Here is a 55,712-nt window from a genome sequence, read left to right on the forward strand (position 1 = left end):
AACGCAGTGTCTTTGTCCTGGGAGGTACGCGGTTCGTGCACGCTGATGTCGGCGCGCATGGCGGTCCGGCCGCTGTAACGCAACGGTTCGCGGGCCAGTTTCAGGCCCTTGATGCGGAACGCGGCGGACGGTGCGGCATCGACGATGCGTGCCAGTTGCGGCGTGCTTGCAGCCACGGCGGCGGTAACGTGGTCCAGCTGGGTCCAGTCGATGGGCTGGTTCAACAGGGTGGCGCGCAGGGCATGCAGCCAGCGCCAGCCTTCATGAACCAGGATGCTCGCGTCGAGGTAAGTCGGGTCGAAGACCTGGAAGAAGCGCTGGGCGCGACCTTCCTGGCTGACCAGCGTACCGTCGCCTTCAGCGAAGCTGGCGGCTGGCAGAACCAGGTGCGCGCGATCGCTGGTCGCGGTTTTCTGATGGTCGGCCACGATCAGCACTTTCACGGCGTTCAGGGCAGCATCGACCTTGGCCTTGTCAGTGCGGGTGTACAGATCGTTTTCCAGCACGACGATGGCGTCGGCTTTACCGTCGATCACAGCCTGCAGCGCGGCATCGACCGATTCGCCACCGAGCATGGCCAGGCCGAGGCTGTTGGCCTCCGGCACGATCAGACTGATGGAACCGTTCTTCTCACGCAGCTTCAGGGCCTTGGCGATGTTCGCCGCAGCTTCGATCAGCGCCTTGGAACCCAACGAGGTACCGGCAATGATCAATGGACGCTTGGCGGCGAGCAGGGCGTCGGCAATGCGCTTGGCCAGGTCGAGTGCTTCAGCATCCAGGCCTTCGACGGCCGGTGCGCTGGCGTCGAGGGCGTGAGCCACGGCGAAACCGATGCGCGCCAGATCGTCTGGGGCGGCGTGAACGCATTCTTCTGCGATGTCGTCGAGCTTGGTTTCAGCCAGGCTGGCGATGAACAGCGGATTCAGCGCGTCCTGGCCGATGTTCTTCACCGCGGCGTCGAGCCAGGGCTGAACGCGCATGGCGTCGGCCATGTCTTCGGCCTTGCCCTTGACCGATTGACGCAGGGACAGGGCCATGCGCGCAGCGGTCTGGGTCAGGTCTTCGCCAAGGACGAAGATCGCGTCGTGGTCTTCGATGTCGCGCATGTTCGGGATCGGCAGCGGGCTGTCTTTGAGCACCTGCATCACCAGACGGATGCGTTCCAGCTCGGAGGCCTCGATACCGGAGTAGAAATGCTCGGCGCCGACCAGCTCGCGCAACGCGTAGTTGCTTTCGAGGCTGGCGCGGGGCGAACCGATACCGACGATATTGCGACCGCGCAACAGGTCGGCGGCTTTATCCAGCGCTTCGTCCAGGGTCAGCTTGGCGCCGTTGGCCAGCAGTGGCTGGCGTGGGCGATCCTTGCGGTTGACGTAGCCATAGCCGAAACGGCCACGGTCGCACAGGAAGTACTGGTTCACCGAACCGTTGAAGCGGTTCTCGATGCGACGCAGTTCACCGTAACGCTCGCCCGGGGAGATGTTGCAACCGCTGGAGCAGCCATGGCAGATGCTCGGCGAGAACTGCATGTCCCACTTGCGGTTGTAGCGCTCGGAGTGCGTCTTGTCGGTGAACACGCCGGTCGGGCAGACCTCGGTGAGGTTGCCGGAGAACTCGCTTTCCAGGGTGCCGTCTTCAACGCGACCGAAGTACACGTTGTCGTGGGCGCCGAATACGCCGAGGTCGGTGCCGCCGGCGTAGTCCTTATAGAAGCGCACGCAGCGGTAGCAGGCGATGCAGCGGTTCATTTCGTGACCGATGAACGGGCCGAGATCCTGGTTCTGGTGAGTGCGCTTGGTGAAGCGATAACGGCGCTCGTTGTGGCCGGTCATCACCGTCATGTCTTGCAGGTGGCAGTGACCGCCTTCCTCACAGACCGGGCAGTCGTGAGGGTGGTTGGTCATCAGCCATTCGACGACGCTGGCGCGAAACACTTTCGCTTCTTCGTCGTCGATGGAGATCCAGCTGCCGTCGGTGGCGGGGGTCATGCAGGACATGACGATCCGACCACGCTTGTCGTTCTCGTCGGTGTACTGCTTGACCGCGCACTGGCGGCAAGCGCCAATGCTGCCGAGGGCGGGGTGCCAGCAGAAATAAGGGATATCGAGGCCTAGCGACAGACACGCCTGTAACAGGTTGTCTGCCCCATCGACTTCGAGCTCTTTGCCGTCTACGTGGATAGTGGCCATGGTTCAAAGTTCTTCGTTGGCCCGGTGTCAGCGGGCGTGGCTAATGGAATCTTGTTATCCGCGCGAATCAACACAGCCGTTAAAGGCGTCATCGCACGAAAAGCGAAGGGCACGGACCCTTCGCCTTTTTTAAAGCGTTAAGCGCCGACTACGATCGGCCTGGCCAGAGGCGGGACGACGGCGCTGGTAGGCGCGATGCCGGCTTCGAACTCGTGGCGGAAGTATTTGATTGCGCTGCCCAACGGCTCCACGGCGCCCGGTGCGTGAGCACAGAAGGTCTTGCCAGGGCCGAGGAAACCGACCAGACCCAGCAGGGTCTCGATGTCGCCGGCTTGCCCTTCACCGTTCTCGATCGCACGCAAGAGCTTGACGCTCCACGGCAGACCGTCACGGCACGGGGTACAGAAACCGCACGACTCACGGGAGAAGAACTCTTCCATGTTGCGCAGCAGTGACACCATGTTGACGCTGTCGTCCACCGCCATGGCCAGGCCGGTACCCATGCGGGTGCCCACCTTGGCGATGCCGCCGGCGTACATTTGGGCGTCGAGGTGTTCCGGCAACAGGAAGCCGGTGCCGGCGCCGCCTGGCTGCCAGCACTTGAGCGTGTAACCGTCGCGCATGCCGCCGGCGTAGTCTTCGAACAGCTCGCGGCCGGTGACGCCGAACGGCAATTCCCACAGGCCCGGGTTCTTGACCTTGCCGGAGAAGCCCATGAGCTTGGTGCCCATGTCTTCACTGCCTTCACGGGCCAACGATTTGTACCAGTTCACGCCATCGGCAATGATCGCCGGCACGTTGCACAGGGTCTCGACGTTGTTCACGCAAGTCGGCTTGCCCCACACGCCTACGGCGGCCGGGAAGGGCGGCTTGGAGCGCGGGTTGGCGCGGCGGCCTTCGAGGGAGTTGATCAGTGCGGTTTCTTCACCGCAGATGTAACGCCCGGCGCCGGTGTGGACGAACAGCTCGAAATCAAAACCCGAACCCAGGATATTCTTGCCCAGCAGGCCCGCTGCCTTGGCTTCTTCCACGGCACGGTTCAGGTGCTTGGCGGCGGTGGTGTATTCGCCACGCAGGAAGATGTAGCCACGGTAGGTTTTCAGTGCGCGGGCACTGATCAGCATGCCTTCGATCAGCAGATGGGGCAGTTGCTCCATCAGCATCCGGTCTTTCCAGGTGTTCGGCTCCATTTCATCCGCGTTGCACAGCAGGTAGCGGATGTTGATGGATTCGTCCTTGGGCATCAGGCCCCACTTCACGCCCGTGGGGAAGCCTGCACCGCCGCGGCCTTTGAGGCCGGCGTCTTTCACGGTCTGGACGATGTCGTCCTGGGCCATGTCGGCGAAAGCCTTGCGCGCGGCGGCGTAACCGTTCTTGGCCTGGTACTCGTCGAGCCACACGGCTTCGCCGTCGTCACGCAGACGCCAGGTGAGCGGGTGAGTCTCGGCTGACCGCTTGATGCGGTTGGCAGGTCCGAAGGAAGTCAGGGTCATACGTAGCCCTCGAGCAATTTGGCAACGCCGGCAGGCTGCACATCACCGAAAGTGTCGTCGTCGATCATCAACGCCGGCGCCTTGTCGCAGTTGCCGAGGCAGCAGACCGGCAGCAGGGTGAAACGACCGTCGGCGGTGGTCTGGCCCAGGCCGATGCCCAGCTTGCCCTGGATTTCGCTGACAACCGATTCGTGGCCACCGATGTAGCAGACCATGCTGTCGCAGACGCGAATGATGTGACGGCCGACCGGTTGACGGAAGATCTGACTGTAGAAGGTCGCGACGCCTTCGACGTCGCTCGCCGGGATACCGAGGATCTCGCCGATCGCGTACAGAGCGCCATCAGGCACCCAGCCACGTTCCTTCTGGACGATCTTCAGGGCTTCGATCGACGCCGCGCGCGGGTCTTCGTAGTGATGCAGCTCGTGCTCGATGGCCGAGCGCTCGGTTTCGCTCAGGGCGAAACGGTCTGTCTGGATAAGCGTGCTGTTCATGCTTAGCGGTCCACGTCGGCCATAACGAAATCGATACTACCCAGGTACGCAATCAAGTCCGCGACCATGCTGCCTTTGATCACCGAAGGGATCTGCTGCAGGTGCGGGAAGCTTGGAGTACGAATCCGGGTGCGGTAGCTCATGGTGCCGCCATCGCTCGTCAGGTAATAACTGTTGATGCCCTTGGTCGCTTCGATCATCTGGAAGGATTCGTTGGCCGGCATCACCGGGCCCCACGATACTTGCAGGAAGTGCGTGATCAGGGTCTCGATGTGCTGCAGCGTGCGCTCTTTCGGCGGCGGCGTGGTCAGCGGGTGATCCGCCTTGTACGGGCCTTCCGGCATGTTGCGCATGCACTGCTCGATGATCTTGATGCTCTGGCGCATTTCTTCGACGCGCACGATGCAACGGTCGTAGGCATCGCCATTGGCCGCCAGCGGCACTTCGAATTCGAAGTTCTCGTAACCGGAGTACGGGCGCGCCTTACGCAGGTCGAAGTCGCAACCGGTCGAACGCAGGCCTGCACCGGTGACGCCCCATTCGAAGGCTTCCTTGGTGTTGTAGGCGGCGACGCCGATGGTCCGGCCCTTGAGGATGCTGTTGTCCAGGGCGGCTTTCTGGTACTCGTCCAGACGCTTTGGCATCCACTCGACGAAGTCTTTCACCAGTTTTTCCCAGCCACGCGGCAGGTCGTGGGCGACGCCACCGATGCGGTACCAGGCCGGGTGCAGACGGAAACCGGTAATGGCCTCGATCACCGTGTACGCCTTCTGACGGTCGGTGAACGTGAAGAACACCGGGGTCATGGCGCCAACGTCCTGGATGTAGGTGCCCAGGAACAGCAGGTGGCTGGTGATCCGGAAGAACTCGGCCATCATGATGCGGATGACGTCGACTTTCTCCGGCACCTTGATGCCGGCCAGCTTCTCGACCGAGAGCACGTACGGCAGGTTGTTCATCACGCCGCCGAGGTAGTCGATACGGTCGGTGTACGGGATGAAGCTGTGCCAGGACTGGCGCTCGGCCATTTTCTCTGCACCACGGTGGTGGTAACCGACGTCCGGCACGCAGTCGACGATCTCTTCGCCGTCCAGCTGCAGGATGATGCGGAACGCACCGTGGGCCGAAGGGTGGTTCGGGCCGAGGTTGAGGAACATGTAGTCCTCGTTCGCACCGGAACGCTTCATGCCCCAGTCTTCAGGCTTGAAGCGCGCGGCTTCTTCCTCGAGCTGTTGCTTGGCCAGGGTCAGGCTGAATGGATCGAACTCGGTGGCACGGGCCGGGAAGTCCTTGCGCAGCGGGTGACCTTCCCAGGTTGGCGGCATCATGATGCGGGTCAGGTGCGGGTGACCTTTGAAGTCGATGCCGTACATGTCCCAGACTTCACGCTCATACCAGTTGGCGTTCGGCCAGATATGGGTAACGGTCGGTACGCTGAGGTCGCTCTCGGACAAGGCGACCTTGATCATTACGTCACTATTACGTTCGATCGACATCAAGTGATAGAACACGGTGAAGTCGGCGCCGCTTGGCAGCCCTTGACGCTTGGTGCGCAGACGCTCGTCCACGCCGTGCAGGTCATAGAGCATGACGTACGGCTTGGGCAGGTTGCGCAGGAACGTCAGGACTTCGACGAGTCTGGCCCGGGCAACCCAAAGCACCGGCATGCCGGTGCGGGTCGGCTGGGCGGAAAACGCCTCGGGGCCAAAACGGTTGTTCAGTTCGACGACCACATCCTGGTCGTCTGCCTTATAAGGCGGGATGTACAGAGCACTGCCTGTAGTCATGGTTATTTATCGCTTTCGGTCAACGTAAAGAATGAAGCCAGGTTCTCGTTCTATAAAAGAAGCAGATCTGGATCAGACTTCGTCGGGGCTGCGCAGGTTGGTGACTGCGATTCGCTGTTCGCGGCGCTGTTCCTTCTGCGAAGGCATCTCGGCGCGATACACGCCTTGATCACCGACGACCCAGGAAAGCGGACGACGCTCCTGTCCAATCGACTCCTGCAACAGCATCAAGCCTTGCAGGAAAGCCTCGGGGCGGGGCGGGCAGCCAGGCACGTAGACGTCCACGGGCAGGAACTTGTCCACCCCTTGAACGACGGAGTAGATGTCGTACATGCCACCGGAGTTGGCGCACGAACCCATGGAGATGACCCATTTAGGTTCGAGCATTTGCTCGTAGAGACGCTGAATGATCGGCGCCATCTTGATGAAGCAGGTACCGGCGATAACCATGAAATCCGCCTGGCGCGGCGATGCCCGGATAACCTCGGCGCCAAAGCGCGCGATGTCGTGGGGCGCCGTGAAGGCGGTGGTCATTTCCACGTAGCAGCACGAAAGACCGAAGTTATACGGCCACAGGGAGTTCTTGCGCCCCCAGTTGATCGTGCCGTTAAGCACGTCTTCGAGCTTGCCCATGAAGATGTTTTTGTGGACTTGATCTTCTAACGGATCGGAAACGGTTTCCCGCTGGCCGATCGGATACTGCTCGTTAGGAGCATCGGGGTCGATCCTGGTGAGATTGTATTGCATTGCCAAAGCCTCATTGTTTCAGCTTCGCCTGCCGCTTGCGACGAGCTTCCGGAGCCCAGTCAAGGGCGCCCACTCGGAACAGGTAGACAAGACCTGCCAACAGAATTGCTATGAAAACGAGAGCTTCGACGAATCCGGTCCAGCCGCTTTCGCGGACGGACACAGACCAGGCAAAGAGAAAAAGGGCTTCGATATCGAAGATCACGAAGAGCATCGCGACCAGATAGAATTTGGCTGAGAGCCGCAAGCGGGCGCCACCTGTAGGTAGCATGCCCGACTCGAACGGTTCGTTTTTGCTGCGGCCCCAGGCTTTTGACCCGAGGAGGCTGGAGACGCCGAGCATGAAGGCGCACAGGCCGACAACGCCCAGAAGGAAAATGGCAAAGCCCCAGTTGTGGGCCATGAGTCCTGTCGCTTCGGGCATGCTGGAAATCCTTAACAGAGAGCAAAGGTCTCTGAGCTTGAAAAAGAAACAACGCAGTGACGATATGTCGCAGCAATCGATCCCGCTGATTTTATGGCTAAACACCCAGCAAGTAAAATTCAGATAGCGAAATTATTGGGCGGAATAAGGACATCGCAGACGTCCGGGACCCTGTAACCCATGCGTGGCGGGCATTAGCCGGTTTTTCGTTAAATATGTTTTGTAAGAAATGTAACGAACATTTTTCGAGCTAAATGATAATCAATATTGTTTGCCGTGGTTTTTAAACTGGTTGGCGCAGGAGTGAGTGGGAAGTTGCCTTATAAGCGGATTACTGCAAGTAGCGGCCAGGGACGTTTTACCTTGATTTGCTGCCTGAGAAACTGCGCTGGATCAATGTGTTCCCCACCGTGATCGTGCTGCGACACAAACCTCTGCCGGCGCTGGCTGGTCGGACCGCCGCACCGCGGCGAAGAGGCCCGAAAACCCTCCCGGACGGTCATTGACTGTGCTTGGCGCGGCGGTTGGTGGTTTCCAGGAAGGTTCCTACAGGCCATTCATCTGCAGGCGAAGGGCTTTTCTGAATGTTGCTAAAAGTCGGATGTGTGGCTTGATCGTGCCCTGTTGCCAGGTAGTCTCGGTGGCTGGACGGTTTTTGTCATAGGTTTGTTGGCCTGGATGCGTCATGAGCCGCTTGGCCAATGACTGGCGTGATGGTCGTGCCTGAGTTCAGTGACCGTGTCGCTCTCGGTTCCTGTCACTGCCTAATGAAATCGACTCGCCATCTGTAAGGAATTGAGCCGAGCGAGTCATTTGTCGTTCAGCTCCAGCAATGTCAAGGAACCTCTATGCGACCGCAATATGATCCAGCCTGGGTAGAAAGTACGGCGCAGGCCAAATGGCTTGAAGATGATGTATTCAGGGCGGTCGAAGATCAAAGTCGGCCGAAGTTTTATGCCTGCTCGATGCTTCCCTATCCATCGGGAAAGTTGCATATGGGGCATGTTCGTAACTATACGATCAACGACATGTTGGCCCGTCATTTACGCATGAAAGGGTTCAATGTCCTGATGCCGATGGGGTGGGACGCTTTCGGTTTGCCGGCAGAGAATGCGGCCATGCAGTCGGGTGTTTCTCCCGCCGAGTGGACGCGGCTGAACATTGCGGACATGAAGGCGCAAATGCAGCCGTTGGGACTGGCTTTCGACTGGTCGCGCGAGATCGCCACCTGCGACCCGCAGTATTATAAATGGAGTCAGTGGTTCTTCCTCAAGCTGCTGGAAAAGGGCGTGGCCTACAAGAAAACCCAGACAGTCAACTGGGATCCTGTCGACCAGACGGTGCTGGCCAATGAGCAGGTGATCGAAGGTCGGGGCTGGCGCTCGGGGGCGCTGGTCGAGAAGCGGGAAATTCCGGGGTACTACCTGCGTATCACGCAGTATGCCGAAGAGTTGCTGTCAGCCATCGACACACTGGATGGCTGGCCCGACAGGGTGCGCACCATGCAGCGCAACTGGATCGGCAAGGCGAGCGGGGTTCGTCTGGCATTTGCCCACCGGATCCGGGATGCGTCGGATCAGCTGATCGATGCAGGCAAGCTGTGGGTGTTCACAATCCGCGTGGATACGCTCATGGGGGTGACCTTCTGTGCCATTTCTCCCGGGCATGCACTGGCCAGGCGTGCTCTGGAACTCGATCCGCACCTGGAGTCGCAGGTGAAGGCATGTCGCCAGGCGGCAGAGGCCGGTCCGGCCTCCAGTGCCCAGGTCAGGATCGGCGTTCCCAGCGGTTTGCACGTCGAGCACCCGTTGACCGGTGAGCCCGTCGCCCTGTGGATTACCAGCTACGTGCTCAGCGAATATGGGGAAGGCGCCTTGATGGCCGTGCCTGCCCACGACGAGCGTGACTTCGACTTTGCCAATCAATACGGGTTGCCTGTTCGCCAGGTCATTGCTTGCGACGATCAGGTCTATGACTTTCAAGACTGGTCAGACAGCCATGCCAGTCGGGACGGTTATCTCATCAATTCCGGCGCCTACGACGGGCTGACAGTCACACAGGCCGCCCAGGCCATCGTCGCGGCGTTGGTTGAACGTGGGATGGGTGAGGAAGCCATCACCTGGCGCCTGCGCGATTGGGGGATTTCACGGCAACGTTACTGGGGGACCCCAATCCCCATCATCCGTTGTGAACACTGTGGCGACGTCCCGGTACCTTATTCGGATCTGCCGGTGGTGTTACCGACCGATTGCATTCCCGACGGCAGCGCAAATCCGTTGCTGGCGCATGACGGGTTTCGCCAGGTGGCTTGCCCTCGTTGCGCGGCTCCGGCGCTACGGGAAACGGACACCATGGATACCTTCGTCGACTCGAGCTGGTATTTCATGCGTTATTGCGACCCCGACAGTGATTCCGCGATGGTAGGGCCCGGCAGCCGATACTGGATGCCCATCGATCAATACATCGGCGGTATCGAGCATGCGGTGCTGCATTTGCTGTACGCCAGGTTCTGGACCCGGGCGATGCGGGATGAAAGGCTGGTGGCGTTCAGCGAACCGTTCAAGAACCTTTTCACCCAAGGCATGCTGTTGCGGGAAAGTTATTACCGCAAAGCGGAAGATGGCAGTCGGCGATGGTTTTATCCGGCGCAGGTGACGGTCGAGTACGATGAAAGAAGTCGCCCGGTAAGGGCGACGGCGCTTGAGGACGGTTTGCCTGTCATCATCGGCGGCGTGGAGAAAATGTCCAAGTCAAAGAACAACGTCGTCGAGCCGAAGGACATCATCGACAGGTTCGGCGCCGACACTGCTCGTTTGTTTACCATTTTCGCAGGACCTCCCGACCAGGACACGATCTGGAGCGACAGTGGGGTTGAAGGGGCTTATCGCTTTCTGCGGCGGCTATGGACGTTTGCCTATGAAGATCAAGCACGGGAGGACGATCGGGTTGAGGGCGTAAACGAATCCAGACGCGTGCGCTTTGAGATGCATTGCTTGCTAAGGCAGATCAACAACGATTACGAGCGGATGCAATACAACACCGTCGTTTCGGGGGCGATGAAGATGCTCAAGGTGCTGGAGGGAGGCAGGTCGGCCGGCCCGCAGGCGGCCCGCGAGGGAATGTCGATCCTGTTGCTGGTCCTTTATCCCGTGACGCCGCACATCGCCCAGGCACTCTGGTCGCAACTGGGTTTCCCAGGTGACATCTACGACTCCTCGTGGCCCGTGCCGGACAACGAAGCCTTGAAGCAGGACGAAGTACAGATGATGGTGCAAGTCAACGGCAAGTTGCGTGGGAACATCATGATCCAGGTTGATGCCGATCACGACGCAATACGGATCCGGGCGTTGGCTGATCCAGTGTTGTGCGGTTATCTGGAAGGCGCGGGCAGGATGATCGTGGTGCCCAACCGACTGGTTAACTTCGTCATCTGATTCCTGGTCGCTCACTCCGCTGCCCCCTGTAGGAGCTGGCATGCCGGCGAAGAGGTCATCACATTCAACATCTTGTTACCTGTGGCACCGCATTCGCTGGCAAGCCAGCTCCTGCATGATCACCTGCGTGCTGATGAATTGTGGTCAACGCCGAACTCTGTAGGAGCCGGCTTGCCGGCGAAGGCGTCTTCATGGGCGCCACAAGGCTCGAGGCCGCCTTCGCTGGCAAGCCAGCTCCTACAGGGGGGGATCGCAGGCAAAAAAACGCCCCGAACCAGTCGGGGCGTCAGTTGTGCGACGTTGCGGTTAGCTTTCTATTCGATCCGCAACGGCCGTTTGCTCAGATCAGTGGAACTGTTCTTCTTCAGTCGAACCGGTCAGCGCGGTCACCGAAGACGAACCACCCTGGATCACGGTGGTCATGTCGTCGAAGTAGCCGGTACCCACTTCCTGCTGGTGAGCCACGAAGGTGTAACCCTTGGCCGCGTCAGCGAACTCTTGCTCTTGCAGCTTCACGTAGGCAGTCATGTCGTTGCGGGCGTAGTCGTGCGCCAGGTTGAACATGCTGTGCCACATGTTGTGAATGCCGGCCAGGGTGATGAACTGGTGCTTGTAACCCATGGCGGACAGTTCGCGCTGGAACTTGGCGATGGTCGCGTCGTCCAGGTTTTTCTTCCAGTTGAAGGAAGGCGAGCAGTTGTACGACAGCAGTTGGTCCGGGTATTCCTTTTTGATCGCTTCGGCGAAGCGACGAGCCTCGTCCAGGTCCGGCTTGGCGGTTTCGCACCAGATCAGGTCGGCATACGGCGCGTAGGCCAGGCCGCGAGCGATGGCCTGGTCGAGACCGGCGCGCACTTTGTAGAAGCCTTCCTGGGTACGTTCGCCAGTCACGAACGGCTGGTCGTACGGGTCGCAATCGGAGGTCAGCAGGTCAGCCGCGTTGGCGTCGGTGCGGGCCAGGATGATGGTCGGCGTGCCGGCCACGTCAGCTGCCAGGCGAGCAGCGGTCAGCTTCTGTACGGCTTCCTGGGTGGGTACCAGTACCTTGCCGCCCATGTGGCCGCATTTTTTCACCGAAGCCAGCTGGTCTTCGAAGTGAACGCCGGCGGCGCCTGCTTCGATCATGCTCTTCATCAGCTCGTAGGCGTTGAGAACGCCGCCGAAACCGGCTTCGGCGTCAGCCACGATCGGCGCGAAGTAGTCGATGTAACCTTCGTCGCCCGGGCCTTTGCCGGCTTTCCACTGGATCTGGTCGGCGCGACGGAACGAGTTGTTGATGCGCTTGACCACGGTTGGAACCGAATCCACCGGGTACAGCGACTGATCGGGGTACATCGATTCGGCGGAGTTGTTGTCCGCAGCCACTTGCCAGCCCGACAGGTAGATCGCCTGGATACCGGCCTTGACTTGTTGTACAGCCTGGCCGCCGGTGAGGGCGCCCATGCAGTTGACGAAATCTTTCTCTGGGCGGAAGGACGGCTTGGCACCCTGGGTCACCAGGTTCCACAGCTTCTCGGCGCCGAGTTTTGCAAAGGTGTGCTCAGGTTGAACCGAGCCACGCAGGCGGACGACGTCAGCAGCGGAGTAAGCGCGTGTCACGCCTTTCCAGCGTGGGTTTTCAGCCCAGTCTTTTTCGAGGGCTGCAATTTGCTGTTCGCGTGTCAGTGCCATGGAGATAAACCTCGTCGCGTCTTTTACGGAAAGTTGTTCTGCGGTGGAAAACTCATGCTCGCTGACCAGAAGCTTAGGCGGTCAAGTCGAATTCGGCGGGGTTGGCGACGGGATGAACGATGGCTCGAGGGGAAGTGAGCAGGTAAGGGCGAACTGGCGAGCGCATTCGGGCGTCGTGGGCCTTGATACGAACTTCAGTGTGATGCCGGGTTTACCTAATTACGCTTCCGTCCCTCGGGACAACTTCGTTCCAGTCGGCAACCTCGTCAAACACACCTTGTGGGCGGTACAGACACGAAGCGGTTCGCGGGGTAGATGCGAACATCGCTTCGAAGGCCCTTGCCAGGGCCCCTGATTAGCGGGAGCGAGGCCATCATGCCTTTGCTTTTTTGTATCGTCAAACGTTTTGTAGTGCTTTTTTTATGGCACTACATCTTTGGTCTAATACGACTAATCAGTCAGTTTTCGGTGATTCAGTCCAAAGTATCGACTTTCACCCGCAGGGTCATGTCATCCCGGCCCTGGGTCGAGTAGCTGCGGGTCAGGCCCTGTTTATCTGCCTGGGTCTGGCGATTCACGCCGGCCAGGGTGATCCATTCGCCCAGGCGTCCCGTGACAGTTGTGTCGGTACTTTGCACATTCACTACATCGGGGCGTTCCTGGCTGATGCGGTCACGATTGGTGCTGATCGCCAAGTGAACGGTTTCGCCGGTGACGCTGGCAGTGACGTAGAAACCCTGGGTGACGTTGCGGTATTCGGTCTGGCTGCGCAGGTCACCGTACGAGTCGGTCTGGGTGCTGGTCAGCGGCACGCTCTGGCCGACCTGAATCAGGGCGGGTGCGCCTTCGCTCGCCTGGATTTGCTGGATGCCGCCGTCGCGGCTGTCGGTGCTGCGGCTGATGATGCGGGTCTGACCTGGCTTGACGCCGTTGACCGAATAAACCTGCTCGCCCTGGACATTGTTTTCGGAGGTGTCGACGGTGATCAGCAGGCGTTTGGGTGCGGTATCGAGTTGGGCGATAAGGGCTTTAAGTTCGTCGATCTTGCGTTGATCGGCATTGATGATCAGCTGGTTGCCATAGGCGCTGACCTGGCCTTCCTTGCCGATGAAGTCCTGCGCCATCGGCAGCATGTCGGCGCTGGTGTGGTAGTTCAGGGGCACGATCTCGGTGGCGGCCATGACCGAAACACTGCAGGTCAGTAGCAGTGTGGTGAGGAGGGTGCGTAGGGACATGTCCGTTATCTCCGGCCTTGTGATTTTTTTTATGTGGGAGCGAGCTTGCTCGCGATGGTCGTGAACGATGTCGCGTCTTTGCTGGGTGAACGTGGCGCTCTGAAGCTTATCGCGAGCAAGCTCGCTCCTACAGGGGGTTGATAGTGCCAGTTTGTCGGCCTGGCGCGGGGCAAGTTGAATCGTAGACAGCAAAACGCCCCGGCATCGGGGGATGGCGGAGCGTTTTGGGGTGTCCTTGAGGCCGCTATCGCGAGCAAGCTCGCTCCCACAGGGATCGATGGTGTTGCCAGAATTTTCAGCAACTCACAAATCTATTGTGGGAGCGGGCTTTTCCGGGCGGCGTTCCGACGAAGGGCGCGACTCGGTATCAGGCCGAGTGACGCACCATGTCCACATGCGGAATCCCGGCTTCCAGGAATTCCTCGCTGACCATGTGAAAACCCAGGCGCTCGTAGAACGCCGTGGCCTGCACTTGCGCGCTCAGCATCTGCTGCTTCAGCCCGCGCTTCTCGGCTTCACCGATCACCGCGTGCATCAGCGCATCGCCGACCTTCAAGCCGCGCCAGTCCCTGAGTACCGACACCCGGCCGACGTGACCGTCAGGCAACAGGCGGGCGGTGCCCACCGGAAAGTCGCCTTCGAGGGCGAGGAAATGCACGGCCGTCACATCATCGGCATCCCATTCCAGTTCTGGCGGAACGGACTGCTCGGCGACGAACACCGTCTCACGAATGCGCCGGATCTCGGCGTTGTCCTTTTGCCAGTCTGCGACACGCACGTGGATCTTATTCATCGGCAAACCCCAGGCTTCCTTGCTTGATCAGCTCGCACAGCAGGCCGCGACCGTCTTCGTCGCTCAGCCAGTCGCCGAGGTTGTCGACGTGCAGCGCGTCGGCGGCGCAGATCATCTTCAGCAGCTCGCGCAGTTTGCCCGGCAGGTAACGGCTCTGGCCGCTGGCGAACAGCAGCAGGTCGTCATCGACTTCGGACCAGGCCAGGCGCGCGCTCGGATTGCGGATCAGCACTGCGCCTTGCTCGAGGCTGGCGAGCAGGTCGTCTTCTTCGATTTCTTCGGGGCCCACCACCAGTTCCGGGTAACGTGGCTCGGTCATGAACTGGCCGAACCAGGTCAGCAGCAGGCGCTCGTCGCTCATGTGTTCGGCCAGCAGGCCTTTCAAGCGATCGAGGGCGTCGTGCTGGATCTGGTGTGGATCGGCGGCAGGCAGGGCGTCGGCGTCGGTGTAGCGATCTTCATCCGGCAGGAACTGGCTGAGGAAGTCAGTGAAGTGGGTCAGCACTTCAGAGGCGCTCGGTGCACGGAAGCCAACGGAATAAGTCAGGCAATTGTCGACAGCCACGCCGCAATGGGCCAGGCGCGGCGGCAGGTAGAGCATGTCGCCCGGTTCCAGCACCCACTCGTCGGTGGCTTCGAAGTCGGCGAGAATGCGCAGATCGGCGTGCTGCAGCAGCTTGCTCTCGGAGTCGCACATCTGGCCGATCTTCCAGTTGCGCTTGCCATGGCCCTGCAGCAGGAACACGTCGTAGTTGTCGAAGTGCGGGCCAACGCTGCCACCCGGGGCGGCGAAGCTGATCATCACGTCGTCGATGCGCCAGCTTGGCAGGAAGCGGAAATTCTCCAGCAGCTCGGCGACTTCCGGCACGAATTGGTCAACCGCTTGAACCAGCAGAGTCCAATCGCGTTCCGGCAGCTTGCTGAATTCGTCTTCGGCGAACGGGCCGCGGCGCAATTCCCAAGGGCGCTCGCCGTTCTCGATGATCAGGCGCGACTCAACTTCTTCTTCCAGCGCGAGGCCGGCCAGTTCGTCGGCGTCGATCGGGCTTTCGAATTCAGGAATCGCCTGGCGGATCAGCAGGGGTTTTTTCTGCCAGTAGTCGCGCAGGAACTCGCGCGCCGTGATGCCGCCCAGAAGTTGAAGAGGAATGTCAGGATTCATGTGTAACCTATTGAAAAAAAGTACTTTTCAGACGGGAATAAAAACGCCCGGCGCTGCCGGGCGTCTCAAACGGGTACAGCGGTCGATCAGATGCGCCTGGCTTGCTCTACAGCGTTGCCGATGTAGTTCGCCGGAGTGAGCAGTTTCAGCTCGGCCTTGGCCGCGGCTGGCATGTCCAGGCCGTCGATGAAAGTTTGCAGTGCTTCAGGGCTGATGCCCTTGCCACGGGTCAATTCTTTCAGCTTTTCATACGGGTTTTCGATGTTGTAGCGACGCATTACGGTCTGGATCGGCTCGGCCAATACTTCCCAGCAAGCGTCCAGGTCGGCAGCGATCTTCTGAGCGTTGAGCTCGAGTTTGCTGATGCCTTTGAGGCTGGCTTCGTAGGCGATCACGCTGTGGGCGAAGCCGACACCGAGGTTGCGCAGGACGGTGGAGTCGGTCAGGTCGCGCTGCCAGCGGGAGATTGGCAGCTTGCTCGCCAGGTGCTGGAACAGTGCGTTGGCGATGCCCAGGTTGCCTTCGGAGTTTTCGAAGTCGATCGGGTTGACCTTGTGCGGCATGGTCGACGAACCGATTTCGCCGGCGATGGTGCGCTGCTTGAAATAACCCAGGGAGATGTAGCCCCAGATGTCGCGGTCGAAGTCGATCAGGATCGTGTTGAAACGGGCGATCGCGTCGAACAGCTCGGCGATGTAGTCGTGCGGCTCGATCTGCGTGGTGTACGGGTTGAAGCCCAGACCCAGCTCGTCTTCGATGAAGGCGCGGGCGTTTTCTTCCCAGTCGATTTCAGGGTAGGCCGACAGGTGGGCGTTGTAGTTGCCGACCGCGCCGTTGATCTTGCCCAGCAGCGGAACGGCCGCGACCTGGGCGATCTGACGCTCCAGGCGGTACACCACGTTCGCCAGCTCTTTGCCCAGGGTGGTCGGCGAAGCCGGCTGACCGTGGGTACGCGACAGCATCGGCACGTCAGCGAAACGGATCGCCAGTTCGCGGATGGCGTCGGCGGTCTGGCGCATCAGCGGCAGCATCACATCATCACGGCCTTCGCGCAGCATCAGGGCGTGGGACAGGTTGTTGATGTCCTCGCTGGTGCAGGCAAAGTGGATGAATTCGCTGACCTTGGCCAGTTCCGGCAGCTGGGCCGCTTGCTCTTTGAGCAGGTATTCGATGGCCTTGACGTCGTGGTTGGTGGTGCGTTCGATCTCTTTGACGCGCTCGGCGTGCTCCAGGGCGAAGTTGTCCGCCAGGGTGTTCAGCACAGCGTTGGCTTCGGCGGAGAACGCCGGCACTTCGCTGATGCCTGGGTGAGCGGCCAGGCGCTGGAGCCAGCGCACTTCAACCAGAACGCGCGCACGGATCAGTCCGTATTCGCTGAAAATAGGGCGCAGGGCCTGGGTTCTGCCGGCGTAGCGGCCGTCAACAGGGGAAACCGCAGTGAGCGAAGAAAGCTGCATGGGGTGTTCTCGGACAGTCGGGCAACGAAATGGGGCGCGTATCATACATGAAAAAATCCGCCGGTCCGTTGCCAACTGACCGGCGTATTACGCGTTACAAAAAACCAGAGGTGTTGCGGGCGCGGTTCAGCTGCTGCGCATCAGCGGGTAAAGTTCTTTCAACAGCTTGCGTCGACTGATCACCAGCTGCCAGCGATGACCGCCCAGTTGCCGCCACAGGCGTGCAGAACGGATCCCGGCCAGCAACAGGGCGCGGATTTTCGAGGCGTTGCTCGGTTGCTGCAGGTTGCGCATGTCGCCGTGGACCTGAATCCGCTGGCGCAGGGTGCTCAAGGTGTCCTGGTAAAGCGCGCCGCAGGCCGCGATCACGTTTTCGTGGGCCGCGCCGAAGTGCTCGACCTGGGACTGGATCTGCGGCAGGCGCTTGCCGATTTCGTCCAGCATGTCGCCGCGCTTGGCCAGCTGGCGCTCCAGGCCCAGCATGGCCAGGGCATAACGCAGCGGTTCGCGCTGAAGGGTGCTGGGGTCGCGCTCCAGGGCGCCAATCAGGGCACGGTAGCCTTCACGCAGATTGAGGTCGTCGCCGCCGTAGACTTCCAGGGTGTCCTTGGGGTCACGAATCAGCAGGCTGCCGAGCATGCAGGTCAGGCCGGCTTCGGTGGTCTGGCCGGTCTTGGCGATCTTGTCGACCAGCACCGCGGCGAGAAACACCCCGCCCAGTGCCGTCAATTGCTCCTGGGTCGGGTTCATTGGGCTTGGCCCTTGCTGGCGCTCTTGCTGGTCCAGGGTTCGGCGATTTCGATCACGCCGCCGCCGAGGCAGATTTCACCGTCGTAGAACACCACCGATTGACCCGGGGTGACCGCGCGTTGCGGGTCATCGAAGATCGCGCGGTAGCCGCTGGCGGTCTTTTCCAGGGTGCAGGGCTGATCGCCCTGGCGATAACGTACTTTGGCGGTCAGCTTGCGCGGCTCGGTCAGGTCGATCGGGTTGACCCAATAGATCTCCGAGGCGAGCAGGGCGCGGGAAAACAGATACGGGTGGTCATTACCCTGGCCAACGATCAGCTCGTTGTGCTCCAGGTCCTTGATCAGCACATACCAGGGTTCGTCACCGGCGTCTTTCAGGCCGCCGATGCCCAGGCCCTGACGCTGACCGATGGTGTGGTACATCAAGCCGTGGTGACGGCCGATGACTTCACCTTCGGTGGTCTTGATCTCGCCCGGCTGGGCCGGCAGGTACTGCTTGAGGAAGTCGCTGAAGCGGCGCTCGCCGATAAAGCAGATCCCGGTGGAATCCTTTTTCTTCGCGGTGGCCAGCTGGTGTTTCTCGGCGATCGCGCGCACTTCGGGTTTCTCCAGTTCGCCGACCGGGAACAGGGTCTTGGCGATCTGCTCGCCACCGACAGCGTGCAGGAAGTAGCTCTGGTCCTTGTTCGGGTCCAGGCCCTTGAGCAGCTCGGTGCGGCCTTCGATGTCGCGGCGGCGCACATAGTGACCGGTGGCGATCAGGTCGGCACCGAGCATCATGGCGTAGTCGAGGAACGCCTTGAACTTGATCTCGCGGTTGCAGAGGATGTCCGGGTTCGGCGTGCGACCGGCCTTGTATTCGGCCAGGAAGTGCTCGAACACGTTGTCCCAGTACTCGGCGGCGAAGTTGGCGGTATGCAGCTTGATGCCGATCCGGTCGCACACGGCCTGGGCGTCCGCCAGGTCGTCCATGGCGGTGCAGTATTCCGTTCCATCGTCTTCTTCCCAGTTCTTCATGAACAGGCCTTCCACCTCATAACCCTGCTCGATCAGCAGGAGAGCGGAAACGGAAGAGTCCACGCCGCCGGACATGCCGACAATGACGCGCTTCTTTTGTGTGTCAGAAGGGGCTGGATCACGCATAGGGATTCAATGAGTGTCTTGAAAAAGGACGCGATTCTAGCAGGCCCAAGCCCGCAAGGCTAAAGAGAAGGGCGGATCAGTTCGAGACCGAAGTGATTGCCGTCCAGATAATCATCGATACAGCGGATGATCAGCTCACTGCGCCAGTTTGCGCGCTGGTCGAGCAATTCGTCACGCGTCAGCCATTTTGCGCCGACGATACCGTCGTCCAACTGATAGTCCGGGTGGTGTTTGAGCGGTTTTGCGCTGAAGCAGACCCGCTGGTAGGTCACGCCGTTGCTGGGGGCGGTGTAGAGGTAAATGCCCACCACGCCGGTGGGTTCGACGTCCCAGCCGGTTTCCTCGAGGGTTTCGCGTATGGCGGCGTCGATCAGGGTTTCGTCCGGATCGAGGTGACCGGCGGGCTGGTTGAGTACCGTTCGTCCGTGCTTGAGTTCTTCGACCATCAGGAAGCGGCCATTGTCTTCGACGATGGTGGCGACGGTGATGTGGGGTTTCCAGTCCATAGAGCTTCCTCAAATGTTGAAGGTTTAAACACGGGCCCCTGTAGGAGCTGGCTTGCCAGCGAAAGCTGTGGGTCAGTCAATGACGATGTTGAATGATAGACCGCCTTCGCTGGCAAGCCAGCTCCTACAGGGGATCTGGTTCGGCAGATAAATACGTGTGAACGCCAAAAACACAAACCCCGGCACATGGCCGGGGTTTGTGATGCAGCCTTACAACCTTAAACCAGCGCGGAGATCGCCGCGTTGAAGGTGTTGCTCGGGCGCATGGCCTTGCTGATCAGTTCGGCATTGGCGTGGTAGTAACCGCCGATGTCCACTGGCTTGCCCTGAACGGCATTGAGCTCGGCAACGATGGTTGCCTCGTTCTCGGTCAGGGCCTTGGCCAGCTCGCCAAACTGCGCTTGCAGTGCAGTGTCTTCGGTCTGGGCGGCCAGGGCTTGTGCCCAGTACAGCGCCAGGTAGAAGTGGCTGCCGCGGTTGTCGATGTTGCCGACTTTGCGCGATGGCGACTTGTTGTTGTCCAGGAACTGGCCGGTGGCCTGGTCCAGGGTCTTGGCCAGTACCAGCGCCTTGGGGTTGTTGTAGGTCACGCCCAAGTGCTCGAGGGAGGCGGCCAGGGCCAGGAACTCGCCCAGGGAATCCCAGCGCAGGAAGTTCTCTTCCAGCAGCTGCTGCACGTGCTTCGGAGCCGAACCGCCAGCGCCGGTTTCGAACAGACCGCCGCCGTTCATCAGCGGCACGATCGACAGCATCTTGGCGCTGGTGCCCAGTTCCATGATCGGGAACAGGTCGGTCAGGTAGTCGCGCAGGACGTTGCCGGTCACCGATATGGTGTCGAGGCCAGAGCGGGTGCGCTGCAGGGTGAACTTCATCGCGTCGACCGGCGCCATGATCTGGATATCCAGGCCAGCGGTGTCGTGATCCTTCAGGTAAGCCTGAACTTTCTCTATCACCACGCCGTCGTGGGCGCGCATCGGGTCCAGCCAGAAAATGGCCGGGGTGCTGCTTGCGCGAGCACGGTTGACCGCCAGTTTGACCCAGTCCTGGATCGGCGCGTCTTTGGTCTGGCACATGCGGAAGATGTCGCCGGCTTCAACCGACTGTTCCAGCAGCAGGCCGCCTTTGCTGTCGCTGACGCGGACAACACCGTTGGTCTTGATCTGAAAGGTCTTGTCGTGCGAGCCGTACTCTTCGGCTTTTTTCGCCATCAGGCCAACGTTCGGCACGCTGCCCATGGTGGTCGGATCGAAAGCGCCGTTGGCCTTGCAGTCTTCGATCACCGCCTGGTAGATGGTGGCGTAGCAGCGATCCGGGATCACCGCCTTGGTGTCGTGCAGTTGGCCGTCGGTGCCCCACATCTTGCCGGAATCACGGATCATGGCCGGCATCGAGGCGTCGACGATGACGTCGCTCGGCACGTGCAGGTTGGTGATGCCTTTGTCGGAGTTGACCATCGCCAGCGACGGACGAACGGCGTAGACCGCCTGGATGTCCGCTTCGATCTGCGCTTGCTGCTCAGCCGGCAGGGCCTTGATGCGAGCGTACAGGTCGCCGATGCCGTTGTTCAGGTTGAAGCCGATCTGTGCCAGCACGTCAGCGTGCCTGGCCAGCGCGTCTTTGTAGAATTCGGCAACGATCTGGCCGAACATGATCGGGTCGGAGACCTTCATCATGGTGGCTTTCAGGTGAACCGACAGCAGCACGCCCTTGGCTTTGGCGTCTTCGATTTCGGCGGCGATGAAGCTGCGCAGCGCGTTTTTGCTCATGACTGCGCAATCGAGGATCTCACCGGCTTGCACGCTGGTCTTTTCTTTCAGGACAGTGATGGTGCCGTCTTGAGCGATCAGTTCGATTTTAACGGCATCGGCGGCGTCGATCAGGGCGGCTTTTTCGCTGCCGTAGAAATCGCCGGTATTCATGTGCGCAACGTGGGATTTGGAGTCTGCAGCCCAGGCGCCCATTTTGTGCGGGTGCTTGCGCGCGTAATTCTTGACCGACAGCGGCGCACGACGATCGGAGTTGCCTTCGCGCAGGACCGGGTTCACGGCGCTGCCCTTGATCTTGTCGTAGCGCGACTTGGCGAGCTTGTCGGCGTCGCTGGTCACGGTTTCCGGATAGTCCGGCAGTGCGAAGCCTTGGGCTTGCAGCTCTTTGATCGCGGCTTGCAGTTGCGGAACCGAGGCGCTGATGTTCGGCAATTTGATGATGTTGGCTTCAGGCGTGACGGCCAGGTCGCCCAGTTCGGCGAGGTGGTCGGCTACGGCTTTGTCACCCAGTTGCTCGGGGAAGCTGGCCAGGATGCGCCCTGCAAGAGAGATATCGCGGGTTTCCACGGCGATATCGGCGGAGGCGGTGAAGGCCTCTACGATAGGCAACAGTGAATAGGTGGCGAGGGCGGGAGCTTCGTCGGTGAAGGTATAGATGATCTTCGAGCGGGTGGGCATATTCGGATTAACTCTCTCTTCTTTGCTAAAGCATGCGCAGAAAAACTCGAGGGGCGCCGGGTAAGCGCGTTCGTTCAAAGTCATCCATGAGCCGAATGTCGAGATTTGTGCGCGGTGATGTTGGGTGCATCAGTCGAGCGTCAAGCGGGTGGATCGCGGTAGCGGTCCTGCTTTTTCGGGCCCAAAGCCTTGTAGCAGACAGATCGGCCGTCGTGACTCTGTGGTCAGCGGGCGGCATTATACATAGGTAGCTGGCAATCTGCCGATGGATCACACACATCGATTGACGTCCATTGGTCTAAAGGTCGCAGGGCAGTGCGGGGCGTAGAGTCTTGCACCGTGCTTGAGTTTGGCGCTTTTCCCTTTGCTTACAGGCTTGTAGACCCTGAACCGCACAGCTTTGCGGCAGATGGATGGAACATAGGGTTTGCGCGCCGAATTAACTGGGTTACGCTCGAACCAAGCCAGATGTTCAATCCAATCAATGGAGTTCAGCATGGGTTACAAGAAGATTCAGGTTCCAGCCGTCGGCGACAAAATCACCGTCAATGCAGACCATTCTCTCAATGTTCCTAATAACCCGATCATCCCCTTCATCGAAGGCGACGGCATTGGGGTTGATATCAGCCCGGTCATGATCAAGGTTGTCGATGCTGCTGTTAAGAAGGCTTACGGCGGCGAACGCAAAATTTCCTGGATGGAAGTCTACGCCGGGGAGAAAGCGACTCAGGTTTACGATCAGGACACCTGGCTGCCCCAGGAAACCCTGGACGCGGTCAAGGATTACGTGGTGTCCATCAAGGGCCCCCTGACCACTCCGGTCGGCGGCGGCATCCGTTCGCTGAACGTGGCCCTGCGCCAGCAACTCGACCTGTACGTCTGCCTGCGCCCGGTGCGCTGGTTCGAAGGCGTGCCTAGCCCGGTCAAGAAGCCAGGCGACGTCGACATGACCATCTTCCGCGAAAACTCGGAAGACATTTATGCCGGCATCGAATGGAAGGCCGGTTCGCCGGAAGCGACCAAGGTCATCAAGTTCCTCAAAGATGAAATGGGCGTCACCAAGATCCGTTTCGACGAAAACTGCGGTATCGGCATCAAGCCGGTTTCGCTGCAAGGCACCAAGCGTCTGGCGCGCAAGGCCCTGCAATACGTAGTCGACAACGATCGCGATTCGCTGACCATCGTGCACAAAGGCAACATCATGAAGTTCACCGAAGGTGCCTTCAAGGAATGGGCCTACGAAGTGGCGGCTGAAGAGTTCGGCGCGACCCTGCTCGACGGTGGTCCGTGGATGCAGTTCAAGAACCCGAAAACCGGCAAGAATGTCGTCGTCAAGGACGCCATCGCCGATGCCATGCTCCAGCAGATCCTGCTGCGCCCGGCCGAATACGATGTGATCGCGACCCTGAACCTCAACGGCGACTACCTCTCCGACGCCCTGGCGGCCGAAGTGGGCGGTATCGGTATCGCGCCAGGCGCCAACCTGTCCGACACCATCGCCATGTTCGAAGCGACCCACGGTACTGCGCCGAAGTACGCCGGCAAGGACCAGGTCAACCCGGGTTCGCTGATCCTGTCGGCAGAGATGATGCTGCGTCACATGGGCTGGACCGAAGCGGCCGACCTGATCATCAAGGGCACCAACGGCGCGATCTCCGCCAAGACCGTGACCTATGACTTCGAGCGCTTGATGGAAGGCGCCAAGCTGGTGTCCTCGTCAGGCTTCGGCGATGCGCTGATCTCGCACATGTAAGGGAGCAGGTATCAAAAAAACCGCCTTCGGGCGGTTTTCTTATGACTGGATGGCGGGTTGCGTCAGGTCGAGACGGTTTCCTGTTGGATGGCGGGCGCGGTCTGCTCCTTCCCGATAGCAGCGGCCGTAATCTTGACTGCGTGCAATCCTTTAGGGCCCTGGACGATCTCGAAGTCTACGGCTTGCCCGGCCTTGAGGGTTTTGTATCCGTCCATTTCAATGGCCGAATAGTGGGCAAAGAAATCGATTTCCCTGCCATCCTCGTTGCGGCCTTCTCTGGCGTCGGTGTTGATGAAGCCGAACCCCTTGGCGTTGTTGAACCATTTCACCTTGCCGCTGACCTTCACACATGACATACCCATATCCCTCTGCAACAGACTCCATCACTGGAGTATCATCCAGTACATCCGCAGTCATTTCTTGGAAATAAGGTTGACTCCGCGGACCTTTTTTACCCACTGTGGGCTCTATTGGTTGTAACACCGTTTTGCCGATAGTCAAGGTGACCAGGCAGTCGGAGTTGAAATCGACGATGGTCGCCCCCACCACTGTATTCGCACAACTGACGAACCTTTCTTTCCATGCATGCAATCAGCCAGATTCGACTAACATTCAATCAGGATCGTCCGACTCTCCAAACAGATCGTCCGGAGGAACACGACGACGATTCAGCGGGCATTGCTGTTCAGGAAGCAAAGCCTGCGTTACAGGCACCACCGATGTACAAGGTGGTTTTGTTCAACGATGACTACACACCGATGGATTTCGTCGTCGAAGTGCTCGAGGTGTTTTTTAACCTGAATCGCGAGCTGGCGACCAAGGTCATGCTGGCCGTCCACACAGAAGGACGGGCAGTATGTGGAGTGTTTACCCGCGACATCGCCGAGACGAAGGCCATGCAGGTCAACCAGTACGCCAGGGAAAGCCAGCATCCGCTACTCTGTGAAATCGAGAAGGACGGTTAATCGCCGACCACTTGGGTATGAGGTGAAGCTATGTTAAACCGCGAGCTCGAAGTCACCCTCAATCTTGCCTTCAAGGAGGCCCGATCGAAGCGTCATGAATTCATGACCGTCGAACACCTCCTGCTGGCCCTATTGGACAATGAGGCTGCCGCCACCGTTTTGCGTGCCTGCGGCGCAAACCTCGACAAACTCAAGCATGATCTGCAGGAGTTCATCGACTCGACCACGCCATTGATCCCCGTCCATGACGAGGATCGTGAAACCCAGCCAACCCTGGGCTTCCAGCGTGTATTGCAGCGTGCTGTCTTTCACGTACAGAGCTCGGGCAAACGCGAAGTGACCGGCGCCAACGTGCTGGTTGCGATCTTCAGCGAACAAGAGAGTCAGGCGGTGTTCCTGCTTAAACAGCAGAGCGTCGCGCGGATCGATGTCGTCAACTACATCGCCCATGGCATTTCCAAAGTGCCGGGGCACGGCGATCACTCTGAAGGTGAGCAAGATATGCAGGACGACGAGGGCGGTGAGTCTTCTTCTTCAGGCAATCCCCTGGATGCTTATGCCAGCAACCTCAACGAACTCGCGCGCCAGGGTCGTATCGATCCATTGGTCGGCCGCGAGCTGGAAGTCGAGCGTGTCGCCCAGATCCTGGCGCGTCGTCGCAAGAACAATCCGTTGCTGGTGGGCGAGGCAGGCGTGGGTAAAACCGCGATTGCCGAAGGCCTGGCCAAGCGCATTGTCGACAACCAGGTGCCGGATCTGCTGGCCAATAGCGTGGTGTATTCCCTCGATCTGGGGGCTCTGCTGGCCGGGACCAAATACCGCGGCGATTTCGAGAAGCGTTTCAAGGCGCTGCTCAATGAGCTGAAAAAACGTCCGCAGGCGATCCTGTTCATCGACGAGATCCACACCATCATCGGTGCGGGTGCCGCGTCCGGTGGCGTGATGGACGCCTCGAACCTGCTCAAGCCGTTGCTGTCATCCGGTGATATCCGTTGCATCGGTTCGACCACCTTCCAGGAATTCCGCGGGATCTTCGAGAAGGACCGTGCCTTGGCCCGGCGCTTCCAGAAGGTCGATGTGTCGGAGCCGTCGGTGGAAGACACCATCGGTATCCTGCGCGGCCTGAAGGGGCGTTTCGAAGCGCACCACGGCATCGAATACAGCGATGAAGCATTGCGTGCGGCGGCTGAGCTGGCCTCGCGCTATATCAATGACCGGCACATGCCGGACAAGGCCATCGACGTCATCGACGAGGCGGGTGCCTACCAGCGCCTGCAGCCGATCGAGAAGCGCGTGAAACGCATCGAAGTGCCTCAGGTCGAGGACATCGTCGCGAAAATCGCGCGAATTCCGCCAAAACACGTCACCAGCTCCGACAAAGAGCTGCTGCGTAACCTTGAGCGTGACCTGAAGCTGACGGTATTTGGCCAGGATGCCGCGATCGACTCGCTGTCGACCGCGATCAAACTGTCCCGTGCCGGCCTCAAGTCGCCTGACAAGCCTGTCGGTTCGTTCCTGTTCGCAGGCCCGACCGGTGTAGGTAAAACCGAAGCGGCGCGTCAGTTGGCCAAGGCGTTGGGGATCGAACTGGTGCGTTTCGACATGTCCGAGTACATGGAGCGCCACACCGTATCGCGTCTGATCGGTGCGCCTCCAGGCTATGTCGGGTTCGACCAGGGCGGCCTGCTGACCGAAGCCATCACCAAGCAGCCTCACTGCGTGCTGTTGCTCGATGAGATCGAGAAGGCGCATCCAGAAGTCTTCAACCTGCTGTTGCAGGTCATGGACCACGGTACGCTCACCGATAACAACGGGCGCAAGGCGGACTTCCGTAACGTGATCGTCATCATGACGACCAACGCCGGCGCCGAAACCGCAGCCCGTGCTTCGATCGGTTTCACCCATCAGGACCACTCGTCCGATGCGATGGAAGTGATCAAGAAGAGCTTCACGCCGGAATTCCGCAACCGTCTGGACACCATTATCCAGTTTGGTCGCCTCAGCCATGAGGTCATCAAGAGCGTGGTGGACAAGTTCCTTACCGAGCTTCAGGCGCAGTTGGAAGACAAGCGTGTGCAGCTGGAAGTGACAGACGCGGCGCGCAGCTGGCTGGCAGCCGGTGGCTACGACTCGGCAATGGGCGCTCGACCCATGGCGCGTTTGATCCAGGACAAGATCAAGCGTCCGCTGGCGGAAGAGATTCTGTTTGGGGAACTGGCCGACCATGGTGGCGTGGTGCATATCGATCTGAAGGACGGCGAGCTGACCTTCGAGTTCGAGACCACGGCTGAAATGGCCTGAGGTTAACCGCAACAAAGCAAAAGGCGCCGAAAGGCGCCTTTTTGCTGTCTGTCGGATCTACACCGCCCCCCCATGTGGGAGCGAGCCTGCTCGCGAAGAGGCCGGCACATTCATTAAAGATGTTGGCTAGCAGACCGCTTTCGCGAGCAGGCTCGCTCCCACATTGGGCGGTGGGGGACTGCAGGTAAATTTCAGACAAACAAAAACGCCCGGCATAAACCGGGCGTTTTGTATTGACCTGATTAGCGAGCGCGGTAAGTGATGCGCCCTTTGCTCAAGTCATAGGGCGTCAGCTCGACGCGCACTTTGTCACCGGTAAGAATACGAATGTAATTCTTGCGCATCTTGCCGGATATATGCGCGGTTACGACGTGCCCATTTTCCAACTCCACGCGAAACATGGTGTTGGGCAGGGTGTCGACGACAGTGCCTTCCATTTCGAAGCTGTCTTCTTTCGACATGCAGTAAAGCCCTCGGTGTCCAATGAATGGCCCGGTGCAACTGCGCCAGGCAAAAGCGGCGTGCATTGTGCCCGAAAAATGGGGTTTAAGCCAAGGGGTTTAGGGCTTGCTCTAGTTCAGGATGACCCAGCGCTGATTAATCAGCAGTTCGATGGGGCGATATTGCGTCTTGTAGCTCATTTTTTTGCAGTTCTTGATCCAATAGCCGAGGTAGACCGCTTCCAGGCCCAGTCGCCGTGCTTCGGTGATCTGCCAGAGGATCGCGTAGCGCCCCAGGCTGCGGCGCTCTTCATCGGGCTCGTAGAAGGTGTAGACCGCCGACAGACCGTTGGGCAGCAAGTCGGTGACAGCCACGGCCACCAACCGGCCTTCGAGACGAAATTCATAGAACCGGGAAAACGGCAGGTCCCGCACCAGGAAAGTCGAAAATTGATCGCGACTTGGCGGGTACATGTCGCCATCGGCATGCCGCTGCTCGATGTAGCGTTGATAGAGGTCGAAATACTCTTCGCTGAACTGGGGCTTGGCCGGACGGACGTGCAGATCGGCGTTGCGCTTGAAGATGCGCTTTTGCTGACGATTTGGGGAAAACTGCGCCACTGGAATGCGCGCCGGTACGCACGCATTGCAATTCTGGCAATGGGGCCGGTACAGATGATCGCCGCTGCGACGAAAACCCATTTCCGACAGGTCTGCGTAGACATGCACATCCATGGGCTGGCTAGGGTCGAGGAACAGGGTCGTGGCCTGCTCCTCGGGCAGATAACTGCAAGAGTGGGGCTGAGTGGCATAAAACTTCAAGCGCGCCAACTCGGTCATGATCAACCCTCGGATAAGCTTTTGAATAAGTGTAAGCGCTTTTGAATAAGTGTATGACACGTGGGCCAAAGTCGCTCAGCAAACCCAGGTGGCGCGGCTGGGTTGGTCCAGGTGTCGCGCCAGGTAGCCGGCGAACTCGCGCCGGGGAATCGCCCGGGCGCCGAGGCTGTGCAAGTGGTCAGTGGGCATCTGACAATCGATCAGCACAAAACCTGAGTCTTCCAGATGTCGCACCAGTGTGGCAAAGCCATATTTGGACGCGTTGTCGGCGCGGCTGAACATCGATTCGCCGAAGAACAGCTGCCCCATGGCCAGGCCATAGAGCCCGCCGACCAGTTCACCCTGGTCCCAGACCTCCACCGAATGCGCATAGCCGCGCTTGTGCAGCTCGAGGTAGGCATCCTGCATGGCGTCGGTGATCCAGGTGCCGTCGGCGTGTTCCCGCGGCGCGGCGCACGCGCGGATAACCGCGGCAAAATCCCGATCGAAGGTCACTTGATAACGTTGTTGGCGCAGCAATTTGTTCAGGCTGCGCGAGACATGCAGTTCGTCGGGAAATAACACTGTGCGTGGGTCCGGCGACCACCAGAGGATTGGCTGGCCTTCCGAGAACCACGGAAAACAGCCATGGCGATAAGCCTTGATCAGGCGGTCGGCAGACAGGTCGCCGCCCGCCGCCAGCAGCCCGTTGGGATCGCGCATGGCCTTGTCCAGCGGCGGGAAGGTCAGGGTGTTGCGTTGTAACCAAGTCAGCATGGCATCCGGGCTTTACAGAAGGGGAGGGCAGTGGCGGGCTGTCAGGCCCGCCTTGAAGTGTGCCGTCAAACGGTCGGAATGTCGTCGAGGTATTTTTCGGCGTCCAGTGCGGCCATGCAGCCGGCCCCGGCGGACGTGACGGCCTGGCGGTAAACGTGATCGGCCACGTCGCCGGCGGCAAACACGCCCGGGATCGCCGTGGCGGTGGCATCGCCTTCGCTGCCACCCTTGACCAGCAGATAGCCGTCGCGCATTTCCAGCTGGCCCTGGAACAGGTCGGTGTTGGGTTTGTGGCCGATGGCAATGAAGACCCCGGTCAGCGGCAATTCGCGGGTTTCGCCGCTGTGACTGTCCCGCAGGCGGGCGCCGGTCACGCCGCTGGCATCGCCAAGCACTTCATCCAGGTTCTGATTCCAGTGCAGGCGAATATTGCCGTTGGCGGCTTTTTCAAAGAGTTTGTCCTGCAGGATCTTCTCGGCGCGCAATTTGTCGCGCCGGTGAATCAGATGGACTTCACTGGCGATGTTCGACAAGTACAGCGCTTCCTCGACCGCCGTGTTGCCGCCGCCGACCACCGCGACCACCTGTTTGCGGTAGAAAAAGCCGTCGCAGGTCGCGCAGGCCGACACTCCTTTGCCGGCGAAGGCTTCCTCCGAGGGCAGCCCCAGGTATTGCGCCGAGGCGCCGGTGGCGATAATCAGTGCGTCGCAGGTGTACCGGCCGCTGTCGCCAATGAGCTCGAACGGACGCTGTTGCAACTTGGCCGTGTGGATGTGGTCGTAAACAATCTCTGTGTCAAAGCGCTCGGCGTGTTTTTGCATGCGTTCCATCAGCACCGGGCCGGTGAGTCCCTCGACGTCGCCAGGCCAGTTGTCGACTTCGACGGTGGTGGTGAGCTGGCCACCTGCCTGTATGCCGGTAATGACCACGGGTTTGAGGTTGGCGCGGGCGGCATAAACGGCCGCGCTGTAACCGGCAGGGCCGGAACCCAGAATGATCAGGCGGGAATGCTTCGCTTCGCTCATAAAAACACCTCATAAGCCTTTGTCACGAAAGAGAATGCATGCTCAAATTGAACCGCATGCCAGACCCGTTGACTATGCTACACCCGGGGACCGCAAGCATGGCAACGGACGAACAAACCCGTACAATGCCTGCTGTGAGCGCGCTTGTAACAAAATAAGCATTGCGAGTCGTGTTTATAAAAGCCGGGGCGCAATGTTAAAAGTAGTCCCAGTTGCGCCTGTTAACTTTTTTACCTGCCGGGTTCAGGCAGTTTTTTATAGTCATTCAACAGATGGACGCGCCATAGGCGCAGGAAAAGAAGCGTTTTGAAGAAATCCACCGCAGCACCTAAACCAGCCGTCGTTCCGCTCTGGCGCCAGCAATTGCACTACCGACTCAAGGAAGGTGCATTGATCGCCGTCGGTGCCTTGTGCCTGTTCCTGATGATGGCCTTGCTGACCTATGGCAAGGACGATCCGGGCTGGAGCCACAACAGCAAGATCGACGACGTGCAGAATTTCGGCGGCCCGGCCGGTTCGTACAGCGCCGACATCCTGTTCATGGTGCTGGGCTACTTCGCCTACATCTTCCCGCTGCTGCTGGCGATCAAGACCTGGCAGATCTTCCGTCAGCGCCACGAACCCTGGCAATGGAGCGGCTGGCTGTTCTCCTGGCGCCTGATCGGCCTGGTGTTCCTGGTATTGTCGGGAGCGGCCCTGGCGCACATCCATTTCCACGCGGCGACCGGTCTGCCGGCCGGCGCTGGCGGCGCGCTGGGTGAAAGCCTCGGCGACGTGGCCCGCAATGCCTTGAACATCCAGGGCAGCACCTTGCTGTTCATCGCACTGTTCCTGTTCGGCCTGACGGTGTTCACCGACCTGTCGTGGTTCAAGGTGATGGACGTCACGGGCAAGATTACGCTGGACCTGTTCGAGTTGTTCCAGGGCGCGGCCAATCGCTGGTGGGCCGCCCGTGTCGAGCGCAAGCAACTGGTGGCGCAGTTACGTGAAGTCGATGAGCGCGTGCATGACGTGGTGGCACCGAGCGTCACCGACAAGCGCGAGCAGGCCAAGGTCAAGGAGCGCCTGATCGAGCGCGAACAAGCCTTGACCAAGCACATGTCGGACCGCGAGAAGCAGGTGCCGCCGGTTATCGCCCCGGCGCCGCCGAAACCCGCAGCCCCGAGCAAGCGCGTGGAAAAAGAGAAACAGGCGCCGCTGTTCGTCGACAGCGCGGTGGAAGGCACCTTGCCGCCGATCTCGATTCTCGACCCGGCGGAAAAGAAACAGCTCAATTATTCGCCTGAATCCCTGGCTGCGGTGGGCCACCTGCTGGAAATCAAGCTCAAGGAATTCGGCGTCGAAGTCTCGGTGGATTCGATTCACCCGGGCCCGGTGATTACCCGATACGAAATCCAGCCCGCGGCAGGCGTCAAGGTCAGCCGCATTTCCAACCTGGCGAAAGACCTGGCCCGTTCCCTGGCCGTGACCAGCGTGCGCGTGGTGGAAGTGATCCCGGGCAAAACCACGGTCGGCATCGAGATTCCCAACGAAGACCGGCAGATCGTGCGGTTCTCCGAAGTGCTGTCGACTCCCGAGTACGATAACTTCAAGTCGCCGGTCACCCTGGCCCTGGGTCACGATATCGGCGGCAAGCCGGTCATCACCGACCTGGCGAAAATGCCGCACTTGCTGGTGGCCGGTACTACAGGCTCTGGTAAATCGGTGGGTGTGAACGCGATGATCCTGTCGATCCTGTTCAAGTCCGGCCCTGAAGACGCCAAGCTGATCATGATCGACCCGAAAATGCTCGAGCTGTCGATCTACGAAGGTATTCCGCACCTGCTGTGCCCGGTGGTGACCGACATGAAGGACGCGGCCAACGCCTTGCGCTGGAGCGTGGCGGAGATGGAGCGTCGCTACAAACTGATGGCGAAGATGGGCGTGCGTAACCTGTCGGGCTTCAACGCCAAGGTCAAGGAAGCCCAGGACGCCGGCGAGCCGTTGACCGATCCGTTGTACAAGCGCGAAAGCATTCACGACGAAGCGCCGCTGCTGACCAAGCTGCCGACCATTGTCGTGGTCGTCGACGAATTTGCCGACATGATGATGATCGTCGGCAAGAAGGTTGAAGAACTGATCGCCCGGATCGCCCAGAAAGCCCGAGCGGCCGGTATCCACTTGATCCTCGCGACCCAGCGTCCGTCGGTCGACGTGATCACCGGCCTGATCAAGGCGAACATCCCGACGCGCATGGCGTTCCAGGTGTCGAGCAAGATCGACTCGCGGACCATCATCGACCAGGGTGGTGCCGAACAGCTGCTGGGCCACGGTGACATGCTGTACATGCCCCCGGGCACCAGCCTGCCGATCCGTGTCCATGGTGCGTTCGTGTCCGATGACGAGGTGCACCGGGTGGTTGAAGCCTGGAAACTGCGCGGCGCGCCGGAATACAACGACGAGATCCTCGCCGGTGTCGAAGAGCCGGGCAGCGGTTTCGATGGCGGCAGCAGCGGTGGCGACGATGATCCCGAAACCGATGCGCTTTATGACGAAGCCGTGCAGTTCGTTCTGGAAAGCCGTCGCGCCTCCATCTCCGCGGTGCAGCGCAAGCTGAAAATCGGCTACAACCGCGCCGCGCGCATGATCGAAGCCATGGAAATGGCCGGGGTCGTGACGTCGATGAACACCAACGGTTCCCGTGAAGTCCTGGCGCCTGGCCCGGTACGCGACTGATTTGAATAAAAAGGTGGCGTCTGAAGTGCGCCCCCCCACTCCCACGAATATCAAGAGGACTCCCATGCGTCTTATCCGCATGCTGTTGCTGCCGGTTCTGGCTTTGACCACGCTCTCGGCCCACGCCGATGACAAGGACGTGGCGCGCCTGACCCAACTGCTGGAAAAATCCCAGACCCTGACCGCACGTTTCTCCCAGCTGACCCTCGACGGCGGCGGCACCCAATTGCAGGAAACGGCGGGTGAAATGTCGTTGCAGCGCCCGGGCCTGTTCTACTGGCACACCGATGCGCCGGCCGAGCAAACCATGGTCTCCGACGGCAAGAAGGTGACATTGTGGGACCCGGACCTGGAACAGGTGACCATCAAGACCCTCGACCTGCGCCTGACCCAGACGCCGGCGTTGCTGTTGTCCGGTGATGTGTCCAAGATCAGCCAGAGCTTCGATATCAGCGCCAAGGAAGCCGGCGGCGTGATTGACTTCACCTTGAAGCCGAAAACCAAGGACACGCTGTTCGACAGCCTGCGTCTGTCGTTCCGCAACGGTCTGGTCAATGATATGCAGCTGATCGACAGCGTCGGCCAGCGCACCAATATCCTGTTCACGGGCGTGAAGGCCAACGAGCCGATTGCGGCGTCGAAGTTCAAGTTCGTGATCCCGAAAGGCGCGGATGTGATCCAGGAATAAAACGCAAAACCCCTGTAGGAGCGAGCTTGCTCGCGATGGACTTCAGGGCACCGCGGGGTGTCAGGCATGCCGCGTTATCGTTTACGACCATCGCTAGCAAGCTAGCTCCTACAGGAATTGCGGCGTTCACAGTGAGGTTTCATAAGTAGTGATGGACCTGTTTCGCAGTGCCCCGATTGCTCAGCCCTTGGCCGCCCGTTTGCGTGCGGCCAATCTGGACGAGTACGTCGGCCAGGAACACCTGCTCGCTCGCGGCAAGCCTTTGCGTGAAGCCCTGGAGCAGGGTGCCCTGCACTCGATGATTTTCTGGGGCCCGCCGGGGGTGGGCAAGACCACCCTGGCGCGGCTGCTGGCGGAAGTCTCGGATGCGCACTTCGAGACGGTGTCGGCGGTGCTGGCCGGGGTCAAGGAAATCCGCCAGGCGGTGGAAATCGCCAAACAGCAGGCCGGTCAATACGGCAAGCGCACCATCCTGTTCGTCGACGAAGTGCACCGCTTCAACAAGTCCCAGCAGGATGCGTTCCTGCCCTATGTCGAAGACGGTACGCTGATTTTCATCGGCGCGACCACCGAAAACCCCTCGTTCGAACTCAATAACGCATTGCTGTCCCGAGCACGGGTCTACGTGCTCAAAAGCCTCGACGAAGCGGCCCTGCGCAAGCTGGTGCATCGCGCGCTGACCGAAGAGCGTGGCCTGGGCAAACGCCAACTGACCCTCAGCGATGAAGGCTTCCAGATGCTGCTGTCGGCGGCCGATGGCGATGGCCGACGCCTGCTCAACCTGCTGGAAAACGCCTCCGACCTGGCCGAAGACAATAGCGAGATCGGTGTCGATCTGCTGCAAAGCCTGCTGGGCGATACCCGTCGGCGGTTCGACAAGGGTGGCGAAGCGTTCTACGACCAGATTTCCGCGCTGCATAAATCGGTGCGCGGCTCCAACCCCGACGGTGCGTTGTATTGGTTCGCGCGGATGATCGACGGCGGTTGCGATCCGCTGTACCTGGCCCGGCGCGTGGTGCGCATGGCCAGCGAGGACATCGGCAACGCCGACCCGCGAGCCCTGAGCCTGTGCCTGGCAGCGTGGGAAGTGCAGGAGCGCCTCGGCAGCCCCGAAGGCGAATTGGCTGTAGCCCAGGCCATTACCTATCTGGCTTGCGCGCCGAAAAGCAACGCGGTGTACATGGGCTTCAAGGCCGCCCTGCGCAGCGCCACCGAACACGGTTCGCTGGAAGTGCCGCTGCACCTGCGCAACGCCCCGACCAAATTGATGAAACAACTGGGTTACGGTGATGAATACCGTTATGCCCACGATGAGCCGGATGCCTACGCCGCGGGCGAAGACTACTTCCCGGAAGAGCTCGAGCCGCAGCGATTCTATCAGCCGGTGCCCCGTGGCCTGGAGCTGAAGATCGGCGAGAAACTCAATCACCTTGCGCAACTCGACCGTCTCAGCCCCCGGCAGCGGAGAAAATAGTGCTGCCATTGATCGTTGCGGTATCCCTCGGCGGCGTCGCCGGCACGCTGTTGCGCTTCGCTGCCGGCAATTGGGTCAACGCTAATTGGCCGCGGCACTTCTATACCGCGACGCTGGCCGTTAATATCGTGGGCTGTCTGCTGATCGGCGTTCTATACGGTCTGTTTTTGATTCGCCCGGAGGTGCCTTTCGAGGTGCGCGCCGGGTTGATTGTCGGCTTCCTCGGGGGGCTGACGACTTTTTCATCCTTTTCACTGGATACGGTGCGCTTGCTGGAAAGCGGGCAAGTGCCGCTGGCCCTGGGCTATGCGGCAATCAGCGTATTCGGCGGGCTGCTTGCCACCTGGGCCGGCCTGTCCTTGACCAAACTTTGATAAACGAGAAACCGACATGCTCGATTCAAAACTGTTACGTAGCAACCTTCAGGACGTAGCGGACCGCCTGGCATCCCGGGGCTACACCCTGGATGTTGCGCGCATCGAAGCGCTGGAAGAACAGCGCAAGACCGTCCAGACCCGCACCGAAGCACTGCAGGCTGAGCGTAATGCGCGTTCCAAATCCATCGGTCAGGCCAAGCAGCGCGGTGAAGACATCGCGCCGCTGATGGCGGATGTCGAGCGCATGGCGAACGAATTGAGCGCGGGTAAAGTCGAGCTGGACGCGATCCAGACCGATCTGGACTCGATCCTGCTCGGTATCCCCAACCTGCCGCACGAATCGGTGCCGATCGGCGACGACGAAGAAGGCAACGTTGAAGTGCGCCGCTGGGGCACGCCGACGGCGTTCGATTTTCCCGTTCAGGACCACGTGGCCCTGGGCGAGAAATTCGGCTGGCTGGATTTCGAAACCGCCGCCAAGCTGTCCGGCGCGCGCTTCGCCCTGTTGCGCGGCCCGATCGCCCGTCTGCACCGCGCCCTGGCGCAGTTCATGATCAACCTGCACACCAGCGAACACGGCTACGAAGAGGCCTACACGCCTTACCTGGTCCAGGCGCCGGCGCTGCACGGCACCGGTCAGCTGCCGAAGTTCGAAGAAGACCTGTTCAAGATCGCCCGTGAAGGCGAAGCCGATCTGTACCTGATCCCGACCGCTGAAGTGTCGTTGACCAACATCGTCGCTGGCGAAATCGTCGATTCGAAACTGCTGCCGATCAAGTTCGTGGCGCACACCCCGTGCTTCCGCAGTGAAGCCGGCGCCTCGGGGCGTGATACCCGCGGCATGATCCGCCAGCATCAGTTCGACAAGGTCGAGATGGTGCAGATCGTCGAGCCGTCGACTTCGATGGACGCGCTGGAAGGCCTGACCGCCAACGCAGAGAAAGTCCTGCAACTGCTGGAACTGCCATACCGCACCCTGGCGCTGTGCACCGGCGACATGGGCTTCAGCGCGGTCAAGACCTACGACCTGGAAGTGTGGATCCCGAGCCAGGACAAGTACCGCGAGATCTCCTCGTGCTCCAACTGCGGCGACTTCCAGGCCCGGCGGATGCAAGCGCGTTTCCGCAATCCGGAAACCGGCAAGCCCGAGCTGGTTCACACCCTCAACGGTTCCGGCCTGGCGGTCGGTCGTACCCTGGTGGCAGTGCTGGAAAACTACCAGCAGGCCGACGGTTCGATCCGTGTGCCAGAGGTGCTGAAACCGTACATGGGTGGCATCGAGGTCATCGGCTAAATGGACTATCTGCCGCTGTTTCATAACCTTCGCGGCAGTCGTGTGTTGGTCGTCGGCGGCGGGGAGATTGCCTTGCGCAAATCCCGCCTGCTGGCCGAAGCCGGTGCACTGCTGCGGGTGGTCGCACCGCAGATCGAACCGCAACTGCGCGAACTGGTGACCGGCAGCGGTGGCGAGTGCCTGGTGCGCGGCTACGTCGAGGCCGATCTGGACGGTTGCGGGCTGATCATCGCCGCCACCGACGACGAACCGCTCAACGCACAAGTCTCCGCCGATGCCCGTCGGCGTTGCGTGCCGGTCAACGTGGTGGACGCGCCAGCCCTGTGCAGCGTGATCTTCCCGGCGATCGTCGACCGTTCGCCGTTGATCATCGCGGTGTCCAGCGGCGGCGATGCGCCGGTGCTGGCACGCTTGATCCGCGCCAAACTGGAAACCTGGATTCCGTCCACCTATGGGCAACTGGCCGGTCTGGCGGCGCGTTTTCGCGGCCAGGTCAAACGCCTGTTCCCGGATGTGCAGCAGCGTCGGGCATTCTGGGAAGACGTGTTCCAGGGCCCGATTGCCGATCGGCAACTGGCCGGGCAGGGCGCCGAAGCCGAGCGTCTGATGCTGGCGAAAATTGCCGGTGACGTTCCGGATGCAACGGGCGAAGTCTATCTGGTCGGCGCCGGCCCGGGTGATCCGGACCTGTTGACCTTCCGCGCCTTGCGCCTGATGCAGCAAGCCGATGTGGTGCTGTATGACCGCCTGGTGGCGCCGGCGATTCTCGATTTGTGCCGTCGCGATGCGGAGCGGGTCTACGTCGGCAAACGCCGCGCCGAACACGCCGTGCCCCAGGACCAGATCAACCAGCGCCTGGTGGATCTGGCCAAGGCCGGCAAGCGTGTGGTGCGCCTGAAGGGTGGCGATCCGTTTATCTTCGGCCGCGGTGGTGAAGAGATCGAGGAATTGGCGGCCCATGGCATCCCGTTCCAGGTCGTGCCGGGGATCACCGCAGCCAGCGGTTGCGCGGCCTATGCCGGGATCCCGCTGACCCACCGCGATTACGCGCAGTCGGTGCGGTTCGTCACCGGTCACCTCAAGGACGGCTCCACCGATCTGCCGTGGGCCGATCTGGTCGCGCCGGCGCAAACCCTGGTGTTCTACATGGGGTTGGTGGGGTTGCCGATCATCTGCGAGCAGTTGATCAAGCACGGTCGCGCGGCGGATACCCCGGCGGCGTTGATTCAGCAGGGCACGACGGTCAATCAGCGGGTGTTTACCGGCACCTTGGCCGACCTTCCGCAGCTGGTGGCGGAGCATGAAGTGCATGCGCCGACATTGGTGATTGTTGGGGAAGTGGTGCAACTGCGCGAGAAACTGGCGTGGTTCGAAGGGGCTCAGGGGCAACTCTAGAAACCGAGTCGGTCGAGTGCGACCCCGGCCCATCGCGAGCAGGCTCGCTCCCACAGGGGATTTGTGAACGACACAAACCAACTGTGGGAGCGAGCCTGCTCGCGAAGAGGGCCTCAAAACCACCCCAAACTTCAGATCAGACCGCAGCTTTGCGCCAAACCCCTTTCCCGCTCAACCGCCCCCGATCATGCGCCGCCGTGAAATCCTGCACTGGCCCCTTCGGCACAATCCCGGTCGGATTGATGGTCTTGTGACTGCCATAATAGTGGTGCTTGATGTGCTCGAAACTCACCGTTTCAGCAATCCCCGGCCACTGATAAATCTCCCGCAGCCAGTTCGACAGATTCGGGTAGTCCGCTATCCGCCGCAGATTGCACTTGAAGTGCCCGTAATACACCGCGTCGAAGCGAATCATCGTGGTAAACAACCGAATGTCGGCTTCCGTCAGGTACTCGCCGCTCAGATAACGGTTGGCGCCCAGTAACTGCTCCAGCCAATCCAGCTCGGCAAACAACTCATCGAACGCCTCTTCATAGGCCTTCTGCGAGGTGGCGAAGCCGGCACGATACACGCCGTTGTTCACCGCCGGATAAATCCGCTCGTTCAACCCATCGATCTCACTGCGCAACGGTGCCGGATAAAGGTCCAGATCATTGCCGGTCAAGTCATCGAAAGCGCTGTTGAACATGCGGATAATCTCCGCCGATTCATTATTGACGATACGGTTCTGTTGTTTGTCCCAGAGTACCGGCACGGTGACGCGGCCGGTGTAGTCGGCGGTGTCGGCCGTGTAGCGCTGGTGCATGAACTGGAAGTGATCGAGCTTGTCGCCCGTGGAGCCCAGGTTCTGGTCGAAGGTCCAGCCGTTCTCCAGCATCAGCCAGCTGACCACGGACACATCGATCAGGCTTTCCAGGCCTTTGAGTTTGCGCAGGATCAGCGTGCGATGGGCCCACGGACAGGCGAGGGACACATAAAGATGATAGCGCCCCGGCTCGGCCGCAAAGCCGCCGACACCGCTCGGGCCTGGCTGACCGTCGGCGGTCACCCAGTTGCGGCGCTGCGCCTGTTCACGCTGAAACGCGCCGTCCTTGCTGCTTTCGTACCACTGGTCGTGCCAGCGGCCTTCGACTAATAAACCCATTTTCAGACTCCTCGACCAATAAGCGTTGGAGAGGAGTCTATTCGTATAGGTTCGAACAAATAGCGCAAAGGTTGGGCAGTTATGATCGGTTAAATCGATCTATCCCGCGCGTCCCAATACTGCTGGGCGGTGTCGAAGGCGTGTTCGCGGCTCTGGCCGAGGCCGCGCAAGGCCAGGGCCATGGTCGAGATCAGCGCCATTTGTGGGTAGCTGTCGACCACGTCGCCGCGCCAGACGGCTTTCAAATGCTCGGGATCGAGGCTGGCCGGTTTGACGTGGCGCTGGGCTGAGCGTTGCGGCCATTCTTCGTCCCAGCTCTCGCCACCGGTGGTGCCGTACAAGTGACTGTCGGCGTCCGGGTTGATCTCGATCTCGCCGCCATCGCCTTTCACCACGATCGCGGTGTCGCCGAGCAAGCCGCTGGCGTCGCGATGCACCGCTTGGTAGCCGGGGTGAAAAATGCTCTGCAGGCCACAGCGAGCGCCCAATGGATTGAGGATCCGTGCCAGGGAATGGATCGGCGAACGCAGGCCCAGGGTGTTGCGCAGATCGATCATTCGCTGCAGTTGCGGCGCCCAATCCACCAGCGGCATGAACGCCAGGCCGCCCTGATCCAGGGCCGCGCCGACCTGCTGCCAGTTGCGGCACAGCGGGATCTGCACGGTTTCGAGCAGCTGTTCGCTATACAGCCGTCCCGCCGTGTGCGCGCCGCCGCCGTGCATGAAGATCCGCACACCGTTCTGCGCCAGGCACTTGGCCGCCAGCAGGTACCACGGCAGATGGCGTTTCTTGCCGGCATAGGTCGGCCAGTCCAGATCGACATTCAATGCCGGTGCCTGCAAGCGTTCACGCAAGGCTTCGGTGAACCCCGCCATCTCCTCGGCGCTTTCTTCCTTGTGCCGCAGCAGCATCAGGAAAGCGCCGAGTTGGGTGTCCTCGACCTTGTCGTCGAGCACCATGCCCATGGCTTCACGTGCTTCGACCCGGGTCAGGTCGCGGGCGCCGCGTTTGCCTTTGCCGAGGATGCGCACGAACTGGGCGAACGGGTGCTCGGCGGGTGTTTCGAGGGTCAGCGCAGGATAGTCGGTCATAAGCAATTCGTCGGTTTGGGCAGGCCCGCCAGTTTCGCGGCGAGTTTGGCAGGGGTGCCTTTGAACAATCGGTTCAGGTGCAGGCTGTTGCCTTTGTCCGTGCCGAGTTTCAATGCGGTGTACTTGATCAGCGGGCGCGTGGCGGGGGACAGCTGGAATTCGCTGTAGAAACTGCGCAGCAATTCGAGGATCTCCCAATGTTCGGGACTCAACTCGATGTCTTCGGCGGCGGCGAGGGCGCTGGCGACCTCAGAGGACCAGTCGCTCAGTTCGACCAGGAAACCATCCTTGTCCAGCTCGATGGCGCGGGCGCCCACGGTCAGGACTTTCATAGCCAACTGTTGACCTTGTCGTAGTGGATCGACAGGGCGACGAAGGCCGGGTAGTCGATGGCCTCGGCCCAGTCCGGCGTTGGCAGGTTGCGAGCCTGGGCGTCTTCGGCCAGCACAAACAGTTTCAGGCCGCGGGTACCCAGGGTATCGAACGGCGCGGTACCCGGTTGCAAGGCATAGGCCGCGTCGCCGGACAGCAGCAGCGCATCCTCGGCGCCGATCACGCGCAGGCAGCTGTTCAGTCGATCGTCGCCGAAAGGGGAATGGGACAACACATGTAAAGTCGACATCAGAGGGTGATCACCTGGTCGTAACGGTCGATAAGCGCGGTGATTTCGCCAGCGCTCAGCACCTGGGCTTCTTCGAGGGACAAAACCTTCGGGTCCAGGCCGCGCTCGGCAGCGCTGTCGCCACAGACGAACAGGTCTTCGACGCCGAACATCGGCAGCGCCTGCAGGTTGGCGCTCAGGTCTTTCTGTTGCAGGGCCCTGGCGTCCTGTTTCGCGGCGAGCTGGAACACGCCATCATCGAGGAACAGCAGGCCCACAGGCAAATCGAAAGCGCCACCGGCCAGCACCACGTCCAGCGCTTCGCGCGCACTCGGCCCGGACCAGGGCGACTGACGGCTGATAATCAGCAAGGATCTGGGCATTTTCACGCGCCTCCGAAACAGATCAGGCGGTCAGCGTCCTGCACTGCGTCATGCAACTGCCCCAGCCCGGACAATTCCCACGGCGCGGCCACGGCAACCGCTTCGCGCTGGTAACGCCCGGCTTCTTCTGCGTTCAACACGCCACGGCGCAGGGCGGCGGCGATACAGACGACGCCGTCCAGTCGATGCTCGGTGACGAAGGAGCGCCATTGCCTGGGCAAATCCAGCTCATCCTGCGGCGTGACCAGGCTACCGGAGGCGTTATATACGCCGTCCTGATAGAAAAACAGTCGGACAATCTCATGCCCGCCGGCCAGCGCGGCCTGGGCGAACAGCAAGGCGCGGCGCGAGGAGGGCGCATGGGCGGCGGAAAACAGCGCGATGGCGAACTTCATGACGGACTCGATCAGCGGAACTGCGGTCATGATAAAGCTTTATCGTTGGGGCGGCGAAGGGCGTTTACCTGAAAACCGAGTCGCCGCCTTCGCTGGCAAGCCAGCTCCTACAGGGGATTTGTGTCGTACATACCACTGAAATCCCCCACCGAACCCCTGTAGGAGCTGGCTTGCCAGCGAAAGCGGCCTGCCAGACAACATTAATACTGCAGGTAATCACCCGATCAGCGCGGCATATACCCCAACTGCCACCGCCGCGGAATCTTCAACGACAGCAACCCGATCCCGCCCGCCAGCAACCCGCTGACAAACAACGCCCTGAGCCCCAGATGATGCTCCAGCACCGCACCCAGCACCGCGCCGGCAAACATCCCGGCCCAGGGAATCAACTGCACCCGCCAGCCGTTGCGCCGTTCGCCGAGCATCCAGCGCCCCAGGCCGCGGCCGAAGCGCGACAGGGCGCCGGTGACATAGGTCAGGCCGACCGGCAGGCCATTCACTTCCTCCACGGCGGCATTGAGCATGCCCATGGCGATGATCGCCGCCAGCAACGCCGGCAGTTGTTCCTCATAGGGCCAGGCAGCGGCACCGCAGAGCAGGGTGGCGATGCACAGCAGCAAGGGCAGGGCCCGCCGGCCGCCAAGACGGCTGACGACGATGCCCAGGGCGTTGCCGATGATGAAGGTGGCCACGAGGATCGTCAGGCGCAGGGTCAGGCCCATGTCGCCGTCGCTGATGGCCACGGCGAGACGGGTGGTGTTGCCGCTCATGAACGAAACGAAATCGCCGCTGGCCATGAAGCCGATGGCATCGGTCATCCCGGCCAGTACCGAGAGTGCGGCCACCAGCGACAGCCCGATGCGCCCGCGCCATTTCTGGACATGCAGATGGCCCGGACTGGCGTGGGTGCTGGAGGACGAAGGCAACATCGTTAGATAAATCCTTGCGCGGCGAGGGTCACTTGCTCAATCCATATAACTCGCAATACTCCCGCCAGTCCATACCGGCCATCTCGGCTACTTCCTTGTGCACTTCCATGCGTTGCGCCTGATAGTCCGCTTCCGAGGCGGCGGTCAGTTGCAACGTCAGTTCCCAGGCAAACAGCCCGAGACGCTCGGCTTCGGCCTCGAAGGCTTCATGCAGGCGCTCGTCACGGTACTGCGCCTGGGTCTCGCCCTTGGCCTGGGCCAGCAGCGGGTTGAGGTTGTCGAGTTCGATGCGCAGTTCAGGACGCTCATAGAGAAACTTCTTCAGCGCCTGCTCGTGTTGCTGTTCGCTTGCCGCCATGGTCGCTCCTTGAAAATGGATTACGCAGACTGCTTCTTGCTGGCTTTAGCCGCAGCGGCCAGGCACTCGAGGGCAAACTGCTCGGGATAGGTCATCTGGATCGGCGTGGTCTCACCTTTGACGGTACGTTCGCCATCGAGGATGTAACGAATCCGCTTGTCGGTGACGCCAATGCGCTTGGCGATCCAGGAAGGCGTCTGCCCGATCTGGCTGATCAGCTTGTCGGCGTATTCAGCGGTCGGTTTGTAGTATTCGGCGTTGGGTGTCATGGGTCGTTCCAGAAAAAGGCGCGATGCAGCGTTAATGGCGCGACAGGGTGCGCGAATCGGCACCCGGTGTCGCGGTATAAATGAAGTAAAGCAGAACGATACGCCGTGCCGCGGTGATACAGTCCGCTTTTTATTGATGAGCGAACGCAATGCGAATTCTGATGGTGGCGCTGGCCGTATCCTTGCTGGCCGGCTGTGCAGGCTCGGCGATGAACGATGCCCGCACTGGAACCCCGTACAAGACCCTGACCTCGAACAAGCCGGAAAAAGTCGTCGCCCAGTGCGTGCAGTTTTCCTGGCAGGACGAGGCGGTGTTCGGGGTCGATGCCAGTGCGTATCTGCAGCCGGGCAAGAAGGGCGGGTCCACGGTCTACACGCGCTCGGCGGAAGCCTTTGTCGATGTGACCACCGATGCCTCAGGAACGCAGTTGAACTACTACGCGCAGAAGGATGACTTTGTCGCCAAGCGCCGGCTGGCCGCGCTGGCGACCTGCCTCTGACCTCACGGCCAACGCACATCCCTTGTAGGAGCTGGCTTGCCAGCGAAGAGGCCATCACCGGCGACATCAACGTCGCCTGACACACCGCCTTCGCCAGCAAGCCGGCTCCTGCAAGGGCTATGCGAGGCGCTTCTGAAAGAAAAAGCGCGTGTGCCCAGGCGGGTAGTCAGCGATCTGCCCCAACTCGCTGTAACCCAGCTTCCTGTAGAACGCCGGCGCCTGGAAGTCGAAGGTGTCGAGCCAGACCCCGAGGCAGTCCTTCTCCCGCGCCAGGTCTTCGGCCATCTGCATCAGCTTCGAACCGATGCCCTGTCTGCGGCCCTGTTCCGGTACCGACAGCAGGTCGATGTACAACCATAGGTAAAACACTCGACCGTAGAGTCCACCGAGGATATCGCCGCTTTCATCGCGCACCAGCAAGGCAATGGGCTCCGGCGTCGAGACCCCGGCCTTTTCGGCGTTATAGGCACGTAACGGCAATAGAATAGCCTGGCGTTCTTCATCCGTGGGGTTTTGCGACTGTTCGATTCGCAGTTTCATGCGCTATTTCCTTATGGCTGGGGCGGACAACATTCCCAAGCCTATCGCGGTACAAGGGCGTTGTTCCAGTCCCCGGGTGGAACCCTCGTTCGCAAGCAGATGTCTAGCCTAGACAGCGTCATCCAGAGCGCAGCCCATGAGGACAACCCGTGAATATTTTTGAAGCCTTGCGTGAAAGCCACGACCGCCAACGCAGCTACGCCGACGCGCTGATCCAGACCAGCGGCGATACCCCGGAACGGGTCGAGGCCTACAGGCAGCTCAAGTCCGAACTCCAGGCCCACGAAACCGCGGAAGAGCGGCATTTCTACATCCCGCTGATGGAATTCGACAACGGTGTCGACCTCAGCCGCCATGCGATCTCCGAACATCACGAGATGGACGAAATGATGGAGACGCTCGACGAGACCGAGATGTCCAGCCCGGCCTGGCTGGCAACCGCGAAGAAGCTTTCTGAAAAGGTTCATCACCACCTGAAGGAAGAAGAGCAGAAGTTCTTCCAGCAGGCCGGCAAGTTGCTCGACGACCAGCAGAAAGAGACGCTGGCGGGGCAGTATCTGAAAGAGTACAAGGCCCAGCTTGTCTGAGGGCGTTTTCGTCTAACATGGGCGCCTTTTGACGAACAAGGGACAGGTTGCATGTCGAACACAGCCGAGCGGGTCAACATCATCGAATCCAAGGTGTTGTCCCACGACTGGTACCTGCTGAAGAAAATCACCTTCGATTACCACCGCAACAACGGCGAATGGCAACGCCAGACCCGCGAGGTCTACGACCGTGGCAATGGCGCGGCGATCCTGCTGTTCAACCGTGAACGCAAAACCGTGGTGCTGACCCGGCAGTTCCGCCTGCCGGTGTTCGTCAATGGCCACGATGGGCTGCTGATCGAAGTGGCGGCCGGGTTGCTTGAAGGCGCGGCGCCTGAAGAACGCATCCGCGATGAAGCGGAAGAGGAAACCGGCTATCGCGTGCACCATGTGCAGAAGGTGTTCGAGGCGTACATGAGCCCGGGCTCGGTGACTGAAAAGCTGCACTTCTTCATCGCCGAATACGATGCTTCATCGAAAGTCGGTGAGGGCGGCGGACTGGAGGAGGAGACCGAGGAACTTGAAGTGCTGGAGTGGTCATTCGCGGATGCACTGACAGCGTTCGATCGCGGTGAAATCTGCGATGCGAAGACCATCATGCTGTTGCAGTATGCGGCGATGAAAAACATCTTCACCGCGATTTAACATGCGCCGGCTCCTGCACGATCACCGGTGTGCCGATAGTTTGTGGAAAACGGCAACCCCTGTAGGAGCCGGCTTGCCGGCGAAGGCGTCGTCACAGGCAATACAAGGCTCAAAGCCGCCTTCACCAGCAAGCTTGGCTCCTGCACGAAATCAAAAGCCTTCCAGGCGCCCGGTTCTGCCCCATTGCCCGCCCTCAAGCGCCAATAACCACTCCTTGGCCTCAAGCCCACCGGCGAACCCCGTCAGTTTCCCCGACGCTCCAATCACCCGATGACAGGGCGCCACAATCGATATCGGATTCCTGCCATTCGCCGCACCTACCGCCCGAACCGCACTTGGATTACCGATCTGCTCGGCAATCTGGCTATAGCTGCGCGTCTCGCCGAACGGAATGGTCAACAGCGCCGCCCAGACCTTCTTTTGAAATTCGGTCCCGACAAAATCCAGCTCCAGCTCGAAACGATTGCGGGTGCCGGCGAAGTATTCCTTCAGCTGTTGTGCGGTGCGCACCAGGATCGGATTGGCCGGATCTTCGCTCATCGGCCCCAGCAGCACCCGGTTCGGCCTGTCGTTTTCCCAGAGGATGGCCGCCAGTCGCGCGCCGTTCGCCACCAGCTTCAGCTCGCCAACCGGCGACGCCATGGTCGTGCAGGTGTACGTCATGCAGGCAGACCCCACAGAAGTGCCAAATAAGGCGCCAAGCATACTGCCTCGACGGGGAGGCGCAATACGCAATCCCAGCCATACTTGCCTACTGTTCCTGACCGTTTCCTCTGTTTTTTTTACAGAGCCAAAAAAACAAAAAGAGACCGACTCATGAAGTTCGAACCTTTTGCCAAATCGCTCATTGCGACCTCGTTGGCGCTGAGCTGCCTGATGGCCCACGCCGCCTCCGTGGCCCCGGTCGCGGCCGAAAACGGCATGGTGGTCACCGCCCAGCATCTGGCCAGCCATGTGGGCGTCGATGTGCTCAAGAACGGTGGCAATGCCGTCGATGCCGCCGTCGCGGTAGGGTATGCGCTGGCGGTGGTGTACCCCGCGGCGGGCAACCTGGGCGGCGGTGGTTTCATGACCATTCAATTGGCGGACGGGCGCAAGACCTTCCTCGATTTCCGCGAAAAGGCGCCGCTGGCGGCCACCGCCGACATGTACCTCGACAAGGAGGGCAACGTCGTCCCGGACCTCAGCACCCGTGGCCACCTGGCCGTCGGAGTGCCGGGCACCGTGTCCGGCATGGAACTGGCCCTGCAGAAGTACGGCACCAAACCGCGCAAGGAAGTGATCGCCCCGGCGATCAAGCTCGCCGAAGACGGTTTTGTCCTGGAGCAGGGCGATGTCGAATTGCTGGAATACGCAACCGACGTGTTCAAGAAGGACATGAAGGATTCCGGCTCGATCTTCCTGAGCAATGGCGAGCCGATGCAGGTCGGGCAAAAACTGGTGCAGAAGGACCTGGGCAAGACCCTGCGGGAAATCTCCGAGAAGGGTGCCGACGGTTTCTACAAAGGCTGGGTCGCCGACGCCATCGTCACCTCCAGCCAGGCCAACAAGGGCATCATTGCCCAGGCCGACCTCGACAAGTACAAGACCCGCGAACTGGCGCCGATCGAATGCGATTACCGCGGCTACCACGTGGTGTCGGCGCCACCGCCCAGCTCCGGCGGGGTGGTGATCTGCGAAATCCTGAACATCCTCGAAGGCTATCCGATGAAAGACCTGGGCTACCACTCGGCCCAGGGCATGCACTACCAGATCGAAGCGATGCGTCATGCCTACGTGGATCGCAACAGCTACCTGGGCGACCCGGATTTCGTGAAAAACCCGATCGCCCACCTGCTGGATAAAAACTACGCGACCAAAATCCGCGACGCCATCGACCCGCAAAAGGCCGGCGTATCCCGCGAGCTCAAACCCGGGGTAGCGCCCCACGAAGGCAGCAACACCACCCATTACTCCATCGTCGACAAATGGGGCAACGCGGTATCGGTCACCTACACCCTCAACGACTGGTTCGGTGCCGGCGTCATGGCCAGCAAGACCGGGGTCATCCTCAATGACGAAATGGACGACTTCACCTCGAAGATCGGCGTGCCGAACATGTACGGCCTGGTGCAAGGGGAGGCCAACGCCATCGCGCCCGGCAAGGCACCGCTGTCGTCCATGAGCCCGACCATCGTCACCAAGGACGGCAAGGTGGTGATGGTCGTCGGCACCCCCGGCGGCAGCCGCATCATCACCGCGACCCTGCTGACCATGCTCAATGTGATCGACTACGGCATGAACATCCAGGAAGCGGTCGACGCCCCGCGTTTCCACCAGCAATGGTTGCCGGAAGAGACCAACCTGGAAACCTTCACCACCAGCCCGGATACGGTGAAGATGCTGGAAAGCTGGGGCCACAAGTTTGCCGGTCCCCAGGACCCCAACCACCTGGCGGCGATCCTGGTCGGCGCGCCTTCGCTGGAGGGCAAGCCGGTGGGCAAGAACCGCTTCTACGGGGCGAACGATCCACGACGTAATACCGGGTTGTCGCTCGGTTACTGAAGGTCGTTTTAAAAGGGGACGGACCTGTATTTCCGTCCCCTGAACCACTGAGAGTTGAAGGAAGTCACCATGACCACTGCACTGCTGATCATCGACGTCCAACATTTGCTGTGCGTCGGCGAGTACGAATGCTTCGAGATCAAACGCGTCATCGATCTCATCAACGGCCTGAGTGCCAGGGCACGCGTAGCAGGCATTCCGGTCATCCTGATTCAACATGAGGAAAAGGGCAGCCTGCTGCAGCAGGGTGGCGAAGGCTGGCAGCTGGCCGAGGACCTGGAAACCTCACCCGAAGATCTGCGTGTACGAAAAACCACCCGGGATTCTTTTTACCAGACCCGTCTGCTGCAGATTCTGCAACAGTGGGACGTCGAGCGCGTGATCATCTGCGGCCTGCAAACCGACTATTGCGTCAATGCCACCGTGCGCCAGGCCCTGAAACTGGGTTATGACGTGGTGCTCGCCGCCGACGCCCATTCCACCGTCGACACTGACAACATGGCCGCCGATGACATCATCGCCGAGCACAATACCCGCCTTGCACGCCTGAGCAGCCCGGTGTCGCGGATCGATGTGATCCCGACCAGGGACATACGCATCAGGAACCGAAAATCCCGATCGGCCCGGTCAGGAATGCACTGAATCAGGGCAACGCTGAACGCGTTCAATCAGTGCGTGCTTCACTTGGGGCGCCTTGCCCGCAATCGCGGTGCCTCCCAATTCATTGCCGGCGGCAGTGACTGACCGGTGTCCAGCTCCACCCCTTCAATTCACAAGCGAGCTTGCTTCTACGAGCTGCCGCACGCCGCGATCTTTTGATCTACATTTCCCTTTCCCGCTGATCAATCAATCCGCAAGGAGACGATCAACATGCCACTCCAGGCCCTGCGCGCCGACCCCTCCCACCTCGACAAAATCGCCAGCCTTTTCGACGCCTATCGCGGTTTCTACGGCCAGCCATCGAACCTCACCCAGTCGCGCAACTTCATCGCCGAACGCCTCGCCCGGGACGAGTCGACAATCTTCTTCGTCCAGGATGCCAACGGCGATGCGCTGGGATTCGTCCAGTTGTACCCGACGTTCTCCTCCATCGACGCGCACCGCACCTGGCTGCTCAGCGACCTGTTCACAACCCCGGCAGCCCGTGGTCGAGGCGTCGGTACCTTGCTGATGAACACCGCCCGAACCTTTGCGTTGCTGACGGGCGCCAAAGGCCTGGTGCTGGAGACGGCCACGGACAACGTCGGGGCGCAGCGCTTGTATGAGTCGCTGGGTTATGTGCGCGATACGGGGTACTACACCTATTGCCTGGATATGAAGCAGGGCTGAATCAAGCGTCGCTGTCGAGCACGGCAGTGCTGTCACGCAGGGTCAATTCGAATGGCAGCACCACATGTCGCTGCAAGATTGGTTTTTTCTCTATAAGAGCAATCAGCATCTCGACCGCCTTCTGGCCAAAGACTTCGGCGGGTTGCGCAATGGTCGTCAACGGCGGGTCGCAGTAGGCGGCGAAGGGAATGTCATCGAAACCTACCAGGGAAATATCCTCAGGCACTCGCAACCCCTGTTGTTTGATGCGCTTCAACGCACCGATCGCCATTTCATCGTTTTCGCAAAACAGGGCAGTAGGGCGCTCGGCCAGTTCCAGCAGCGCGCCCGCCCCATCAAAACCGGCGGTCAAGGTGAAGTCGCCGTGGCAGACCAGCGCCGGGTCGCAGGCAATTCCGGCCTCGCTCAGCGCATCGTGATAGCCGGCCACCCGGTCGCGGGTCAGCGGGCTGCTTTTCGGACCTTTGACCAGCCCGATGCGGCGGTGACCCAGACCGATCAGGTGTTCGGTCATGGCCTTGGCAGCGGCGCGGTTATCCAGGCTGATGGTGGGATGACGCCCGCCCTGGATCACTTCACAGGCGTTGACCATGGGCGGTGACTCGCCGTTGGGCGAGGGCGATTCGAAAGGGTCGCAGGCGCGCAGCTGGATCACGCCGTCGGCCTGATGGGCGTGCACCAGCGCGGCGAATTCCCGTTCGACTTCCTCCCGGCCCTGGGTGTCGCACAGCAGCAGGCGATAACCGGCCGCTTGTGCTGCCTGCTGGGCACCGCTGATGACCCGGGCGAAAAACGTGTTGGCGATGGCCGGGACCAGAATCACCAGGTTGCCGGTTCGGCGCGAACGAAACTGCACGGCCATCAGGTTCGGCCGGTAACCGGCCTGTTCCACCGCCGCGTTGACCTTGTCCCGGGTTTCGGGGAGCACGCGTTCGGGCGACTTCAGCGTCCTGGACACGGTCGCCACCGAAACGCCGGCCAGGCGGGCAACTTCACGGATATTGGACAAGACAACCTCGTTACGAAACGGCAAATGTCAGCACGGCCGGCGAGCTTACCGCAGGCGGGTCGTGGGTTGAAATGATCTTCATGGCTAATCCGGGTTTGACACCTCAAGCAACTGAGCTTAAATTTCCGGCATGATGTAACCGGTTACATCATAGTCGATCCTGAGTCTGAATCTCCCCCGGACAGAGAATTTCGCGATGAACGTTGCAACGACAAAAATACGCATGGGCTTCGTCGGGGGCGGCGAGGGCGCCTTCATCGGCAAGGCCCACCGCCAGGCTGCCGGCCTCGATGGACACTTTGAGCTGGTGTGCGGCGCCTTCAGTCGAGACGCGCGCAACAATCAGGAGAGCGGTGCAGCCTTGGGCTTGCCCGCCTCACGCTGCTACAACGACTGGCAGCACATGCTGGAGGCCGAACGCGCACTGCCCGCGGACCAGCGCATGGAGCTGCTGGTCATCGTCACCCCCAATCACTTGCACGCCCCGATCGCCAGCCAGGCGCTGAGCGCGGGTTTTCATGTGTTCAGCGAGAAACCCGCTGCGCTCAACCTGTCCGAGCTGCTGGCGCTCAAGGCCGTGCTGAAAAGCAGCGACCGCCTGTATGGGCTGGCGCACACCTACCTGGGTTATCCGATGGTCTGGCAGGCCCGCAAGATGGTGCGCACCGGCGTGATCGGCGCCGTGCGCAAGGTCATGGTCGAATACCCCCAGGGCTGGCTCAGCCGGGATGTGGCCGGGCAGGGCAACAAGCAGGCCGGCTGGCGCGACCAGCCCGAGCAGTCAGGGCTGGGCGGCTGCATCGGCGATATCGGCACCCATGCCTTTTCCCTGGCCGAATTCGTTGCGGATCAGCCCATCGAGCAGATCTGCGCGACCCTGGGCGTGCACATCGCCGGGCGGCAACTGGACGATGACGCGGCGATGCTGTTCAAGATGGCGGCCGGCGCCACCGGCGTGTTGATCGCCAGCCAGGTCTGCGCCGGTGAGGAGAACCCGCTGAAGATCCGTATCTACGGTGACAAAGGCGGACTGGAATGGCGCCAGGAAGAACCGGCGAGCCTGATCCATCGCTCCCTCGATCAACCGATGCGCATCCTGCGATCCGGTGTCGGCCAGCCCTGGTTGTGCGACGCCGCGACCAGGCGCATGCGGCTGCCCGCCGGGCACCCCGAAGGTTATCTGGAAGCCATGGCCAACCTCTACGGCGACTTCGCCAGCGCGATCCGCAACAAGGTAGAAGGCCACGACGCCCCCGGCGTGCCGGGGATCGACGTCGGGCTGCGCGGCATGGCCTTCATCGAAGCAGCGATCGCCAACCATCGCGGCGACGCGAAGTGGACCGCCCTGGTCTGCCATCCATGAACCCGGAGAACCCACCCGTGAACCCTACCTCCCAAGCACCGACCGGCCTGCGCGGCCCGGGAATTTTCCTCGCGCAATTCATGTCCGCCGAAGCGCCGTTCGATACCCTGGCCAATATTGCACGCTGGGCGGCGTCCCAAGGCTACAAGGCCATTCAGCTACCCACCCTGGGCACGCAATACATCGACCTGGCCCGTGCCGCGGAAAGTCAAAGCTACTGCGACGAGTTGAAAGCCGTCTGCGCCCAGGCAGGCGTCGAGATCAGTGAGTTGTCGACTCACCTGCAAGGCCAGCTGGTGGCCGTGCATCCGGCGTTCGATGCCTTGTTCGATGACTTCGCCCCCGTGTATTTGCGCGGCCAGCCCCAGGCGCGCACCGAATGGGCCATCGACCAGTTGAAACTGGCCGCCCGCGCCAGCCAGCGCCTGGGATTGAAAGCCCACGCGACCTTCTCCGGAGCGCTGTTGTGGCCCTACATCTACCCATGGCCACAACGGCCGAGCGGTCTGGTCGAGCAAGGCTTTGCCGAACTGGCCAGGCGCTGGCGGCCGATCCTCGATTGCTTCGAAGAGGCCGGCGTCGACCTCTGCTATGAAATCCACCCCGGCGAGGACCTGCACGACGGCGCCTCGTTCGAGCGCTTCCTGGAGGCCGTCGATCATCATCCGCGCGCCACGATCCTCTACGACCCGAGTCACCTGCTGTTACAGCAAATGGACTACCTGGGGTTCATCGACCGCTATCACGAGCGCATCCGCATGTTCCACGTCAAGGACGCCGAGTTCCGCCCCGATGCCCGTTCCGGCGTCTACGGCGGCTACCAGGGTTGGGTGGATCGCCCGGGCCGGTTCCGTTCGCTGGGGGATGGCCAGATCGATTTCAAATCGATATTCAGCAAGCTGACCCAGTACGACTTTGCCGGTTGGGCGGTGCTGGAGTGGGAATGCTGCCTGAAAGACTCGGAGCAGGGCGCCGCAGAAGGGGCGGCGTTCATCCGCGAGCACATGATCAGCAAGACCCGAAAGGCCTTCGACGACTTCGCCAGCGTGACGTCCGACGAGGGTTTCAATCGACGGCTGCTGGGGTTGCCCGACGCCTGAAAACCTGTTTGCCGATTCTTTCCCGAAAATAAAAACAACAAGGTGACAGTTCATGACCACGATGAGTGCGCGATTGAGCGCAATGATGTTCCTGCAGTTTTTTATCTGGGGTGGCTGGTTCGTCACCCTCGGCACCTTCCTCTCCAGCAACCTGGGGGCCAGTGGCGGGCAGATCGGCATGGCGTTCTCCACGCAATCCTGGGGCGCAATCATCGCGCCATTCGTCATCGGGTTGATTGCCGACCGCTACTTCAATGCCGAACGCATCCTCGCGGTGCTGCATCTGGTCGGCGCGGTGCTGCTGTTCCAGCTCTATCGAGCCGCCGACTTCAGCACCTTCTATCCGTTCGTACTGGCCTACATGATGATCTACATGCCGACCCTGGCCCTGGTCAATTCGGTGGCCTTCCGGCAGATGCGCGACCCGGCGCTGGAGTTCTCGCGCATCCGGGTGTGGGGCACTATCGGCTGGATTGTCGCGGGCGTGGTGATCAGCTTCGTGTTTGCCTGGGACTCGCAACAGGCGATCTCGTCCGGCGGCTTGCGCAACACCTTCCTGATGTCCGCCATCGCCTCCCTGGCGCTGGGCCTCTACAGCTTCACCTTGCCCCGTACCGCGCCGCTACCGCGTGAACCGGGCAGCGGCGGCCTCAAGCAAATGCTCGGGCTGGATGCCTTGGGTTTGCTCAAGGATCGCAGTTACCTGGTGTTCTTCATCGCCTCGATCCTGATCTGCATTCCCCTGGCGTTTTATTACCAGAATGCCAACCCGTTCCTGGCGGAAATCGGCGTCACCAACCCCACGGCGAAGATGGCCATCGGGCAGGTGTCCGAAGTGCTGTTCATGCTGCTCCTGCCGTTGTTCATCCAGCGTTTCGGGATCAAGCTTGCGCTGCTGGTGGGGATGCTGGCCTGGGCCTTGCGCTACCTGTTGTTCGCCTATGGCAACAACGGCGACCTGGCCTTCATGCTGTTCACCGGCATCGCCCTGCATGGCATCTGTTATGACTTCTTTTTTGTCTCGGGGCAGATCTACACCGATGCCAAGGCCTCGGAGCGTTTCAGAAGCTCGGCGCAAGGGCTGATCACCCTGGCGACTTATGGCCTGGGCATGCTCATTGGATTCTGGGTGGCGGGGCAGGTGACCGATCACTATGCGTCGGCGGACAGCCACGATTGGAAGAGTATCTGGCTGTTCCCTGCGGGGTTTGCGTTGGCGATCTTTTTCTGTTTTTCGTTGGCGTTCAATGGGCGTCAGACCCAGGCTGTGCAATCGAATGGCTGAAGACAGAACGGGCGCACGAAAGGCGCCCGTTTCCATGCCGCTGTCGACTACGCCTGTTTGCCAAACACCGGCCGGAAAAAAGACCGCTCGTAGCTGAGGATGCATTTTGTGTCCTCCGCATATTTGAACGCCGCCATGCAATCCGGATCGTTCATGGAGTCTTGCCGGTACTGCTCATACGCCGAAAGGCTTGGAAAGCTGAACATCGCCAAGGCAATGTTATTGGCGCCCTCGGAGGGCAGGAAGTAGCCGTGGTGCTGGCCTCCGAATTTTTCGACCAGGGGAATCCATAGCGTTGCGTAGTGTTCGAATGCTTTGATCTGGTAGGGATCCAGGACGTATCTGAGATAACAAGTGACCACTTTTTTTTCTCCCTCTTGGTTGGGGGGCTGCTTTCGGCCCGATATAACTACCTTGCTCTGAACGACCTGCGTAGCAGATCGATGACTTGATCGGTTGAAGGCCCTTGAATGGGCGGTGGGTCAGGGCTTTCCCCGAATTCGCGCCAGATGAACAGGGTCAATTCCGCGCCGTCAGTAAGCGACGTTGCGTTTTCGTTTGTCGCGAAGGTCTCCAGCAGCCTGTATCTCTTATCTTTCCAGAACAGATCTTCGACCCAGTGATACACCGGAATGAAGTGGAAATGGATAGGGTAACCGGGGTCATGGCCGAATCGACTGATGTAGAGCCACTTCGGTTTCAACTGCGATTCAATGGTTTTCTGAACGTTGGTGAGCAGCCTTCCCAGTTCTGCCAGCGCACCGTTGGGTAGTTCAGCCAGCGAGTTGGCGTGAGTCCTTGAGCCGAGCATTAGATAGCCGGGTAGGGCGGACGACAGGTGGTGATTGAGAATCCAGTGGGCGGTTTCATGAATGATGAACCGGGGGGCTACTTCCATGTGTGGGTGTCCATGGTGGATCGGTTTCTTACGAAGCGGTTAGGAAAGTCTTGGCAATTTAGCTGACTTCGTCTTCCAGATTCTTAGGGCTTTTTCCAGCCACTCAACCCGCATTACTGCTCCAGCGGTGGGCGCGCATCGCCGCAACCTGGTCGTCGGCGGCGAATTTACCCTGATCGGCTTCCCCTACCGCCAATTCGATCTGTGCGGTAAGCGTTCTCTTATGCTCGATAGAGTCGCGAGGAACGTCCATCGCCAGGTCGCTCACACTTTGGCCATTCGTCTTGGCCAGATCGGCGAGAGCGTTCGAACCGTCTTCCGGCAGGTGCAGGGATTTACCTGTCATGACAGCCTCGATGGTGAGCGTTTTGTTGGGCATCTTACACCGTCAAGCGCTCACGTGAATTAGCACGCCGAAGCGTGGGAACGATCAGGTTGAAAGGACGGTTGTAGGAACTTTCTGAGTTGTAGGCAGGCGGCTACATCGTCTTGCGTAGATGCCTACGCCTAAGACAGAATCCGCCGGCTTGTGCGCCTTGGGGCTGGCTTTTATCGTCTGCGGGTCGCTGAAAATCAGCGATCGGGTTTAGCAGCTCGGCTCCACTCTAGGCACACAGCGTCCATTTCATACTCAGGTTTTTTACCTGCAGGTTCCTGTTATGGCGGCTTTGCGTGGGGCACTTCGGTGCGCCGGGTTCTAGAGTCCTGGTCTGCTAACCCGCGTACGGCCGCCACCTCTATTCGTTTAGCAGCGACTGTGGCGGCTCCATCACTCTAGGAGTTTCACCATGATCAGATCTACACCCAGCCCTCCTGAATCAGAAACCGCAACGCAATCCACGTCCAAAATTTGTGACAATCACCAGCCCCTCAGAAACGCCGTTCCACCGCACAAACCCAGCACGATGTTCGTCATCGCACCCGGCATTGGCACCGAAGCCCTGTTGGCCCACGCTTGTGAATCCCTGGCTTCGGCGAGTGTCATGGCCAG

Annotated in this window: 55 protein-coding genes (2 of these 55 cut by a window edge); 20 read left to right on the forward strand and 35 right to left on the reverse strand. The window is 60.5% G+C overall.

The features are described from left to right. The 6 genes from nuoG to J2W17_RS03370 all read right to left on the reverse strand — a co-directional run. Window positions 1-2,189, reverse strand: the 5' portion of a protein-coding gene (gene nuoG, locus J2W17_RS03345) for an NADH-quinone oxidoreductase subunit NuoG (protein WP_307329138.1). Its footprint begins 526 nt before the window's first position; 2,189 of the gene's 2,715 nt are visible here — the first part of the coding sequence; it begins with the start codon at window positions 2,187-2,189; the stop codon falls past the left edge of the window. A gap of 137 nt (window positions 2,190-2,326) precedes the next feature. After that, window positions 2,327-3,682 carry an NADH-quinone oxidoreductase subunit NuoF gene (nuoF, locus tag J2W17_RS03350; RefSeq protein WP_307329141.1) on the reverse strand — a complete coding sequence of 452 codons (1,356 nt, stop codon included), beginning with the start codon at window positions 3,680-3,682 and terminating at the stop codon, window positions 2,327-2,329. Next, entirely contained in the window at window positions 3,679-4,176 is a 498-nt protein-coding gene (gene nuoE / locus J2W17_RS03355) for an NADH-quinone oxidoreductase subunit NuoE (RefSeq protein WP_121132711.1), read from the reverse strand. The genes nuoF and nuoE overlap by 4 nt, the downstream gene beginning before the upstream one ends. 2 nt (window positions 4,177-4,178) lie before the next feature. Then, window positions 4,179-5,963 carry an NADH-quinone oxidoreductase subunit C/D gene (gene nuoC, locus J2W17_RS03360; protein WP_307329147.1) on the reverse strand — a complete coding sequence of 595 codons (1,785 nt, stop codon included), beginning with the start codon at window positions 5,961-5,963 and terminating at the stop codon, window positions 4,179-4,181. 72 nt (window positions 5,964-6,035) lie between these two features. Continuing rightward, on the reverse strand, window positions 6,036-6,710 hold the full coding sequence (locus tag J2W17_RS03365) for a NuoB/complex I 20 kDa subunit family protein (RefSeq protein WP_050682721.1): 675 nt from the start codon (window positions 6,708-6,710) through the stop codon (window positions 6,036-6,038). Between the two features lie 10 nt (window positions 6,711-6,720). Beyond that, window positions 6,721-7,134, reverse strand: a complete 414-nt coding sequence (locus J2W17_RS03370; protein WP_003223812.1) for an NADH-quinone oxidoreductase subunit A — start codon at window positions 7,132-7,134, stop codon at window positions 6,721-6,723. A gap of 848 nt (window positions 7,135-7,982) precedes the next feature. Here J2W17_RS03370 and leuS point away from each other — a divergent pair. Beyond that, the gene (leuS, locus tag J2W17_RS03375) at window positions 7,983-10,568 is read left to right on the forward strand and encodes a leucine--tRNA ligase (protein ID WP_307329154.1); all 2,586 of its coding nucleotides are present in this window, start codon (window positions 7,983-7,985) and stop codon (window positions 10,566-10,568) included. A 345-nt stretch (window positions 10,569-10,913) separates the two neighbouring features. On the opposite strand, the gene aceA is transcribed toward leuS, so the two are convergent. From aceA to J2W17_RS03420, 9 genes are all read right to left on the reverse strand, one after another. Continuing rightward, window positions 10,914-12,239 carry an isocitrate lyase gene (aceA, locus tag J2W17_RS03380; RefSeq protein WP_008032724.1) on the reverse strand — a complete coding sequence of 442 codons (1,326 nt, stop codon included), beginning with the start codon at window positions 12,237-12,239 and terminating at the stop codon, window positions 10,914-10,916. Window positions 12,240-12,712: 473 nt separating this feature from the next. Beyond that, window positions 12,713-13,474 carry a secretin N-terminal domain-containing protein gene (locus J2W17_RS03385; protein ID WP_307329161.1) on the reverse strand — a complete coding sequence of 254 codons (762 nt, stop codon included), beginning with the start codon at window positions 13,472-13,474 and terminating at the stop codon, window positions 12,713-12,715. Between the two features lie 367 nt (window positions 13,475-13,841). Beyond that, the gene (locus J2W17_RS03390; RefSeq protein WP_307329164.1) at window positions 13,842-14,267 is read right to left on the reverse strand and encodes a GNAT family N-acetyltransferase; all 426 of its coding nucleotides are present in this window, start codon (window positions 14,265-14,267) and stop codon (window positions 13,842-13,844) included. Then, a complete protein-coding gene (locus J2W17_RS03395) occupies window positions 14,260-15,429 on the reverse strand; it encodes a ribosomal protein uL16 3-hydroxylase (RefSeq protein WP_307329167.1) in 1,170 nt (389 codons plus the stop codon). The genes J2W17_RS03390 and J2W17_RS03395 overlap by 8 nt, the downstream gene beginning before the upstream one ends. A gap of 86 nt (window positions 15,430-15,515) precedes the next feature. Continuing rightward, window positions 15,516-16,886, reverse strand: a complete 1,371-nt coding sequence (gene purB, locus J2W17_RS03400) for an adenylosuccinate lyase (protein WP_307329171.1) — start codon at window positions 16,884-16,886, stop codon at window positions 15,516-15,518. A gap of 126 nt (window positions 16,887-17,012) precedes the next feature. Then, window positions 17,013-17,636 carry a high frequency lysogenization protein HflD gene (gene hflD, locus J2W17_RS03405; protein WP_064678738.1) on the reverse strand — a complete coding sequence of 208 codons (624 nt, stop codon included), beginning with the start codon at window positions 17,634-17,636 and terminating at the stop codon, window positions 17,013-17,015. Further along, entirely contained in the window at window positions 17,633-18,778 is a 1,146-nt protein-coding gene (gene mnmA, locus J2W17_RS03410) for a tRNA 2-thiouridine(34) synthase MnmA (RefSeq protein ID WP_307329177.1), read from the reverse strand. Before mnmA ends, hflD begins: the two co-directional genes overlap by 4 nt. A 59-nt stretch (window positions 18,779-18,837) precedes the next feature. Next, window positions 18,838-19,284: an NUDIX hydrolase gene (locus J2W17_RS03415; protein WP_307329180.1), complete on the reverse strand. Its 447-nt coding sequence runs from the start codon at window positions 19,282-19,284 to the stop codon at window positions 18,838-18,840. A gap of 218 nt (window positions 19,285-19,502) precedes the next feature. Then, window positions 19,503-21,728, reverse strand: a complete 2,226-nt coding sequence (locus tag J2W17_RS03420) for an NADP-dependent isocitrate dehydrogenase (RefSeq protein ID WP_307329185.1) — start codon at window positions 21,726-21,728, stop codon at window positions 19,503-19,505. A 496-nt stretch (window positions 21,729-22,224) separates the two neighbouring features. On the opposite strand from J2W17_RS03420, the gene icd reads away from it, so the two are divergent. Further along, a complete protein-coding gene (gene icd / locus J2W17_RS03425) occupies window positions 22,225-23,481 on the forward strand; it encodes an NADP-dependent isocitrate dehydrogenase (RefSeq protein ID WP_307329187.1) in 1,257 nt (418 codons plus the stop codon). Window positions 23,482-23,543: 62 nt separating this feature from the next. Here icd and J2W17_RS03430 read toward each other — a convergent pair whose 3' ends face one another. Beyond that, complete coding sequence (locus tag J2W17_RS03430; protein WP_307329190.1) at window positions 23,544-23,843, reverse strand: cold shock domain-containing protein; 300 nt, start codon at window positions 23,841-23,843, stop codon at window positions 23,544-23,546. A 219-nt stretch (window positions 23,844-24,062) separates the two neighbouring features. Between J2W17_RS03430 and clpS the strand changes: the two genes are divergently transcribed. Continuing rightward, a complete protein-coding gene (gene clpS, locus J2W17_RS03435) occupies window positions 24,063-24,446 on the forward strand; it encodes an ATP-dependent Clp protease adapter ClpS (protein ID WP_064678733.1) in 384 nt (127 codons plus the stop codon). Between the two features lie 30 nt (window positions 24,447-24,476). Then, window positions 24,477-26,747, forward strand: coding sequence for an ATP-dependent Clp protease ATP-binding subunit ClpA (gene clpA, locus J2W17_RS03440; protein ID WP_150631143.1), 2,271 nt, complete (start codon window positions 24,477-24,479; stop codon window positions 26,745-26,747). 242 nt (window positions 26,748-26,989) lie between these two features. Here the strand turns inward: clpA and infA are convergent, their stop codons facing one another. From infA to trxB, 4 genes are all read right to left on the reverse strand, one after another. Continuing rightward, window positions 26,990-27,208 carry a translation initiation factor IF-1 gene (infA, locus tag J2W17_RS03445; RefSeq protein ID WP_002553999.1) on the reverse strand — a complete coding sequence of 73 codons (219 nt, stop codon included), beginning with the start codon at window positions 27,206-27,208 and terminating at the stop codon, window positions 26,990-26,992. 111 nt (window positions 27,209-27,319) lie between these two features. Continuing rightward, window positions 27,320-28,027: an arginyltransferase gene (locus J2W17_RS03450; RefSeq protein ID WP_307329198.1), complete on the reverse strand. Its 708-nt coding sequence runs from the start codon at window positions 28,025-28,027 to the stop codon at window positions 27,320-27,322. A 75-nt stretch (window positions 28,028-28,102) separates the two neighbouring features. Continuing rightward, window positions 28,103-28,783 (reverse strand): leucyl/phenylalanyl-tRNA--protein transferase, encoded by a 681-nt coding sequence (gene aat / locus J2W17_RS03455; protein WP_307329200.1) that lies wholly within the window; start codon window positions 28,781-28,783, stop codon window positions 28,103-28,105. Window positions 28,784-28,848: 65 nt separating this feature from the next. Continuing rightward, window positions 28,849-29,808, reverse strand: a complete 960-nt coding sequence (gene trxB, locus J2W17_RS03460) for a thioredoxin-disulfide reductase (protein WP_307329203.1) — start codon at window positions 29,806-29,808, stop codon at window positions 28,849-28,851. 306 nt (window positions 29,809-30,114) lie between these two features. On the opposite strand from trxB, the gene ftsK reads away from it, so the two are divergent. The 6 genes from ftsK (at window position 30,115) to cysG (ending at window position 37,751) form a co-directional block, all read left to right on the forward strand. After that, the gene (gene ftsK, locus J2W17_RS03465; RefSeq protein WP_307329206.1) at window positions 30,115-32,523 is read left to right on the forward strand and encodes a DNA translocase FtsK; all 2,409 of its coding nucleotides are present in this window, start codon (window positions 30,115-30,117) and stop codon (window positions 32,521-32,523) included. A 64-nt stretch (window positions 32,524-32,587) separates the two neighbouring features. Then, the gene (gene lolA / locus J2W17_RS03470) at window positions 32,588-33,211 is read left to right on the forward strand and encodes an outer membrane lipoprotein chaperone LolA (protein ID WP_128871298.1); all 624 of its coding nucleotides are present in this window, start codon (window positions 32,588-32,590) and stop codon (window positions 33,209-33,211) included. Window positions 33,212-33,362: 151 nt separating this feature from the next. Beyond that, window positions 33,363-34,685, forward strand: a complete 1,323-nt coding sequence (locus tag J2W17_RS03475; RefSeq protein ID WP_307329215.1) for a replication-associated recombination protein A — start codon at window positions 33,363-33,365, stop codon at window positions 34,683-34,685. Beyond that, window positions 34,685-35,059, forward strand: coding sequence for a fluoride efflux transporter CrcB (crcB, locus tag J2W17_RS03480; protein WP_307329218.1), 375 nt, complete (start codon window positions 34,685-34,687; stop codon window positions 35,057-35,059). Before J2W17_RS03475 ends, crcB begins: the two co-directional genes overlap by 1 nt. 16 nt (window positions 35,060-35,075) lie before the next feature. Further along, on the forward strand, window positions 35,076-36,356 hold the full coding sequence (gene serS / locus J2W17_RS03485) for a serine--tRNA ligase (protein ID WP_307329219.1): 1,281 nt from the start codon (window positions 35,076-35,078) through the stop codon (window positions 36,354-36,356). After that, window positions 36,357-37,751, forward strand: a complete 1,395-nt coding sequence (cysG, locus tag J2W17_RS03490; protein ID WP_307329222.1) for a siroheme synthase CysG — start codon at window positions 36,357-36,359, stop codon at window positions 37,749-37,751. A 136-nt stretch (window positions 37,752-37,887) separates the two neighbouring features. On the opposite strand, the gene J2W17_RS03495 is transcribed toward cysG, so the two are convergent. The 9 genes from J2W17_RS03495 to J2W17_RS03535 all read right to left on the reverse strand — a co-directional run bounded on the left by J2W17_RS03495 (window position 37,888) and on the right by J2W17_RS03535 (window position 42,921). After that, a complete protein-coding gene (locus J2W17_RS03495; RefSeq protein WP_307329225.1) occupies window positions 37,888-38,895 on the reverse strand; it encodes a glutathione S-transferase family protein in 1,008 nt (335 codons plus the stop codon). A gap of 89 nt (window positions 38,896-38,984) precedes the next feature. After that, window positions 38,985-39,986, reverse strand: a complete 1,002-nt coding sequence (locus tag J2W17_RS03500; RefSeq protein WP_307329228.1) for a glycosyl transferase family protein — start codon at window positions 39,984-39,986, stop codon at window positions 38,985-38,987. Beyond that, window positions 39,983-40,318, reverse strand: coding sequence for a TusE/DsrC/DsvC family sulfur relay protein (locus J2W17_RS03505; protein ID WP_307329231.1), 336 nt, complete (start codon window positions 40,316-40,318; stop codon window positions 39,983-39,985). Before J2W17_RS03505 ends, J2W17_RS03500 begins: the two co-directional genes overlap by 4 nt. Further along, on the reverse strand, window positions 40,315-40,608 hold the full coding sequence (gene tusB / locus J2W17_RS03510; protein WP_307329236.1) for a sulfurtransferase complex subunit TusB: 294 nt from the start codon (window positions 40,606-40,608) through the stop codon (window positions 40,315-40,317). The genes J2W17_RS03505 and tusB overlap by 4 nt, the downstream gene beginning before the upstream one ends. Next, complete coding sequence (tusC, locus tag J2W17_RS03515; protein WP_307329240.1) at window positions 40,608-40,970, reverse strand: sulfurtransferase complex subunit TusC; 363 nt, start codon at window positions 40,968-40,970, stop codon at window positions 40,608-40,610. The genes tusB and tusC overlap by 1 nt, the downstream gene beginning before the upstream one ends. A gap of 2 nt (window positions 40,971-40,972) precedes the next feature. Next, window positions 40,973-41,365: a sulfurtransferase complex subunit TusD gene (tusD, locus tag J2W17_RS03520; protein ID WP_307329467.1), complete on the reverse strand. Its 393-nt coding sequence runs from the start codon at window positions 41,363-41,365 to the stop codon at window positions 40,973-40,975. A gap of 224 nt (window positions 41,366-41,589) precedes the next feature. After that, window positions 41,590-42,294 (reverse strand): YoaK family protein, encoded by a 705-nt coding sequence (locus J2W17_RS03525; protein ID WP_307329243.1) that lies wholly within the window; start codon window positions 42,292-42,294, stop codon window positions 41,590-41,592. Window positions 42,295-42,322: 28 nt separating this feature from the next. Next, on the reverse strand, window positions 42,323-42,652 hold the full coding sequence (locus J2W17_RS03530) for a DUF6388 family protein (protein ID WP_307329246.1): 330 nt from the start codon (window positions 42,650-42,652) through the stop codon (window positions 42,323-42,325). 20 nt (window positions 42,653-42,672) lie between these two features. Next, on the reverse strand, window positions 42,673-42,921 hold the full coding sequence (locus J2W17_RS03535; protein WP_064678716.1) for a hypothetical protein: 249 nt from the start codon (window positions 42,919-42,921) through the stop codon (window positions 42,673-42,675). A gap of 149 nt (window positions 42,922-43,070) precedes the next feature. Between J2W17_RS03535 and J2W17_RS03540 the strand changes: the two genes are divergently transcribed. Next, on the forward strand, window positions 43,071-43,421 hold the full coding sequence (locus J2W17_RS03540; RefSeq protein ID WP_307329250.1) for a hypothetical protein: 351 nt from the start codon (window positions 43,071-43,073) through the stop codon (window positions 43,419-43,421). 117 nt (window positions 43,422-43,538) lie between these two features. Here J2W17_RS03540 and J2W17_RS03545 read toward each other — a convergent pair whose 3' ends face one another. Beyond that, window positions 43,539-43,961 carry a GNAT family N-acetyltransferase gene (locus tag J2W17_RS03545; protein ID WP_307329253.1) on the reverse strand — a complete coding sequence of 141 codons (423 nt, stop codon included), beginning with the start codon at window positions 43,959-43,961 and terminating at the stop codon, window positions 43,539-43,541. 149 nt (window positions 43,962-44,110) lie between these two features. On the opposite strand from J2W17_RS03545, the gene J2W17_RS03550 reads away from it, so the two are divergent. Both J2W17_RS03550 and J2W17_RS03555 read left to right on the forward strand, forming a co-directional pair. Further along, window positions 44,111-44,548 (forward strand): hemerythrin domain-containing protein, encoded by a 438-nt coding sequence (locus tag J2W17_RS03550; protein WP_307329256.1) that lies wholly within the window; start codon window positions 44,111-44,113, stop codon window positions 44,546-44,548. A 51-nt stretch (window positions 44,549-44,599) separates the two neighbouring features. Beyond that, window positions 44,600-45,193 (forward strand): NUDIX domain-containing protein, encoded by a 594-nt coding sequence (locus J2W17_RS03555; protein WP_307329259.1) that lies wholly within the window; start codon window positions 44,600-44,602, stop codon window positions 45,191-45,193. Window positions 45,194-45,343: 150 nt separating this feature from the next. Here J2W17_RS03555 and J2W17_RS03560 read toward each other — a convergent pair whose 3' ends face one another. Continuing rightward, the gene (locus J2W17_RS03560; protein ID WP_307329262.1) at window positions 45,344-45,856 is read right to left on the reverse strand and encodes a methylated-DNA--[protein]-cysteine S-methyltransferase; all 513 of its coding nucleotides are present in this window, start codon (window positions 45,854-45,856) and stop codon (window positions 45,344-45,346) included. Between the two features lie 153 nt (window positions 45,857-46,009). Here J2W17_RS03560 and ggt point away from each other — a divergent pair, with 153 nt between their 5' ends. From ggt to J2W17_RS03575, 3 genes are all read left to right on the forward strand, one after another. Then, the gene (gene ggt, locus J2W17_RS03565; RefSeq protein ID WP_307329265.1) at window positions 46,010-47,737 is read left to right on the forward strand and encodes a gamma-glutamyltransferase; all 1,728 of its coding nucleotides are present in this window, start codon (window positions 46,010-46,012) and stop codon (window positions 47,735-47,737) included. Between the two features lie 69 nt (window positions 47,738-47,806). Continuing rightward, window positions 47,807-48,379: a cysteine hydrolase family protein gene (locus J2W17_RS03570; RefSeq protein WP_307329268.1), complete on the forward strand. Its 573-nt coding sequence runs from the start codon at window positions 47,807-47,809 to the stop codon at window positions 48,377-48,379. Between the two features lie 228 nt (window positions 48,380-48,607). Continuing rightward, window positions 48,608-49,066, forward strand: a complete 459-nt coding sequence (locus tag J2W17_RS03575) for a GNAT family N-acetyltransferase (RefSeq protein ID WP_307329271.1) — start codon at window positions 48,608-48,610, stop codon at window positions 49,064-49,066. Window position 49,067: 1 nt separating this feature from the next. Here the strand turns inward: J2W17_RS03575 and J2W17_RS03580 are convergent, their stop codons facing one another. Then, window positions 49,068-50,075: a LacI family DNA-binding transcriptional regulator gene (locus J2W17_RS03580; RefSeq protein WP_307329274.1), complete on the reverse strand. Its 1,008-nt coding sequence runs from the start codon at window positions 50,073-50,075 to the stop codon at window positions 49,068-49,070. Between the two features lie 196 nt (window positions 50,076-50,271). On the opposite strand from J2W17_RS03580, the gene J2W17_RS03585 reads away from it, so the two are divergent. The 3 genes from J2W17_RS03585 to J2W17_RS03595 are packed head-to-tail and all read left to right on the forward strand — an operon-like array spanning window position 50,272 to window position 53,823. Further along, window positions 50,272-51,438, forward strand: coding sequence for a Gfo/Idh/MocA family protein (locus J2W17_RS03585; protein ID WP_373459947.1), 1,167 nt, complete (start codon window positions 50,272-50,274; stop codon window positions 51,436-51,438). Next, complete coding sequence (locus tag J2W17_RS03590) at window positions 51,435-52,538, forward strand: sugar phosphate isomerase/epimerase family protein (RefSeq protein ID WP_307329277.1); 1,104 nt, start codon at window positions 51,435-51,437, stop codon at window positions 52,536-52,538. Before J2W17_RS03585 ends, J2W17_RS03590 begins: the two co-directional genes overlap by 4 nt. 52 nt (window positions 52,539-52,590) lie before the next feature. Further along, on the forward strand, window positions 52,591-53,823 hold the full coding sequence (locus J2W17_RS03595; RefSeq protein ID WP_307329281.1) for a nucleoside permease: 1,233 nt from the start codon (window positions 52,591-52,593) through the stop codon (window positions 53,821-53,823). Window positions 53,824-53,870: 47 nt separating this feature from the next. Here J2W17_RS03595 and J2W17_RS03600 read toward each other — a convergent pair whose 3' ends face one another. From J2W17_RS03600 to J2W17_RS03610, 3 genes are all read right to left on the reverse strand, one after another. Continuing rightward, window positions 53,871-54,185 (reverse strand): NIPSNAP family protein, encoded by a 315-nt coding sequence (locus J2W17_RS03600; RefSeq protein WP_064678699.1) that lies wholly within the window; start codon window positions 54,183-54,185, stop codon window positions 53,871-53,873. 47 nt (window positions 54,186-54,232) lie between these two features. Further along, window positions 54,233-54,721: an HIT family protein gene (locus J2W17_RS03605; RefSeq protein WP_307329286.1), complete on the reverse strand. Its 489-nt coding sequence runs from the start codon at window positions 54,719-54,721 to the stop codon at window positions 54,233-54,235. A 103-nt stretch (window positions 54,722-54,824) separates the two neighbouring features. After that, window positions 54,825-55,067, reverse strand: coding sequence for a CopG family transcriptional regulator (locus J2W17_RS03610; RefSeq protein ID WP_307329473.1), 243 nt, complete (start codon window positions 55,065-55,067; stop codon window positions 54,825-54,827). A 442-nt stretch (window positions 55,068-55,509) separates the two neighbouring features. Here J2W17_RS03610 and J2W17_RS03615 point away from each other — a divergent pair, with 442 nt between their 5' ends. Continuing rightward, window positions 55,510-55,712: the 5' portion of a DUF6124 family protein gene (locus J2W17_RS03615; RefSeq protein ID WP_307329289.1), read on the forward strand. Its footprint extends 121 nt past the window's final position; 203 of the gene's 324 nt are visible here — the first part of the coding sequence; the start codon lies at window positions 55,510-55,512; the stop codon falls past the right edge of the window.

This window comes from Pseudomonas lini (genome assembly GCF_030812475.1).
GTDB lineage: Bacteria > Pseudomonadota > Gammaproteobacteria > Pseudomonadales > Pseudomonadaceae > Aquipseudomonas > Aquipseudomonas lini_A.

What these genes read in the sequence shown, in the direction of transcription:
- tusD (WP_307329467.1), bottom strand. Translation starts at nt 41,365, where the DNA reads ATGAAGTTCGCCATCGCGCTGTTTTCCGCCGCCCATGCGCCCTCCTCG.
- aceA (WP_008032724.1), bottom strand. Translation starts at nt 12,239, where the DNA reads ATGGCACTGACACGCGAACAGCAAATTGCAGCCCTCGAAAAAGACTGG.
- purB (WP_307329171.1), bottom strand. Translation starts at nt 16,886, where the DNA reads ATGCAGCTTTCTTCGCTCACTGCGGTTTCCCCTGTTGACGGCCGCTAC.
- J2W17_RS03430 (WP_307329190.1), bottom strand. Translation starts at nt 23,843, where the DNA reads ATGGGTATGTCATGTGTGAAGGTCAGCGGCAAGGTGAAATGGTTCAAC.
- J2W17_RS03495 (WP_307329225.1), bottom strand. Translation starts at nt 38,895, where the DNA reads ATGGGTTTATTAGTCGAAGGCCGCTGGCACGACCAGTGGTACGAAAGC.
- J2W17_RS03385 (WP_307329161.1), bottom strand. Translation starts at nt 13,474, where the DNA reads ATGTCCCTACGCACCCTCCTCACCACACTGCTACTGACCTGCAGTGTT.
- J2W17_RS03365 (WP_050682721.1), bottom strand. Translation starts at nt 6,710, where the DNA reads ATGCAATACAATCTCACCAGGATCGACCCCGATGCTCCTAACGAGCAG.
- hflD (WP_064678738.1), bottom strand. Translation starts at nt 17,636, where the DNA reads ATGAACCCGACCCAGGAGCAATTGACGGCACTGGGCGGGGTGTTTCTC.
- tusC (WP_307329240.1), bottom strand. Translation starts at nt 40,970, where the DNA reads ATGCCCAGATCCTTGCTGATTATCAGCCGTCAGTCGCCCTGGTCCGGG.
- clpA (WP_150631143.1), top strand. Translation starts at nt 24,477, where the DNA reads ATGTTAAACCGCGAGCTCGAAGTCACCCTCAATCTTGCCTTCAAGGAG.
- lolA (WP_128871298.1), top strand. Translation starts at nt 32,588, where the DNA reads ATGCGTCTTATCCGCATGCTGTTGCTGCCGGTTCTGGCTTTGACCACG.
- serS (WP_307329219.1), top strand. Translation starts at nt 35,076, where the DNA reads ATGCTCGATTCAAAACTGTTACGTAGCAACCTTCAGGACGTAGCGGAC.
- J2W17_RS03560 (WP_307329262.1), bottom strand. Translation starts at nt 45,856, where the DNA reads ATGACGTACACCTGCACGACCATGGCGTCGCCGGTTGGCGAGCTGAAG.
- J2W17_RS03415 (WP_307329180.1), bottom strand. Translation starts at nt 19,284, where the DNA reads ATGGACTGGAAACCCCACATCACCGTCGCCACCATCGTCGAAGACAAT.
- J2W17_RS03500 (WP_307329228.1), bottom strand. Translation starts at nt 39,986, where the DNA reads ATGACCGACTATCCTGCGCTGACCCTCGAAACACCCGCCGAGCACCCG.
- cysG (WP_307329222.1), top strand. Translation starts at nt 36,357, where the DNA reads ATGGACTATCTGCCGCTGTTTCATAACCTTCGCGGCAGTCGTGTGTTG.
- aat (WP_307329200.1), bottom strand. Translation starts at nt 28,783, where the DNA reads ATGCTGACTTGGTTACAACGCAACACCCTGACCTTCCCGCCGCTGGAC.
- J2W17_RS03530 (WP_307329246.1), bottom strand. Translation starts at nt 42,652, where the DNA reads ATGGCGGCAAGCGAACAGCAACACGAGCAGGCGCTGAAGAAGTTTCTC.
- J2W17_RS03575 (WP_307329271.1), top strand. Translation starts at nt 48,608, where the DNA reads ATGCCACTCCAGGCCCTGCGCGCCGACCCCTCCCACCTCGACAAAATC.
- J2W17_RS03540 (WP_307329250.1), top strand. Translation starts at nt 43,071, where the DNA reads ATGCGAATTCTGATGGTGGCGCTGGCCGTATCCTTGCTGGCCGGCTGT.
- J2W17_RS03395 (WP_307329167.1), bottom strand. Translation starts at nt 15,429, where the DNA reads ATGAATCCTGACATTCCTCTTCAACTTCTGGGCGGCATCACGGCGCGC.
- J2W17_RS03570 (WP_307329268.1), top strand. Translation starts at nt 47,807, where the DNA reads ATGACCACTGCACTGCTGATCATCGACGTCCAACATTTGCTGTGCGTC.
- J2W17_RS03555 (WP_307329259.1), top strand. Translation starts at nt 44,600, where the DNA reads ATGTCGAACACAGCCGAGCGGGTCAACATCATCGAATCCAAGGTGTTG.
- ggt (WP_307329265.1), top strand. Translation starts at nt 46,010, where the DNA reads ATGAAGTTCGAACCTTTTGCCAAATCGCTCATTGCGACCTCGTTGGCG.
- J2W17_RS03585 (WP_373459947.1), top strand. Translation starts at nt 50,272, where the DNA reads ATGAACGTTGCAACGACAAAAATACGCATGGGCTTCGTCGGGGGCGGC.
- J2W17_RS03525 (WP_307329243.1), bottom strand. Translation starts at nt 42,294, where the DNA reads ATGTTGCCTTCGTCCTCCAGCACCCACGCCAGTCCGGGCCATCTGCAT.
- nuoC (WP_307329147.1), bottom strand. Translation starts at nt 5,963, where the DNA reads ATGACTACAGGCAGTGCTCTGTACATCCCGCCTTATAAGGCAGACGAC.
- tusB (WP_307329236.1), bottom strand. Translation starts at nt 40,608, where the DNA reads ATGTCGACTTTACATGTGTTGTCCCATTCCCCTTTCGGCGACGATCGA.
- J2W17_RS03505 (WP_307329231.1), bottom strand. Translation starts at nt 40,318, where the DNA reads ATGAAAGTCCTGACCGTGGGCGCCCGCGCCATCGAGCTGGACAAGGAT.
- nuoE (WP_121132711.1), bottom strand. Translation starts at nt 4,176, where the DNA reads ATGAACAGCACGCTTATCCAGACAGACCGTTTCGCCCTGAGCGAAACC.
- clpS (WP_064678733.1), top strand. Translation starts at nt 24,063, where the DNA reads ATGCATGCAATCAGCCAGATTCGACTAACATTCAATCAGGATCGTCCG.
- J2W17_RS03535 (WP_064678716.1), bottom strand. Translation starts at nt 42,921, where the DNA reads ATGACACCCAACGCCGAATACTACAAACCGACCGCTGAATACGCCGAC.
- J2W17_RS03370 (WP_003223812.1), bottom strand. Translation starts at nt 7,134, where the DNA reads ATGCCCGAAGCGACAGGACTCATGGCCCACAACTGGGGCTTTGCCATT.
- J2W17_RS03450 (WP_307329198.1), bottom strand. Translation starts at nt 28,027, where the DNA reads ATGACCGAGTTGGCGCGCTTGAAGTTTTATGCCACTCAGCCCCACTCT.
- J2W17_RS03475 (WP_307329215.1), top strand. Translation starts at nt 33,363, where the DNA reads ATGGACCTGTTTCGCAGTGCCCCGATTGCTCAGCCCTTGGCCGCCCGT.
- mnmA (WP_307329177.1), bottom strand. Translation starts at nt 18,778, where the DNA reads ATGCGTGATCCAGCCCCTTCTGACACACAAAAGAAGCGCGTCATTGTC.
- J2W17_RS03605 (WP_307329286.1), bottom strand. Translation starts at nt 54,721, where the DNA reads ATGGAAGTAGCCCCCCGGTTCATCATTCATGAAACCGCCCACTGGATT.
- infA (WP_002553999.1), bottom strand. Translation starts at nt 27,208, where the DNA reads ATGTCGAAAGAAGACAGCTTCGAAATGGAAGGCACTGTCGTCGACACC.
- icd (WP_307329187.1), top strand. Translation starts at nt 22,225, where the DNA reads ATGGGTTACAAGAAGATTCAGGTTCCAGCCGTCGGCGACAAAATCACC.
- J2W17_RS03545 (WP_307329253.1), bottom strand. Translation starts at nt 43,961, where the DNA reads ATGAAACTGCGAATCGAACAGTCGCAAAACCCCACGGATGAAGAACGC.
- leuS (WP_307329154.1), top strand. Translation starts at nt 7,983, where the DNA reads ATGCGACCGCAATATGATCCAGCCTGGGTAGAAAGTACGGCGCAGGCC.
- J2W17_RS03390 (WP_307329164.1), bottom strand. Translation starts at nt 14,267, where the DNA reads ATGAATAAGATCCACGTGCGTGTCGCAGACTGGCAAAAGGACAACGCC.
- J2W17_RS03590 (WP_307329277.1), top strand. Translation starts at nt 51,435, where the DNA reads ATGAACCCGGAGAACCCACCCGTGAACCCTACCTCCCAAGCACCGACC.
- J2W17_RS03420 (WP_307329185.1), bottom strand. Translation starts at nt 21,728, where the DNA reads ATGCCCACCCGCTCGAAGATCATCTATACCTTCACCGACGAAGCTCCC.
- nuoF (WP_307329141.1), bottom strand. Translation starts at nt 3,682, where the DNA reads ATGACCCTGACTTCCTTCGGACCTGCCAACCGCATCAAGCGGTCAGCC.
- J2W17_RS03610 (WP_307329473.1), bottom strand. Translation starts at nt 55,067, where the DNA reads ATGACAGGTAAATCCCTGCACCTGCCGGAAGACGGTTCGAACGCTCTC.
- J2W17_RS03595 (WP_307329281.1), top strand. Translation starts at nt 52,591, where the DNA reads ATGACCACGATGAGTGCGCGATTGAGCGCAATGATGTTCCTGCAGTTT.
- trxB (WP_307329203.1), bottom strand. Translation starts at nt 29,808, where the DNA reads ATGAGCGAAGCGAAGCATTCCCGCCTGATCATTCTGGGTTCCGGCCCT.